The sequence below is a fragment of the Yoonia sp. R2-816 genome (assembly GCF_046762905.1).
Taxonomy (GTDB): Bacteria; Pseudomonadota; Alphaproteobacteria; order Rhodobacterales; family Rhodobacteraceae; genus Yoonia.
Genome location: NZ_JBKQXN010000168.1, coordinates 1 through 56,790 on the forward strand (window position 1 = coordinate 1; position 56,790 = coordinate 56,790).

Below are 56,790 nucleotides of genomic sequence, written 5' to 3' on the forward strand. Positions count from 1 at the left end.
TCAGATCCAACCGGCAGCACACTTTCCCCATAGACACCGCCAACCCCCGCGGCTTCCACCCTGAGAGATTTTTCAACGCGGGCCACCCTTACGGCCAAGCTGAGACCTCGCGCCATGGCCCGCATCAGAAAATCTTCATCATACATGCCTATTTCTGCACCGCAACGAATGACGGCTTTCCAAACGACCTCTCAAAACTTGATACCGTGGGTATGACCGCTTATGTCGAATACCCTATAACAAATTTACATATTAGGCTTTGTCATCCTCCACCGTCTGGGTCAGGATGACAAAGCGGCCATTGTAGAGTAACCCGTCTATCCGTTGAGTGTTGATTTAACTACGGTATTGTGCGCTGTTGCATTAAAGTGTTGCTGTGCATAGCCTCTCACAAGCTGCATATCTGCACTCATAGCCCCAATTAGTTTGGCTTCAACGGTACACCAAGCATAGTATTTGAATGCCCTGACTTCAGTCTCTCCATTTTCCGATATTTCAATGAGAACTACGTCTTCGGGTTTGTCAGGATAGTCGCGTTCTGGAAGTGCATCATCGGTCATCTAATGTCCTTTCTTAACAATTTTGAGGTTTGGTATTATCAGCTACCTTCGAAGTTTGTTGTTTCAATCTCCGTTAGAAAGTGGTGAGGCAACTATCTGCAAAAATATGGAGTCCAGCCTAGGTGCACATGATCCAAACGGATCACGGGCACATAAATTTCTTTGATTAACGTCAAGCGACTGGTGGCAATACGCGAAGTATCAGCCGTATCAGTTCAGTTCGGCTGCCAACTCCCGCCTTAGAGAGGACCGCGGACACCTGGTTTTTTGCCGTTGTGGGGGTTGTGTTGCGCCGCTCCGCAATCTCTGCAATGTTTGCACCATCAGCAATCCATCGACAGACATCCGTTTCTGCTTGAGTCAACCCGTAGAGTTCCGTGAATCGATCCAATCGAAGGTAAGGAATCTGTTCGGGATCAATGATCGTGACAAGCACCCCGTCTAGTCCCTGCTCCAACTCAGCCTTGCTGTCACTTAAAGGACTAATATCTAACAGTAGCGGTGTTAGACCTGACGGTCGGACTAACGAAACCAAGGACTCGTGTCGATTGGCCTGACCCTGCGCTGTGCAGCCGACGTCGAGGATGTGAGTTCGAATTTTGGAAGTTACATCAGGGTCAACAGTTACAATCCTACCATCACGAGCGAGCGCAACGCCGTCATTCTGTTCTAATATTCTCTCCGCCTCAGCATTCTTAACGATGACCTGCCCGTCTGGCAGCGCGATTACAATACCCGCCTGCACCTGATCCAGAGCTGAAAGCGCCGCCTTATATCGGGCTTTCAGAAGTGTGAATATACGGCCGATCTCTAGAGCTTTTGTTAGATGCGGAAGCAGAGCCCGCGATCTTTCACTCGCTGCAAGAGGAATTTCGAGTTCTTGCTGATCAAATCCGATACTCATGGCATCAAACCAAATGGTATCAGCGTTTAGGCGCACTCCAAGTCGGCGAGCGACACCTGTTCGCTTTCGCAGAAACGCGTAATCCTTGCGGGCATCAAGATTCTTGGCCGAAAGTCCGGTTTCCAAGTCTGCGATCGGTTGATGCGGACGCTGAGCTTTGAGAAAATCCCAGTCCTGATTTTGCATTCGTGACAGGCAAGCTCCGTAGTACCAGCCCGCTGGCGTACGAGAAAAATCCAGATAAACACTGGACATCATTGTTAGGTCTGTCGCTCCTGCTTTCTTACCACGGATCACCAGCGCTATAGCCCTGGCTTCAATGGCTCTTGCGGTTGCATCCAAAGCGCGCCGCCAACTTCCTGGGTTGACTGCTGTATCATAAATGAGTTCGAGCGCCTGATAACCTCTCGCATCCATATTATTCGCAAGCTCCAACGCAAGGCAGCTGATAGTGAATAGAACCTACCAGAAACGTGCGGATTTATAAGTCGTGAGTTCAGAAAAGGTTCTTTGCCTAGGGGTTATGGCCCCAGCGAAAACGATCACTATTGCCTCAATGCCTGAAAGCGGTCATTGGCGTCAACGCAACGAAGGTCTGGTTTGTCCGCTAAACTGACCTCCAAGGCAGAAAGGTGCGACGTCTGCGTCAGTAAGCCTTCACCGGACTAATTGATCAATTTCCACCACATGCGCAGCCTACGATGAAAGGCTTACAATCCTCCTGCCGACGTCAGGTCAGAACGCACCGCCCCTTGCCGATCCAGCCCGCCCCTGTAGCATCATCATCAACTGAGGAGGCTTTCATGGAACATGCAGGAAAACACGCGCTCGTCACCGGCGGCGGCACCGGGATCGGCAAGGGCATCGCCATCGCGCTGGCCGAGGCCGGGGCAGAGGTCACCATTACCGGTCGCAGGGCTGATAAGCTGGAAGAGGTCGCAGCCCAAAACCCGCGCCTGCACGCCCTCGTCATGGATGTGGCGGAAGAGGCATCGGTGCGCGATGGCTTTGCTCAGGCCGCCGCAGCCCGAGGCCCCGTGCAGATCTGCATCGCCAATGCGGGCATCGCCGAAGGCAAACCCTTTGGGGACACCACCCTCGCTGATTGGCGCCGCACCATGTCCACCAATCTCGACGGTGTGTTTCTGACGCTGCAAGCGGCGCTGGCCACGTTGGGACCAGAGGACACTGGCCGCATGATCGTTATCAGCTCCATCGCGGGGGTCCGGGGCCTGAAAAACGCCATTCCCTATACCGCCAGCAAACACGCCGTTATCGGGCTGATCCATGGGCTGTCAGAGGAATACATGAAGCGCCCCATCACCTTTAACGCGCTCTGCCCGGGCTATGTGGACACCGATATCGTGCGCAACCAGCTCCCCGGCCTGATGAAACGGTTCGGCGTCGATGAACAAGGCGCGATCGATGCGATTGCCAAGGGCAACCGCAGCCGCAAGCTGCTCGCGGTTGATGAAACCACCTCAGCGCTGATGTGGCTGTGTTCTGACGGGGCGCGGAGTTTCAACGGACAAACAGTCGAAATTTCCGGCGGTCAGGTCTGACCCCACAAAAGGAGATGCACCATGATTGCCACGATCCTCATTCTACTCGTTGCGTTGATCCATGCCTATTTCCTGGTGCTCGAGATGTTCCGGTGGGAGGCCCCGCGCACCCGCAAGGTTTTCGGGACAACACCGGAATTTGCCGCCGAAAGCCGGGTGTTGGCCGCCAATCAGGGGCTCTATAACGGCTTTTTATCGGCAGGGTTGATCTATGGTCTTTGGCTGGGTCAAGCTGGCGCGCCGCTGATCAATTTTGTGCTGGTCTGTGTGGTTATCGCGGGCATCTACGGCGCGATAACGGCGACAACGGCTGCTTTTGTGGCCCAGACCATCCCCGCTGCATTGGCGCTAGGCGCTCTCTGGCTCGGGCTCTGACACGGTATCCTTGCCTTCATCCAGAAACGACGTATCCCCCTTTTCCGGGGGCACGTCATAGCCATGCACCTGCACATTCAGCGCAGCACCCAGCAGGATCAGATAGGCGCTGACATAAAGCCACAAGAGCAGACCGATCACCGCCCCGATTGATCCGTAAACCTCATTATAACTGGCAAAGTTGGTCAGGTAGTAAGACAGCCCGACAGACGCCGCGACCCACAGCACTACGACCACAAACGCCCCGACAGTAAACCAGCGCCCGCGGCTGCCAATGCGGGCGGGGCCAAAGCGATACAGCAAGCTGAGCGCCAGCAACAGCACGCCCAGCGCAATCAGCCAGCGCGCGGCCTCCAACAACCATGCGGTTGACGCCGCCAGCGGCAGGAACGCCAAGACGATCGGCAGGACGATCACCACGACCATCGCGACCAGCCCAAGGGCGACCAGTGCGACCGTCAGCATGAAAGCAACAGCCATCTGCCAGATACCATTGCGCATTCGCTGCCCCGCGATGGCGTTCAGCCCGCCAATCAATGCACCGACGCCCGCCCGACAGGACCAAAGTGCCAGCGTAATCGACACCAGCGTGGCCCATCCCAACGTTTCAGGTCTGGCGGTAATCAGACCGTTTACCTGTGCCGCCAGCAGGCTGAAGGCGTCAGGCGGGATGATCCCCTCCATCAACAACAATTGTTCGGAAATCGCGACTGGATCGGCCACAAGCCCAAAAATCGCAATCAGGGCGGCAATCCCCGGAAAGATGCCAAACATCCCGAAAAACGCCACACCTGCCGCGATCAGGCCGATATGCTTGTCGCTGGCCGTATTCCAGACAGCAACCAGAATGCGCCATATCTTTAGGCTGAATTGTATCACGCCGTCCCCTCAGGTTTTCATGGCTCAAGCGGTTAGATAGAGCAGTGTCGCACCAGATGCCACTTTTCGGGGCATTTGAGGTCACAGTGTCGGCAGGAATCGTCACTGTGCGTGAAAAATAGGTCGCCCAATGGCTGACTTCGCGTTAACCTCGGGCAAAACAGGGCAAAGCCCGAAACTGGCAGGCAAGATTTTGAATACGTTAACTGAACACGTCAACTCGTTGGCGGAGCATCTGTTTGAGCGTCAAGCGCCACGCACGCTGGTCGCTGTGACCGGGGCCCCGGGCTCGGGCAAATCCACATTGGCGACTGAACTGGCGCGCCGCCTGAATGTCAGCAAACGCCAGACGGTCGTGGTGCCCATGGACGGGTTTCATTTGGACAATGCCGTGCTGGAGGCCCGCGATCTGCGCCCCCGCAAAGGCGCGCCCGAAACCTTTGACGCACCCGGTTTCATCCGGCTGGTCCGAGCGTTGAAATCCGGGGAAGAGGTTTTCGCCCCCATCTTCGACCGCACCCGCGACATCGCCATCGGCGGGGCCATCGCCGTGCCGCCAGAGGCCGAATTCGTGATCGTCGAAGGCAACTACCTGATGTTTGATGAAACCCCGTGGTCGGAACTGGCCCCGCTTTGGGACGTCACCGCGCGTCTTGACGTGCCCATGCCGGAACTGCGCGCGCGGTTGATCCACCGCTGGCTCAGCCTGAACCATTCGCGCGCCGTGGCCACCCGCCGGGCCGAAGGCAATGACATCCCCAACGCCCAGCGCGTTGTCGATCACGCCCTGCCCTGCGACTTTACATTTGACGGCCAACCCCATCCTGCGCCAAACCTGCCCGCATAATCTGCGAGGCATTTGATGATCCATACCGTTCAGACCGCCCCGATTACGGGCCAGAAGGCAGGCACATCCGGGCTGCGCCGTCAGACCCGCGATTTCATGGGGCCCCATTTTCTGGAAAACTATGTCCAGTCCATCCTGAACGGGATCGGCGGGGCCAACGGCAAGACTTTTGTGATCGGCGGCGACGGGCGATACTTCAACGCCGAGGCTATTCAGGTAATCCTGCGGATGGCCGCCGCGAATGGGGCCAATGCGGTGATCGTCGGACAAAACGGGCTGCTGTCCACCCCCGCTGCCTCGCACCTGATCCGGCTGAACGGCACCGATGGCGGTTTCATCCTGTCGGCCAGCCATAACCCCGGCGGGATTGATGCTGACTTTGGCCTGAAATTCAACATGTCCAACGGCGGCCCCGCGACCGAGGCGGTGACGGATGCGATCTTTGCGCAGACCCAAAGCCTGCAATCCTATCAGATGTTGGATGCGCAGGATGTGGACCTCGCCACACTTGGTGAGACGCAATTGGGCGATATGAAAGTGACTGTCGTCGATCCTGTCACCGATTATGCGGCTCTGATGCAGACGCTGTTTGATTTCGATGCGATCCGTAGCTTGTTCGCAGGTGGCTTCCGCATGGTGTTCGACGCGATGCACGCCGTGACCGGCCCTTATGCCAAAGCAGTGTTGCAGGATCTGCTGGGCGCGCCAGAGGGCACCGTCATCAACGGCACCCCCCTGCCCGATTTCAACGGCGGTCACCCGGACCCCAACCCGATCTGGGCGCATGAGTTGATGGGCATCATGACCGGCCCCGACGCCCCCGATTTCGGCGCGGCAAGCGACGGCGACGGCGACCGGAACATGATCGTCGGGCGCGGCGCCTACGTGACACCCTCTGACAGCCTCGCCTTGATCGCGGCACACGCGCATCTGGCCCCCGGTTATGCGGACGGTCTGGCCGGTGTGGCGCGCTCCATGCCGACCTCTGCCGCAGTCGATAGGGTGGCGGCTGCCAAGGGCATCGCCTGTTTCGAAACGCCGACCGGCTGGAAATTCTTCGGCAGCCTTCTGGACGCGGGCAAGGTCAGCCTGTGCGGCGAAGAGAGCGCTGGCACCGGATCAGACCATGTGCGCGAAAAGGATGGGCTCTGGGCCGTGCTGATGTGGCTCAACATCATCGCGGCCACCGGGAAGTCGGTGTCGGACCTTATGGCCAATCACTGGCAAACCTATGGCCGCAATTACTATTCACGCCATGATTACGAGGCGGTCGATAGCGATATCGCCAACACACTGGTCGCGGATTTCCGCGCGAAACTGCCAGAATTGACCGGAAAAACCTTTGCCGGGCTGACCGTCGCCCAGGCTGACGAATTCGCATATGACGACCCGGTCGATGGCAGCCATACCGCCGGTCAGGGGATCAGGGTCATGTTCGAAAGCGGCGCACGGGTTGTTTTGCGGCTCTCTGGGACCGGCACCCAAGGGGCTACGATCCGCGTCTATCTGGAGCGGCTGGAAACGGATCCCGACCTGCTGCAGCAAGAGGCCGAGGACGCGCTGGCGGATGTGATCAAAGCCGCTGGCCTGATCACCGAAATCAGCACGCGCACCGGGCGCACAAGCCCCGACGTCAAAACTTGAGCCGCCAGAATTTTGAAAAAATTCTGGTCAATTTTCTTCGATAAGAAAATTGCCGGTGCTCAGATCAGGATCAGCGTGATCACCGGAAACAGCATCAGGATCACGACCCGCACGATATCTGAGCCCACAAAAAACAACACGGATTTGTAGGTCGCCACCATGGGCGTTTCCTTGTCCATATTGTTGATAATGAACAGGTTCATCCCCACCGGCGGGGTGATCAACCCAACCTCGACCACGATCAACACCAGAATGCCGAACCAGATCGCGACCTCTTCGGTGGTCATCCCAAAATCCAGTGTCTGGATCACCGGCCAGAAAATCGGGATTGTCAGCAGGATCATCGACAGGCTGTCCATCAGACAGCCCAGTACCAGATAGAAGATCAGGATCATGACCATTACGGTCCACGGGCTAAACCCCTGCGCCGTGACCCAGCCTGATAATTCTTGTGGCACCTGTGTGAGCGCCAGAAACCCGTTATAGAACCCCGCACCCAGCACGATGAAAAAGATCATGCCGGTGCCTGTGGCCGTTTGCAGAATACTGTCGCGGAATACAGCCCAGTTCAGCGACCGTGAAAACAGCGCGATCAACCCGGTCCCCATCGCGCCAACAGCCGCCCCTTCGGTCGGGGTGAACCAGCCGTTATAAATACCGCCCACGACCAGACCAAACACGATCAACACCGGCCAGACCGCCAGCAGCGCCTTGAACCGCTGGCCATAGGGCAGCCGCGGGTGCGTGCCTGCCTGATCGGGAAAAAGCCGCACATAGATCGCGATGGTCAGCATGTAACCAAGTGCGGCCAGAATACCGGGAATGAAGGCCGCGGCGAACAGCTTGGCGATATTCTGTTCGGTCAGGATCGCATAGATCACAAGGATCACCGATGGCGGGATCAGAATGCCCAGCGTGCCACCGGCAGCCAGTGTCGCCGTCGAAAACCCGCCGGAATAGCCGTATTTCTTCAACTCCGGCAGGGCGACCCGGCTCATCGTGGCGGCGGTGGCCAAAGAAGATCCGCAAATCGCGCCGAACCCTGCACAGGCACCGACAGCCGCCATCGCCATACCGCCCTTGCGATGACCCAGCCAAGCCTCTGCCGCCTTGAACAGCGCCCGCGACATGCCAGAAAGGGTGGCGAACTGGCCCATCAGCAAAAACATCGGAATGATCGACAGGCTGTAGCTGGAAAAGGTCGAATAAACCTCTGACTTCAGCTTGGCCATGAAAACGACCGTCGTATCGGTCGCCAGCCAGATACCACCAATCCCGCAGATCAGCATTGCCAGTCCAATGGGCGCGCGCAAGAAAATCAGACCCAGAAGAACCGGAAACGACAGATAGCCAAGGGCAAGATCGCTCATCCCTTGCGCGCCCAGGTCAGGCGCAGGACCGCGCAATAGATGCTGACGATACTCGCGGTGATCGCGGCGGCAAAACTGGCGGCATAGGCCCACCAGATCGGAAACTGGATCAGGTAAGTTGTTTCACCGTAACGGATTTTGTCCTGCATGCCGACAAACAGCCGCCAGGTGATCAGGATGATGGCAGCGGCCATCACAACGCTCCAGAACGTGGCAAGCGTATTGTTGGCCCGCGTCCCCATCCCATTGGTAAAGATGTCCACCGTAGCATGAGAGCCCGTCAGCTGGGTCAGCGGCAGAAACGCAAAAATGGCAAAGGCGATCCCCGCCTCGACCAGTTCAAAATCACCCGTCACCGGCCCGACACCCACATCCAGGAGCCATCGCCCGACAGCGCCCAGAAAGCCGGTATGCGACAGCGCATTCGCCTCGCGCCCCAACACACTGGCACAGACCACCAATACCAGCAGGCACAGCACGATGCCGCCTAAAAGCGCCATCAGACGGGCCAGCCGTTCGATCAATGAATGCAGCACGCGGGTCTCCGGACACAATACGGCCCCCGGCATCTATCCGGGGGCCGCGATTGGTTTAGTTGCTGGCGCTATGTTTGGCAATCAGCGCGGTAGCGGCCTCGTAAAGGCCGGTACCATCAATACCGGCGGCATCAGCCTCAGCGATCCAATTGTCGATGGTGGGTTGGGCTGCCTCTTTCCACGCGGCGACCTGCTCATCGTTCAGCGTGATGATGTTGTTGCCCGCGCCCACGGCCAATTCACGGCCTGGTGCGTCATATTCCTGCATCGTCCGGCCCGCAAAGGCCGAAAATTCCAGACCGGAATTGGCATCAATCACCGCCTTCAGATCATCGGGCATCCCGTCATAGGCGGCATTGTTCATCGCAAAGATAAAGGCCGTCGTATAAAGCGCCTCACCCGGAAATTCCGTGTGGTTGTTGACCAGCTCCTGCACTTTCAGGGCCGGGACAACCTCCCACGGGATCACGGCGCCGTCGATCACGCCTTTTGACAGCGATTCAGGCACGGCAGGCACGGGCATGCCCACGGATGTGGCACCCAGTCCGGTAAACAGCGTCGTGGTAGTGCGTGTCGGCGCGCGCAGTTTCAGACCGTTCAGGTCGGCCACATCTGTGATCGGGCGGCTGGTATGCATCACACCCGGGCCATGCACCCACAAACCCAGCGGCTTGAAGGCAGCAAATTCGGTGTCCATCATCCGCTCTTCGGCCAGTTCCCAATAGGCCCGGCTGGTCGCCTCGGCATCAGGTGAGATGAAGGGCAGTTCGAACACTTCGACCTGCGGGAAACGGCCGGGGGTGTAACCTGCCACGGTCCAGATGATGTCGGCCACCCCATCAATGGCCTGGTCAATCAGCTGTGGCGGCGTGCCGCCCAGTTGCATCGCTGGAAACCGGTCGATCTTGATGCGGCCATCGCTGTCGGCCTCAACCTTATCGGCCCAGACATCCAGAATATGCGCAGGGACGTTGGCCTGTGCCGGCAGGAATTGATGCAGGCGCAGTGTGACCTCTTGCGCGGCGGCGCTGGTGCCCAGCAAGGCAGCCGTCATCAGGCCGAGCATGGCGCGGCGTGTCGTTTTCATGGTGATCCTCCCTCGATCATGAACTGCCGCGATAGTGGGACGAAGCGCACAGCAGGTGCAAGTCACTTTAGACAATAGTCGTCTCGACAGGGTCCAGATCGCCGATTGTGCCATAAAGTCGGTCACCCGGCACAACAGGCCCGACACCCGCAGGTGTGCCCGTCATGATCAGATCGCCGGGGCCCAGCGTGTAAAGCGTGGACAGATCAGCGATGATTTCGGGAACGGACCAGACCATGTCGGACAGATGCGCCTCTTGCGTGACCAGATCGTTGACCGTCAATTGAACACGCAGACCACCCAACGGGCCCACATCCGATTTCGGCGTGATCGGCGCAATGATGGCCGCATTTTCGAAATCCTTGCCCGTGTCCCATGGCCTGCGCTTTTCCTTGGCCTGCGCCTGCAGGTCACGGCGGGTCATATCCAGCCCGCAGGCATAGCCCAGCACCGCCTCCATGGCATCATCCTGGGACACCTCACGCGCCACAGCCCCGATGGCGACAACCAGTTCCATCTCATGATGCAGGTCGGACGTGCGCGGCGGATAGGGCATCTGCTGTCCTGACAGCAGCACCGCATGGGCCGATTTCGTGAAATAGAACGGGGCCTCGCGATCCACCTCGTGCCCCATTTCGGCGGCATGGGCGGCATAGTTGCGGCCCACACAAAAAATGCGCGCAACGGGAAATCCGTCACGCCCTTTGACAGGGATGACAGGCGTCGGGCGCGGCGGGAAAATGGTGTTGGTCATGCGCGCTCTCTCATTGTTGAGTTGTCGGATGGCGGGCGATGGCATATCTATGGTCAACCCGGGTATACTGCGGGCAAATAACAGGCAAACCCTTTTGGATTGCAAGGATATTCACGTGCCCGACGCGTTACCGCCACTGGACGATCTGGTCGCTTGCCCGCAATGCGACACGCTGCATCAGGCAACCGATCTGCCTGACAATGCACGCGCCTATTGCCAGCGCTGCGGGATTGTTCTGATGACGTCGCAACCGGCTGCCATTGCGCGTATCCTAAGCCTCGCGCTGACCGCCTTCATCATGATGATCGCCGCAATAAGCTTCCCATTTCTGACGCTGGATGCGGGCGGGCTGCACAATGCAACATCGGTGATCGACGCAGTTCTGGCCTTTGACGAAGGGCTGGCGATCCCGCTCGCGATTGCGGTGGCGTTTTTCATCATGGGAATCCCGCTGATCCGGCTCGGCGCGTTGATTTATGCGCTTGGGCCGCTGGTGCGCGAACAGCCCATAAGGGTTGGCGCGCGCAAGGCCTTCGGACTGGCCGAGACATTGCGCCCCTGGAGCATGGCCGAGATTTTCATCGTCGGTGTGACCGTGGCGCTGATCAAGGTGGCCGGCATGGCTGCCGTGACAATCGGCCCGGCCTTCTGGGCATTTGCGGGTGTGGTGGTTATCACCGTTCTCAAAGATCAACTGATTTGCAGGTATTCAATTTGGGAAGCGCTGGAACAGAAGGCGGGCTGATCACCGCCCGCGACGCCGGTCTGGTCGCCTGCCAGCGCTGCGGGCAGGTCCATGCCCAAGATGCGCTTTATTGCAAACGCTGCGATGGGCGGTTGCAAAGCCGGGACACCGAAAGCCTACAACGGGTCTGGGCGTGGCTGTTTGCCGGGATGATTGCGTATATCCCGGCCAATATCTATCCGATGCTGCTGACCTCGACCCTGGTTGAACGCAGCGAAAGCACGATCATCGGCGGGGTTGTCGAGTTGGTCGAGTATGGCTCAATCGGCATAGCTATCATCGTTTTTGTCGCATCGGTCGTCATTCCGATCGGGAAATTCCTGGCGATCGGCTATCTGGCGATCAGCGTCCAACGCGGATCGCAGGACAATCAGCATCAACGCCACAAGGCTTATGAAGTGGTTGAATTCATTGGGCGCTGGTCAATGATTGACGTGTTTGTCGTTGCAATCCTGTCGGCATTGGTGCAACTCAACACGATTGCCACAATCAATCCGGGCATTGCCGCCGTCAGCTTTGCTCTTTCGGTCATTTTCACCATGCTGTCGGCACAAAGCTTTGATTCCCGCATGATCTGGGACGTAAACAGGACCGAAGAATGACTGATGCCCCAGCCCCACGGCCTGCCCCGCTTGACGTGCGGCCTGTCAAACAGCCGATGTGGAAACGGCTGTCGCTGGTCTGGCTGGTCCCGATAGCGGCCTTGTCGATATCGCTTTGGGCCGCTTGGCAGAATTATCAGGATCGCGGCACGCTGATCACCATCAGCTTTGAAAACGCATCCGGGATTACAGCCGGTGAAACGGTGATCAAGTATCGCGACGTGACCGTGGGCGAAGTGGAAGATGTCGAATTCGCCGATGGCCTGACTGACGTGCTGGTTCATGCGCGCATCGACAAAACCGTCGCCCCCTATCTGGATGACGACGCGGTGTTCTGGGTGGTCCGCCCGGATGTGTCGGTGCGCGGGATCACGGGGTTGGAGACTGTGCTGTCCGGCGTCTATATCGAAGGCAATTGGGACACTGATCCCGATGTGGCCCAATACGAATTCGTCGGCAATGAAGAGGCGATCCTGACCCGGGCCGGCCAGCGCGGCACATCCGTGGTATTGCGTACCGGCGATGGCGGGTCGATCACGGCGGGCGCACCTGTCCTGCACAAGGGCTTGCAGGTGGGTTATCTGGAACAGCCTGAACTGTCCTTTGACGGCAATCAGGTCGTCGTCTCGGCCTTTATAGAAAGCCCATATGACAGGCGCATTACCTCCAGCACGCGGTTCTGGGATACATCGGGGTTCAGCGTGTCCTTTGGGGCCGGTGGCGTATCGCTCGATGTCAGTTCTATCGCCTCGCTGATCGAAGGCGGCATCGCCTTTGACACGGTTGTCTCCGGCGGTCAGGCGATCCGCGACGGGCAGACATTTGACATATACCCTGACGAACAATCGGCCCGCGACAGCCTGTTTACAGACCCCAACGCCGCATCACTTCAGGTTGCGGTCCTGTTTGAACAATCGGTGACAGGGCTGACCAAGGGATCAGAAGTACGGTTTCAGGGCATCCAGATCGGTGAAGTTGACCAGTTGAACGCCATCGTTGTCGGCGAAGGCGCGAGCGCGCAGGTTCGGCTTCAGGCAGTGCTCGACATCCAGCCATCGCGTCTGGGGATGAGCCCAGAGTCGACCCCAGAGGATGCGCTGGCGCTCCTGTCCGATTTTGTGGCCCGCGGTTTGCGCGCCCGGATGGTGACAGGCAATATCCTGTCCGGCACGCTGGTCGTCGAATTGGTCCAGATCGAGGATGCACTGCCAGCCATCGTCACCCAGGCCTCTGGCCAGTACCCGGTTATTCCCACGACCGACTCTCAAATCTCTGACGTGGCGGCAACGGCAGAAGGCGTGCTGCAACGCATCAACGACCTGCCGGTTGAGGAGTTGATGCAAGGTGCCATCGACATGATGGACAGTATTGAGCGTGTCGCCAATGACGAAAGCACGCGCGCCGCACCGGCATCGCTGGTTGCGCTGCTCGATGAAGCGCGCGCGCTTGTGGCGTCCGATGATGTGCAGGCCGTGCCCGGAGATCTGCGCAAGGTGATCAATGATATCGACGCCATCGTCACCAGCACCGCAGAGGCTGACATCGTTGCAGACCTAGATGCGGCCATTCAGACCACGGCTGCCGCCGCAGCCAATATCGAACTGGCCACCGAAAACCTGCCAGAGCTGATCACGCAGATCGAGGCACTGACAGCCAAGGCCAACGCGCTGGCCATCGAAGATCTTGTGGAAACAGCGACCGATACGCTGGCCTCCATCGACCGGCTGGTCGGTAGCGAGGATGCAGCCGCGCTGCCCGCATCGCTGAACGGGGCGCTGGACGAAATGCGCGGCTTTCTGGAAGAGGTCCGCGAAGGCGGGGCCATTGAAAACGTCAACGCAGCACTGGCATCGGCAAATGAGGCTGCGCAGGCAATTGAACAATCGGTCAGCGGCCTGCCCGCCTTGTCCGAGCGTGCCAACCAACTGGTGGCCGAAACCCGCGCTGTCGTGAACAGCTATAGCGAACGGTCGCGGTTCAGCGCCGAGACGCTGGCGACATTGCGCGATATCCAGACGGCGGCGGACGCCGTATCGGCGCTTGCCCGCGCGATCCAGCGCAACCCCAATTCATTGCTCACAGGACGGTAGCCCATGTTGAAACGCTTGATGATCGTTGCCGCCCTTGGCCTTGCTGCTTGCGCACCGCCGCCGGAACGGCTGGCGATGGCGCCGCTGACGTCTGATCTGGAACTGCGTCCGCTGGTCGGCAGCGTCATGGTGCGCCCTGTGACCTTGCCGACTTATGCCGCGCTGGAAGAAATCGCATTTGAAACACCGAACGGCCTGATCGCCAGCAATGCCGATATCCTGTGGGCCGATGATCAGCAGCGCGCCGTCACGCTGACAGTCACCCGCAATCTGGCGGATATCCTGAACACCAACGTAGTTCCTGAACCATGGCCTTTTGTCGGCCTGCCAGATGTCGCCGTGGACGTGCAGGTTGAACGGATACTCGCCGGGGCGGACGGGAATTTTCAACTGACCGGGCAGTTCTATGTGGGCGGCGACGGCATTGATTTCCGCAACAGCAGTCAGGCCTTCGCCATTGCCAAACCCATGGCTGATCAAAGCCTTGGCAGCATCGCCACGGCCCAGGCCGCAGCATTGCTGGATTTGTCGGAACAGATCGCCCGGACGCTAGGACGCTAGTTTCACCCAAGCCCCGTCGCGCTTGGACGACCGCACACAAGCATCGACAAACTGCATCCCCGCCATGCCGTCCGCGATCCCGGGATAGGTGACATCGGCAGGCACATCTTGGCCACTGCGGCGCGCCTCAATCGCGTCCGCCGCCTCGCGATAAATCGTGGCGAAACCTTCCAGATACCCTTCAGGATGGCCCGCCGGAATGCGGGTCACGCGTTCGGCCGCATCCAGTGCGCCCTTACCGCCACGTGTCAGCAGGCGCTTTGGCTCACCATATGGCGTGAACCACAGCTGATTGGGGTTTTCCTGCCGCCATTCGATCCCGCCCTTGTCGCCATAGACCCGCAAGCCCAGACCGTTTTCATTGCCGGGGGCGACCTGTGAACACCACAGCATCCCCCGCGCGCCGCCCTTGTAGCGCAGCATCACATGGGCGTTGTCATCCAACTGACGACCCGAGACAAAAGACTGCAGATCAGCACAGAGGCTTTCGACCTCCAGCCCGGTCACAAACCCGGCAAGGTTAAAGGCATGGGTACCAATATCCCCCGTCGACCCACCAGCACCTGACCGGGCCGGGTCCACGCGCCATGCGGCCTGCTTGAAATCCTCCGGCTCGGTCAGCCAATCCTGCGCATATTCCACCTGCACCACGCGGATCGTGCCCAGATCGCCATTGGCCACCATCTGACGGGCCTGCCGCATCATCGGATAGCCGGTGTAATTATGGGTCAGGACGAACAGCGCCTTGCTGTCTTCCACAGCCTTGGCCATCTTGCGCGCATCCGCCATAGTCGATGTCAGCGGCTTGTCGCAAATAACATGAATGTCGCGTTTCAGAAATTCGCGAGCGGCGACGTAATGGACATGGTTCGGGGTCACAATCGCCACCGCCTCGATCCCGTCTTTCAACCGCGCCTCGCGGATCGCCATCGATTTGAAATCATCATAGGTGCGCGCCGGGTCCAGCCCCAGCGCCTGCCCCGAGGCTTGCGCCTTTTCCGAGGTCGATGACAGCGCACCGGCCACCAGTTGAAACCGGCCGTCAATCCGCGATGCGATCCGGTGAACCGCACCGATAAACGCGTCATTGCCACCGCCCACCATGCCAAGTCGAATAGGTCGCGTCATGTTCAGATCCCCAGCATCTTGCGGTTGGTTGCGTCATCGACATCGCCACCAGCGAAGTCATCAAATGCACGTTCGGTCACCCGAATGATGTGATCCTTGACGAATTGCGCGCCCTCCCGCGCGCCGTCCTCAGGGTGCTTCAGGCAGCATTCCCATTCGACCACGGCCCAACCACTGAAATCATTGGCTGCCATCTTGGAAAAGATTGCCGCGAAATCAACCTGCCCGTCGCCCAGCGACCGGAACCGCCCCGCCCGGTTGACCCATGACTGATAACCGCCATAGACACCCTGCCGCCCGGTCGGATTGAATTCGGCATCCTTGACGTGGAACATCTTGATCCTGTCTTTATAGATGTCGATATTGTCCAGATAATCAAGGCATTGCAGGACGTAGTGGGACGGATCGTAAAGCATGTTGCAGCGGGCGTGCCCATTCAGACGTTCCAGAAACATCTCGAACGTCACGCCGTCATGCAGGTCCTCACCGGGGTGAATTTCATAGCAGACGTCCACCCCGAAATCCTCTGCATGATCCAGAATAGGACGCCAACGGGACGCAAGTTCATCAAATGCCGCTTCGACCAGACCGGCCGGGCGCTGCGGCCACGGGTAGATGTAAGGCCATGCCAGGGCGCCTGAGAAGGTCGCCATTTCAGTCAGGCCCATGTTCTGTGATGCGGTCAGTGCCAGCTTGACCTGATCCACCGCCCAGGCCTGTCGGGCTGCGGGGTCCCCTTGAACCTCAGGTGCCGCAAAGCCATCAAAGGCGGTATCATAGGCCGGGTTTACGGCAACCAGTTGCCCTTGCAGATGCGTTGATAACTCGGTGACTGTAATGCCGTTCTCTGCCGCCTGACCTTTGAGTTCATCGCAATAATCCTGCGACGATGCGGCCTTTTGCAAATCAAACAACCGGCCATCCCAACTGGGCACCTGCACCCCTTTGTAACCGCAATCGGCGGCCCATTTCGTGATGGCATCCCACGAGTTGAAAGGTGCCTCATCGCCAGCGAACTGCGCCAGAAACAGCGCCGGCCCTTTGATGGTTTTCATGCTGTGTCCTCCCGTTGTGATGGAATTTCTATAACGATTTAGGGCTTTGCGCCAGCCCGTTTGACGACCCCCGCAAAATCTGCGCATCGTGGCCCATGCTGATCGACAACCTGCAATATGCCAATTGGTCCGAAACCATCTTTCGCCAGATGCGCGCAGGCGGTGTCGATGCCGTTCACGCCACAATCGCCTATCACGAGAATTTCCGCGAAACCGTGCTGAATATTGAAAAGTGGAACCGGGATTTCGAACGGTTCCCTGATCTGATCATGCAGGCCCGCAGTGCGGCGGATGTTGACACAGCCAAGGCCACAGGGCGAACGGCCATCATATTCGGAGCACAAAACCCCAGCCCGATTGAAGATGACATCGGGCTGGTGGAAATCCTGCACACGCTTGGTCTGCGTTTTATGCAGCTCAGCTACAACAACCAGTCACTGCTTGCGACCGGCTGTTATGAGGCCGACGACCCCGGCATCACCCGCATGGGCCGTCAGGTCATCGCGGAAATGAACCGGGTGGGAATGGTCGTGGATATGAGCCACAGCGCGGATCGCTCCACGATAGAAGCCGCCGAGATTTCGACGCGGCCCATCGCAATTACCCACGCCAACCCGCATGTCTGGCACCCGGCCTTGCGCAACAAACGCGATGATGTGATCCGGGCGGTGACCGAAAACGGCGGCATGTTCGGCTTTTCGATTTACCCGCACCATTTACGTGGCGGTCCCGACTGCACGCTGCAAGATTTCTGCGAGATGATCGCCCGAGCAGCCGAAAAATTCGGCACGGCACATCTCGGGCTGGGCACCGATCTGTGTCAGGATCAGCCGGACAGCGTGGTGGAATGGATGCGTGTCGGGCGGTGGACCAAGCAGATCGACTATGGCGAAGGATCCGCGAACAATCCCGGCTTTCCACCCATGCCCGACTGGTTCAAGGACAATCGGGATTTCGGCAATATCGCGGCCGGTCTGCGCGCCACGGGCATGGATGAAGCCGAGGTGGCCGGTATCATGGGCGGCAACTGGTATCGGTTCTATCGTGACAGTTTTGGGCCAGCGTCAGTTTGAGTCTGTGGCAATAGCCTTGCGCAACTCGGCCTCATCATATGGTTTGGTGAGGATCGGAATATCTGCATATTTTTCCGCCATATCAGGGACCTTGCCGTAACCGCTCGCAAAGACAAACGGCACCTCCTTCTCCAGCAGCTTGTCAGCAACGGGAAACGACGTTTCTGCACCCAGGTTGATATCGAGTACCACGAAATCAAAATCGGCCTGTGTCAACGCCTCCAACGCCTCTGCAACGCCAGGAACGATGATCGTCTCTTCTACACCAATCCGTTGTAGCAGGGTTTCCGCATCCAAACCGATGATGATGTTGTCTTCGACAATAAGGACGCGGTCGGGTGGTGCCGATAATGTGGTTTGCTCTGGCGAAGCGGGTGCAACGACATCATCCTCGTCCGTCACAAAGCTGTCGACCGTGTTGGCTGGCAATACAAAGCTGGCCTCGACCCCCGTCAGTGTAAAGCGCAGATCGGCTTCGCCTTTCAACTCGAACGGGATCGACCGTTCGATAATCGTCGTCCCAAACCCGCGCCGTTCCGGCGCACTGACGGCTGGTCCGCCGGTTTCAACCCATGTCAGGGCCAGCCCGTCATCGGACGTCTGCGCAAGATTGATCGCGACCTTGCCGTGCTCTGCTGCCAACGCCCCGTATTTGACCGAGTTGGTCATCATCTCATGCACGACAAGGGCCATGGTTGTATGCGCATTGGGCACCAGCATCACATCCGGACCGGTGATTGTCAGCCGATCCATTCGGTCATTCAGATAGGCCGCCGCCTCCGTCTCGATCAACGCGCGCAGTGACGCGGGTTGCCATTTTTCGCGGGTGATCTGATCGTGCGCCATGGCAAGCGCATGGATGCGCCCACCGATCACTTTCGTGAAAGAACTGACATCGTTATGGCCTGCCCCGCTCTGGCTGACGACGCCCTTGATGAGGTTCAGGATATTGCGCACCCGGTGGTTCAGTTCTGCAATCAGCAGTTCCTGCTTTTCCTGGGCCTTTGCGCGTTCCTGCAGATTAGCATCAGCCATGCGCAACACGACCTCCATCAACGTGACGCGCAGCGCCTCTGCCGATCTGATTTGCGCAGGCGTCCATTCGGCACAATGGTTGCGCACGGTTTCCTGCCAGGCCTCAAAGCTTTTGCGCGGCGTCAGCCGGGGACCAAACTTGCCCTGCACCAGATTCTTGACGGGTTTGCCAGCCCACACGACGGATTTCGCGATTTCACGGCGAAACAGCACGATAAAATCACGCGGCGCACGGGACACCGGCAGAACGAGCATACCAGCCGCCTTGTTGACATAGGCCAGCGCGTCCGAAAAATGATCGCTCAGGCACTGGGTTGCGTAGACCTTGCCTGCAGCCGTTGTGTTCAAGAACGGCATCAGTTCCAGAAACGCCTCCTTGCCCGGCGTTTCGCCGGTGCTTTGATAGGTGCCGTCAATCCAACCGACAGCCCCGTCATGCGGGATCACGTCCTGAATGGTGCTGACGATGGTGGCGAAGTTATTGGCGACAGAGGTATCGCCGGCCAATTGCACCATGATCTGGTCATGCAGCATTTGCGACCGGATCATATCCTGCCGCTCGATATCGGATTGCAACTGATCCAGCGTGTAGGAAAACAGCAGCCCAAAAAGCTCGGCCGCAGATCGCACAGCGTAGGAATGCACTCTTGGCGTCCGGTGATGGCAGGCAATCAGCCCCCACAATTCACCGCGCACCACGATTGAGATCGACATAGACGCGCCGACCCCCATATTGCGCAGATATTCCAAGTGAATGGGCGAAACCGCACGCGTGCTACTCAGGCTCAGATCCAGTGGTGCGCCCTCGGGGTTGAGCGTCGGGGCGATCTCAACCCCTGTGTCACCAACATCGGCAATGACGCGCAAGGGATTGCGAATGAAAAGCTTTCTGACCTGTTGGGGGATGTCCGATGCGGGATAGGCCAAACCCAGATAGGCCTCCATTCCCGGTTCCTTCACCTCGGCGATAACCTTGCCACTGCCATTTGGGGAAAACTGATAGACCATGACCCGGTCCATTCCGGTCAGCATCTTCACCTGCCGGGCAGCCATCTGGCACAGTTGCGCCATCGTCGTGCATTGCGACATCCGGGCAATCATCGGGCGTACATAGCCGCCCAGATCGACCTCCTCGCCATTGGCACTATGCTCGAACTCCAGCACCAGATTACGCCCGGACCGGTGCATCGCAATGTCGCAAACCGGACCATCCCGGGCCGTCTGGATCGCAAACAACCGATCAACCATATCGTCAGATGCCACCAGCCGCAGTCGCGACTGAATGGCGTCAATGGTCTGTTCGGTCAGGACATCCCGGATCGGGCAACCGATCACATTCTTTGCCGGCAGCCCAAGCATGCGGCACAGATTGCCGGATGCATGATTAATCATCCAATCCTCGGTCACGGACATCAACGCGCCAAAGGATTGGATCCTGCCGGGGATATGGACCGGTTCACGGTCACAATTGTTAATGCCAAGCGTCGCCTCATCGACCGCCGGATGATTGTCAGGCGGCATTGGCACGGTCTCCATTCTTTGCGGCCACCAGACTGTCGTAAAACAGTCCAAAGGTGCGGTCTGCATCCGCAGCAAGCAGTTTCAGATCATTCGCCGGATCGGTCAGCGCCTCGATATCGTGGAGGAACCGTAGCCAACCCGCTTTCAGTTCATCGCAGGACAGATAGGCCCCAGCAGCCCGGACCTGCGGATCCCGCGACAAGGACCAGCGCCGTCGCAGTATTCGTTTGCCGAAATGCGAACCACAAACAACGTACGCTACGCCAAGCGGGTGAATGGGGTCACGCAGTCCGATCATTGGCCGGGGTAACCCCGGCACATCCATGACATCCAGATCCTGGTTCAGCGTTGTCAGAACGCGGCGCAAGATGGAACTAACCCAATTATCCGCCGGCAGGGCGGGCAAAAGCGCACGATAGGCCAGCTGATGGGTGCGCAGAAAGGTGATGTATGATGCGCGATGGGCCAGCGACAAGGTACTGACGGCCTGATCAACACGCTGGTGCGCCGCGGCCGTGTGCTGTTTGAGTTTTGTTCGCATCGGTCCTTCCTGTCGCCGTAACGGGCATTTGGTGGTCAGAAACACGTTGCGCGCACCGCGCCACCGTCAGCACTTTGTTCAAGCGCGATCGAGACACGGATTCACAGTCACTCACCCACGCAAGAAGGATCGGGCGAAGTGGTTAACAATTTGTTTACGAATACTCAGAGTACACCAAATACAACCATAGCGCGATCCCGCAAAACAAGGGGAAATGGCATTGCGTCAATGGGCCGAATAGGGAACACTCTGCCAAAGCGGCAAAGTTCGCTTTGTACTCTGGGAGGATTTTTATGAGACCAATATCAATGACACGCCGGGCCATCCTTGCCGCGGCGGCGGCGACGCTTTCGTTTGGATCGATGGCACAGGCTGACGGGCATCAGGTTGTCGACAGCATCCACTTTCTGATCCCCGGTGGCGCAGGTGGCGGCTGGGACGGCACCGCACGCGGCACGGGCGAGGCGCTGACAAATTCCGGACTGGTCGGACAGACCAGCTATGAAAACATGTCTGGCGGGGGTGGCGGTAAGGCCATCGGCTATCTGATCGAAAACGCCGAAAGCAATCACGGCACGCTCATGGTCAACTCGACCCCGATCGTGATCCGGTCGCTGACGGGTGTATTTCCGCAGAATTTCCGGGACTTGACACTGGTCGCCGGCACCATCGGCGACTATGCGACCATCGTTGTGGGCAAGGACAGCCCGATCAACTCGATGGATGACTTCATCGCGGCCTATAAAGCGGATTCCAGTGGCACCGCAATCGGTGGTGGCTCCGTCCCCGGCGGCATGGATCACCTTGTCGCCGCCATGGTGATGAAGGCGGCAGGCGAAGATCCGACAGCGGTGAAATATATTCCCTATGATGCCGGTGGCGATGCTATGGCGGCGCTGCTGTCCGGGGAAATCACGGCGCTCAGCACCGGCTTTTCCGAAGCCATCGACCTAGCAAATGCTGGAGAAGTGAAAATCATCGGCGTCACAGCGCCTGAGAGGGTGGCAACCTTTCCCGATGCCCAGACCATGAAAGAACAGGGCATCGATACCGAGTTTGTCAACTGGCGTGGCTTCTTTGCGGCGCCCGGCCTGCCAGAGGACAAGCTGGCCATGTATCAGGACGCGCTGGCCAAGATGTATGACACCGCCGAATGGGAAGAGGTCCGCGCCCGGAACGGTTGGGTCAACATCCACAATAACGGCGACGACTTCCTGAGCTTCCTTGAAAATCAGGAACAGGTCATGGGTGATCTGATGCGCGAACTGGGCTTCCTCTAAAGCCAAAACACCTGTCTGGCGGGATCGCTCGCCAGACAATCCGAATACCGGGGGGACAAGATGGCACTCGACCGCTGGATCGCATTGATCCTGTTATTGATCTGTATGGCCTATGCCTACACCGCGTTTTTCACTATGGACGCCTCGCTCGCCCCATTCATGCGGAATACACCGATCTGGCCATCAACCTTTCCCAAGGTGCTGTCAGTCATGGCAATGATCGCCTGCGTGATCATTCTACTGGGTTTTGAGGAAAGCCTGAGCGGTCCAAAGGACGGCGACATCGATTATCGACGCCTGACGGACTACAAGCTGGGACAGGCCGTGATCCTTTTGGGTCTGATGGTCGCCTATGCCCTGCTTCTGCGACCCTTCGGATTTTTGGGGTCAACCTTCGGCTTTATCATCGCTGGCTCGATGATCCTTGGCGAACGACGCCTGCATATCCTGATCCCTGTCGCCCTGATCGCAGCGGGCAGCATCTGGTATCTGGTGCAAGAGGTGCTTGGCATCTTCCTGCGCCCCCTGCCCTTCTTCATGGGGGTCTAGGACATGCTCGAAGGCTTGATGATTGGGCTGGAAACGGCTTTTTCTGTTAAAAACATTTTGATGGTTATCGGTGGCTGCCTGATCGGGACGTTCATCGGCATGTTGCCCGGTCTGGGGCCGATGTCGATCATCGCCATTATGATCCCCGTTGCAATTTCCATTGGTGACGCCTCGGCGGCGTTGATCCTGCTGGCCGGTGTCTATTACGGGGCGATCTTTGGGGGATCGACATCGTCGATCCTGATCAATGCGCCCGGCGTGGCGTCGACCGTTGCAACCAGTTTCGATGGCTACCCGCTGGCCCGGCAAGGCAAGGCGGGCAAGGCATTAACTGTCGCTGCGATATCGTCGTTCATCGGTGGCACAGTCGGGGCCATTTTGCTGATGATCTTTGCGCCAGCGCTTGCCTCTGTCGCCTTGCTTTTCCATTCCGCCGAGTATTTCGCCCTGATGGTTGTCGGCCTGTCGGCCATCGCCGCCTTTGCCGGCAGCGGCCAGATTGGCAAGGCAATCCTGATGACGGTCCTTGGCCTGATGCTGGCCACGGTCGGCGAAGGGGCGCTGTTCAACATGCCACGCTTCACGATGGGGCTGATGGACCTGCAATCGGGTCTTGGATTCATCACGCTCGCCATGGCGATGTTCGCCCTGCCCGAGGCGATTTATCTGGTGCTGGACCCAAGCCGGTCCAACACCGAAAGCGGCAACAACGAAATCAAGGACCTGCGGATCACAAAGGCAGAGGCGCGCAGCATCGCACCTGTCATCGGGCGGCAATCTATCCAGGGTTTCCTGATCGGGGTCCTGCCCGGTGCCGGGGCAACGATTGCATCGTTCCTGGGCTACGCCGTCGAACGCAACATCGCCTCGAAGGAAGATCAGGAACAATTCGGCAAGGGCAGCCTGAAAGGCCTTGCCGCCCCCGAAAGCGCCAATAACGCCGCATGCACCGGTTCCTTTGTACCGCTGCTCACACTTGGCATTCCCGGTTCGGGCACCACGGCCATCCTGCTTGGTGCGCTCATCGCTCTCAATGTCTCGCCCGGTCCGCGCCTGATGATTGATGAGCCGCAGATTTTCTGGGCTGTCATCATCTCCATGTATCTGGGTAACCTGGTCCTGTTGGTGCTGAACCTGCCGCTGATCCCTTACATCGCCAAGATCCTTGCCGTGCCGCGCACCTTCCTGATCCCATTCATTCTGTTTTTCACGCTGATGGGGGCCTATATCGGGCAGAACAACGCGACCGAGTTGCTGATCCTGGTCGGCCTGGGGGTCTGTGCGACGATCCTGCGCTTCGCCGATTATCCGCTGGCGCCGCTGCTGATAGGCTTCATCCTTGGACCGATGCTGGAAAACAACTTCTCACGGTCGATGCAGCTTTATGACGGGGTCAGCTTCATCTACGAGCGGCCGATGACCATGGGGCTCTTGATCTTTGCGGCCATCCTGATTCTGCTGCCCAGCTACCGGGCACGACGCGCACGGTTGCGGGCAGAAGGCGTGGCGGATGGCGATTAAGGCTTAATCCAGCCGCACATTCTGTTCCGACACGGCAGCCTGTTCGGCTGAGAAGTCGAGCCAGTTCAGAATCTGATTGGACCCAACCGTGATCACCACGAGGGCGACAAGCGATATCAGGAATGCACGCATGTCAGGCGCTCCCCTCTTTGCGTTCGGCAGCCACAACCTCATCCACCCAGAGGCTGTGATGCTCGCGTGCCCATTGTTCCTCGACCTCGCCTGATCCCATGGCGTCGAACGCGCCTTCCATCCCCACAGAGCCGATATAGATATGTGCAAAGATGATGGCCATCAGCACAAAGCTGACGACAGCGTGCCACAGCTGGGCATATTGCATTTCTTCATGTGGAGCGAGGTCGGTGGGCAGCGCCTCCATCCCCAATAATCCCGGCAGACCAATCGCATTGATCTTTGAAAATGTGGCGGCAAACATGTTCAGTTCGAACGGGAACAGCAGTGCCAGCCCGGACGCCGAGATGGATCCGCCCAGCAAGATGACCGACCAGAAAATCAGTTTCTGCCCGGCGTTGAATTTTTTAGCCGGCGGATGCCCCCCGCCAAAAAGGCCACCACCCTTGAGCAGCCATTTGATATCTGTCCGATCCGGCAGGTTATGAACCACCCACATCACGAAAATGATCACCAGAGCGAGCATGAAAGCCCAGGAAATGTTGTTGTGAACCCATTTGCTGAACTCGGCGATTGTTGAAAACGCGTCATGGCCAAAGGCCGGGATCAGCACCTTGCGCCCAAAGAGTGAAATCAGGCCGGTGATCCCCAGAATGATAAATGATGTGGCCAGCAACCAGTGGCCGAACCGTTCGAACGCCTTGAACCGCGTGATCGTCCGCCCTGTCCTTTCACCATCAATGCGCACCCTGCCCCGAAGCAGGTAAAACAGGGCGAGCGTAATCAGGGTGCCGCCCAGCAGCCATGCGCCATATTGCAGCAATGGCCCTTCGCGGAACTGCCACCACCAGACACCGCGATCCTGGATCAATGTCGTCACCGCAGGCCCCCGCGCCTGTGTCGTGATGTCGGCACTGTCATAGCGATAGGCCCGCCACAGATCAGCATCAGATGCACCGCCGCGCGTGCCAAGCTGTTCGCTCGTCGGCGCCGCCGCGTCAGGATCACCGGTCACCGAACTGCGGAATTCGTCATCAATCGCCAGACCTTCCTGCCTGCGCAGAATATCCTCAAGCGTTTGCGCACCGCCGGTTTCAGCGCGCGGATCAGGGGTTGCCTCTTGCGCTGCGGCAGCGGTCATCAGGCTGCATAGCAGGGCGAATATGGCAATCAGACGTAGCATTGGCGCAGTCCTTGCTGTCGATAAGGTTCAAGGGGGGCCGCCCGCGTCAGGCAGCCCCCGCAACTATGGTACAAAGCGGGCGGTCAGCCGCCCTTTTGATCATAGGCTGTGCCCCAGCCCCATGCACCGGACCCGAACCCGCGCGCCACCACACGTTCGCGGTAGATATTGGAAACCGTATCGCCATCGCCGGCCAGCAGCGCCTTGGTCGCGCACATTTCGGCACAGATCGGCAGTTTGCCTTCGGCAATCCGGTTACGCCCGTATTTGGCGAATTCGGCAGTTGAATGGTTTTCCTCCGGACCACCGGCGCAGAAGGTACATTTGTCCATCTTGCCCCGTGATCCGAAATTGCCGGCCTGCGGGAACTGCGGCGCGCCGAACGGGCACGCATAAAAGCAGTAACCACAGCCGATACACAGATCCTTGGAGTGCAGCACGACACCATCAGCCGTCTGGTAGAAACAATCCACCGGGCAGACGGCCATACAAGGGGCGTCCGAACAATGCATACAGGCAACCGAGATCGATCTTTCACCCGGTTTGCCATCATTGATCGTGACAACCTTGCGGCGGTTGATGCCCCACGGCACTTCGTGCTCGTTCTTACACGCGGTGACGCAGGCGTTGCATTCGATGCAGCGTTCAGCGTCGACGAGGAATTTTGCTCTAGCGGCCATTTTTCATGTCCTCCCTTATGCTGCCCAGATTTTGCAAAGAGTCGCTTTGGTCTCTTGCATCTGGGTTACGCTGTCATAGCCATAGGTCTGTGCGGTGTTGGTGGATTCCCCCAATACATAAGGGTCCGCGCCTTCGGGGTACTTGTCCCGCTGGTCGACACCTTCGAACTGACCACCAAAGTGGAACGGCATGAAGGCCACACCTTCGCCGACCCTTTCGGTCACCATTGCCATCACCTTGACCTTGCCGCCTTCGGGGCCTTCGACCCAGACCTGGGCGCCGTCACGGACGTTCAGGTTGTTGGCGTCACGGGTGTTGATCTCGACGAACATGTCCTGCTGCAATTCGGCCAGCCAGGGGTTCGAACGGGTCTCATCACCGCCCCCTTCATATTCAACCAGACGGCCCGATGTCAGAATGATCGGATACTCCTGGCTGAAATCGTTCTTCTGGATGGAAGCATACATGGTCGGCACTCGCCAGAACGTCTTGTCCTCGTAGGTCGGGTAGTCGGCCACCAGATCGCGGCGGTTGGAATAGAGCGGCTCGCGGTGGACCGGCACAGGGTCGGGGAAGGTCCACACCACAGCGCGGGCCTTGGCGTTGCCGAAGGGGGCGCAGCCATGCTTGATCGCGACCCGCTGGATGCCGCCTGACAGGTCGGTCTTCCAGTTCGTGTTCGGTCCGGCCACCGCATCAATCGCGGCGCGTTCCTCGGCGGTGAGATCACCGTCCCACCCTAGATCCATCAGCATCTGCATGGTGAATTCCGGATACCCATCCTGAATCTCGGCACCGGGGTTCGACACACCTTCTGCAAGCAGATTGTCACCGTCGCGTTCCACGCCAAACCGGGCGCGGAATGTCAGGCCACCTTCGGCCACCGGCAGCGACATGTCGTAAAGGTTCGCTGTACCGGGATGGTTCATTTCCGGGGTGCCCCAGCTTGGCCATGGCAACCCATAATAATCACCATCGGCAGGACCACCAATCGCACGCAGTGACGTTTTGTCGAACGTGTGCTGATAGGCCATATGTGTTTTCAGACGCTCCGGGCTTTGGCCGGTATATCCGATGGTCCACATGCCGCGGTTAAACTCGCGGGTGATATCCTCAATATTTGGCTCACCCCCTTCATCAATCGCGATGTTGCGGAAGATCTGGTCATGGAACCCGAATTTTTCGGCAAATCGCGCCATGATCGTGTGATCCGGCAGCGATTCAAACAGCGGCTCCATGATCTTGTCGCGCCATTGCAGCGACCGGTTTGAGGCCGTCACCGATCCGCGTGTTTCGAACTGCGTAGTGGCCGGTAGCAGATAGACACCATCGGTCCGGTCATGCAGTACCGCAGAGACGGTCGGGAATGGGTCCACCACGACAAGCATGTCGAGCTTCTCCATCGCCGTCTTCATCTCTTTCATGCGGGTCTGAGAGTTCGGGGCATGGCCCCAAAGCACCATCGCCCGCGTGTTATCGGGCTGTTCGAGGTTTTCAGGATCTTCCAATACCCCATCAATCCAGCGGCTGACCGGTATCCCCTTGAGGTTCATGATCGGCGTATCGCCATATGTCGCGTCCGAGAAACGCCCCTTGAGATAGTCGAGGTCCTCTTCCCAGACCCGCGCCCAATGGGCCCATGATCCTTCGGACAGGCCATAATAGCCGGGCAGCGTGTCAGCCAGAACGCCAAGGTCCGTGGCGCCCTGCACATTGTCGTGGCCGCGGAAGATGTTGGTGCCGCCACCAGCGGTGCCCATATTGCCCAGTGCAAGCTGCAAGACGCAGTAAGCACGGGTGTTGTTGTTACCATTGGTGTGCTGTGTGCCACCCATGCACCAAATCACGGTGCCGGGGCGGTTATTGGCCAACGTCCGGGCCACACGCTCCAACTGGGAACCGGGTGTGCCTGTGACACGCTCCACCTCATCTGGTGTCCAGCGGGCCACTTCGTCCTTGATCTGATCCATGCCCCAGACGCGGGTGCGGATAAATTCCTGATCTTCCCATCCGTTTTCAAAGATATGCCACAGGATACCCCAAACCAGCGCTACATCGGTACCGGGACGGAACCGCACATACTCATCAGCATGGGCGGCGGTCCTGGTAAAGCGTGGGTCGCACACGATCAGCGGCGCGTTGTTCTGTTCCTTGGCCTTCAGCATGTGCAGCAGGGACACCGGGTGTGCCTCAGCCGGATTACCACCGATCAAGAAGATCGCCTTGGAGTTATGGATGTCGTTGTAGCTGTTGGTCATGGCGCCGTAGCCCCAAGTGTTTGCGACCCCTGCCACGGTGGTGGAGTGGCAAATCCGGGCTTGGTGATCCACGTTATTGGTGCCCCAATAGGCAGCAAACTTGCGGAACAGATAGGCCTGTTCGTTGTTATGCTTGGCAGAACCCAGCCAGTAGACGCTGTCAGGACCGCTTTCTTCGCGGATTTTCAGCATGCCATCGCCGATCTCGTCGATCGCCTGCTCCCACGAGATGCGGACCCATTCGCCACCCTCTTTCTTCATCGGGTATTTCAGACGGCGCTCGCCATGCGCGTGCTCACGCACCGCGGCCCCTTTGGCGCAATGGGCACCAAGGTTGAACGGACTGTCCCAGCCCGGTTCCTGCCCGGTCCAGACACCATTATCGACCTCGGCGACGACCGTACAACCCACCGAACAATGCGTGCAGACCGATTTGATCGTCTGAACGGCACCCGCTGCGGCGGACTGGGCGGTTGCTTGGGTCACCGTGCCGCCGGTTGCGGCAATGGCTGTCAGACCACCAATGGCCAGACCTGACCCGCGCAGAAATCCGCGGCGGTCGACGCCTGTTCCGGATGTATTTGTGGTAATTTTTGCTCTGCCAGAGCGGCGCGTATAGCCGTTCGTCTTCTTCCTGAGCATCTTCTTCCTCCCTTTGCCGTAACGACCACGGGTCGCTGGCATTGCTGGCTATGGCTGGCTCCGCCCGGTATGCATCTGACGACGTCCGGGTGGATGGGCTATTCTAGAAACGGGCGCTTTGCAGATAGGCGCGCGTATGTGCGGTATCCTGCATCGTATCGGATGACAGATCGACAGGATCAGCGGCGGCTTGCGTAGCGCCCCCCGCGGCAATGGCGGCCGCAGCAGGTGCTGCAGTTCCGGCCAGTTTCAGAAATCCCCGGCGGCTTGTGCCTTCGTCTTTTTCACTCATTGGGATGTCTCCCCTTCCTTTTGTGACGCGCATCCGCGCCAGTTTGGCAGACCCGTCAGCCTGCGGTCATGCGATAAGCCTCGCGTTCAATATCCATAAATGCAGCACCTACTGCCCCGACAGACGCATAAAGGACCGATGTTTTCGCCGCCTGCAGGTCATTGAAAAAGTGACCTGCCCAGGTGCCGATATGTGTGTTGAAGAAATCGCGTTGCCGCTGCAACGTCGCCGGTTCGCCAAAGCGCCCGACGATCATGCCAGCCATCATTTCCATCAGCGATGCGATGTTATCCTCGGGTTCAAACACGTTACTCGCGCGGGTCATCCCCATCGCGGCCATATCCCCGCGCAGCTTTGCCAGCGGCTTTTCGTTCAGAAACCCGGTCATGTAATAGCTGGCATAGGGCAACAACTCACCCCGGCCAAGCCCGATGAACAGGGCGTTGAATTCAGATACAACCGCCTTGGGTTTGGTCACTTTTGCAACCCGCGCCAGACCCGTTATGGCCTGACCAAGCGGTGTGTCGTCCCCGCTCAGCCCGGCCGTCTGATCCAGCAGCATCTGGTCGGGTGGGGCCGACAGGATCAGCCCGAGATAATTGTAAAGATCGGCCCGCAGGCGATCCTCTTCAGCGACTTCGACGGTGGAGGTCGCGACATTCATGCCTGCTCACCCTCGAACTGGAATGCCATGCGGCGGGGCCTGTAGGGTTCTGCCTCACCCTCGCCCGCCTCGTCAGATGACGGTTCATCAATGACCGGTTCGCTTTCGACCGTTGCGACCACAATCTTTTCTTCGTCTTCTGGTGCGGCTTCATCCGCCTCGACAACGCCATTCTCCTGACGCTCCATTTCAAGGACATGCGCCATCAGCCCCTTGCCCACCTGATAGGTCGTCTTGATCGGGTCGTTCCCGAAGCTGCCGGTCAGATAATCCTCATCATAGTCATTCAACCCGTCCACGCAGGCGAGGACCGGGTTGCTTCGCCACAATTGCCGCAAGGCTTTCTTGCGCAAATGCTCCGGCACGGCCTTGGACATGAACGCCGCGAAATCATCGCCCATCTTCAGGTTCTCTGGATCCGGCAAATCAAGCTCGGCCAGAATTTCGGCATCCGTCTTGTCAGCCTGCGCTTCCCTGTGGGCCATATCCTCTCGCAAGGCACGCTCGGCCTCAGCCTCGGCAGCCACTGCGGCGCGGCGACGCGACCAAAGGGAAACGGCCTGGGTCAATTCAGCACCTCCTTGCGGCGCGGTGCGCGATAAACGTCAGAAGTCTGCGAAATGCGCGGGTCACCAATGCCATCGTCGACACGATCCACCCGCGCATTCTTGCGCTTGCGTTTGACGAAAGGCTCTTCCACGTGATGCTGCGCAATAAAGCTGCCGACCCAGGCGATCATACCTTCGGACATCGGTATCCGCTCCACCAGCTCTTCGGATGAATCGCAATAATCCTGTGCGTCATAGGGCGAACATGTCACCAGGGCGACCCGCCAAGGCATCTCGCCCCCGTTCTCTGCTGGCCGCAAAACGACGTAGACCGATGGCGTGCGGGCCTGCAGTTCATGAACGTAAGCCTCGGTATCCGAAACATACAAATCCAGCGAAACGGTGGCAGCGTGATATTCGGTAACATCGCCGTCCTGGCGCAACAGCTTCCAATCGGCAGGGCCAGCGCCCGGCAATATGCCCGTCGCCTGCCATGTCCATTTTACCCAACGCGACACGCCGGGCGATTTTCGGACGACAACACCAACCGGAATGGTCTGTGCATCAGGAAAGACGAACGACAATGCTGATCCCTTGAGAAGTTCCCTGCCGTCATGCTGCATGAAGAGCCCGCGTTTCTAAAGCGATTTTTTCATCATGTTGATCACAAATGATGAGCCCCTCGGTAACGCGTTGTTTTCACTGTCAAAAAGAGCATACGACTTTAGTAATAGTAGACCTGCCCTGCGCGCATGCATCAAAAGCGGTTTACGCCAGCCTGATTTCCTGACTAGCTAACCGCTGATCCAGCGGGGGACCCGATGACAAAAACACTACTCATTTGCGACTGCCTTGGATCGCAAACCATTGATCCCGAAGCCATAAACACAACCGGGGTCACCTGCTCGCGGCTGCATACATCTTTATGTCAGGACCAGATCGGCCTCGCCGCAGAGGCGATAGGCAAGGGCGAGGTCATGATCGCCTGCCAGCAACAGGCGCGGGTCTTCGCAGATTTGGCGGAAGATATGGACGCACCGATACCCGATTTCGTGGACATCCGCGACCGCGCCGGCTGGACCGATGACAACGCTGCGACCGGCCCCAAAATGGCCGCGCTGGTGGCCGAAGCCGCCCTACCCGATGCGACCCCCAAAACAATCGATGTCATATCCGAAGGCACCTGCCTTATTCTGGGATCATCCGAGACCGCTTTCGCAGCGGCAGAGAAACTCGCAGACATGCTCTCTGTCACGGTTCTGCTTGAAACTGGTGATGACATGGCCGTCACTGACCGCTTCGACATAGTGGTAGGCCAGTTGAAACAGGCGCGCGGCAGCCTTGGCCGGTTCGATCTGTCGATCGACGCCTTTCAGCAACCCATACCGGGCGGTCGTGGTCCCCAAACGCTGACTGATCCGCGGGACGGGGCGGCATCGAACTGCGATGTCATCCTCGATCTGACGGGCGCGACCCCGTTGTTCCCTGCGCCAGAAAAGCGCGATGGCTATCTGCGGGCCGATCCGAAAAGCCAACCCGCGGTTGCTGACGCAATCCTGCAGGCCAGCCTGATGGTCGGCACGTTCGAAAAACCTCTCTACGTCCGGCTCGAACCCAGCCTGTGCGCCCATTCACGCGCCGAAAAACCTGCCTGTTCCAACTGCCTTGACCTGTGCCCAACCAGCGCCATCAGTTCGGCAGGCGAACATGTGAGCATCGACCCGATGATCTGCGCGGGCTGCGGATCCTGCGCCGCCGCCTGCCCTTCGGGTGCGATCAGTTATGATGCGCCACCGGTCGATCACATCTTTCGGCAGATCAACACCCTCGCCAGCGCCTATCGCAAGGCCGGCGGCACCGACCCGCATCTGCTGGTTCATGACGATCACGGGGCCGAAATGATCGGCCTTGCCGGCCGGCATGGGCGCGGCCTGCCCGCCCATGTCATCCCGCTTCAGGTGGATGCGCTCAACGCCTTTGGTCATGCCGAAATGCTCGCCGGGCTTGCCAGCGGTTTTGGCCGGGTTGATATCCTGCTGGGTCCCAAAACCGAACGCGACGGGCTGACGGCTCAAACCGCCCTCGCAAATGCGATCCATGACAAGGTGGCTCTGCTCGACATCGCTGATCCTGACGCTTTGTCGGACCATCTGTTTGACGCACCGCGCGAAACCATCACTGCCGACCCTATCCTGCCCATGGGCACAAGGCGGCAAATCACCCGTCTGGCCGCCAAGACACTGCAACCCGACACCGAAGTGATCACGCTGCCAGACAACGCGCCATATGGTGCCGTGCTGGTGGACACTGACGCCTGCACACTATGCCTTGCCTGTGTCTCACTCTGCCCGTCGGGCGCGCTGATGGACAACGAAGACCTCCCGCAACTGCGGTTTCAGGAAGACGCCTGCCTGCAATGCGGGCTATGCACGAATATCTGCCCCGAAAAGGCAATCACCCTGCAACCACAGTTGAACCTGACCGACAGCGCCCTGTCGCAGACCGTGCTGAACGAAGAAGAACCGTTTGCCTGCATCGAATGCGGCAGCCTGTTCGGGGTCAAATCCACGGTTGAAAAGATCATGGAAAAACTAGCCGGCAACCACAGTATGTTCGGCAACGATACCGCAACAAAGATGATCCAGATGTGCGAAAACTGTCGGATCAACGCGCAGTTTCATGCCGAAAACAATCCCTTTGCCGCAGGCGAACGGCCACGCCCCCGGACAACGGATGACTATCTGTCAAAACGCAAGGACCATTAGGCGGCAAGGTCCAAAACAAGATACAAACAGGGAGACGACAATGAGCGACGATTTCAACATGTCGATGCGCAAATTCCTCAAGCAGGTCGGCGTGACATCGCAGCAGGCCATTGAAGAGGCGATGCGCAACGCGGGTGACACCAGTGGTCGCAAGTTCGAGGCCAAGGTTGTGCTGACCGTCGATGGTCTGGATCTGGAACATACCGTGACCGGCACGATCGAGGGACAATCCTAAGTGGCCATTTCACGCGACGACGTCCTTGGCGTCCTGAAGTCACTGATTGACCCGATCAGTGGCAGTTCTCTTTCTGAAGCGGGGTTGGTGAAGGCCCTGACCGTCGAAGACGGTGCTGTGCGCTTTGTCATGGATGTCAGCGGCAGCCATGCAGACGCCTACGCCAAACTGAAAGACGAGGCCGAGGCGCAGATCAAATCGCTTGGCGCCGATCAGGTCTCGATCGTCATGACGGCCCATAGCTCGCCCAAGGCACCGCCGGATCTGAAATCCGGCAGACCTGCCCAATCCGGCCCTGAAAAGATCCCCGGCGTGGATCGGATCATCGCCGTCGCGTCCGGCAAGGGCGGCGTCGGCAAATCAACCGTTGCGGCAAACATCGCCTGCGCGCTTGCTGCAGAGGGTCGGCGTGTCGGGCTACTGGATGCGGATGTTTACGGCCCATCCCAACCGCGGATGCTGGGCGTCTCGGGGCGCCCGGCCTCGCCCGACGGCAAGACCATTCTGCCGATGCGTAATTTCGGCGTCACCATGATGTCCATCGGTCTGATGACCAATGATGATCAAGCGGTTGTCTGGCGTGGCCCGATGCTGATGGGCGCCTTGCAGCAGATGCTGACGCAGGTGCAATGGGGCGCGCTGGATGTGCTGATCGTGGACCTGCCGCCAGGAACCGGCGATGTGCAGATGACGCTCGCGCAAAAGGCGCATGTGGACGGGGCGATCATCGTCTCGACCCCGCAGGACGTCGCCCTGATCGACGCCCGCAAGGGCATTGATATGTTCAACCAGCTGGGCACCCCGATCCTTGGCATGATCGAAAACATGTCGACGCATATCTGTTCGGCCTGCGGACACGAAGAACATGTGTTCGGCCATGGCGGCGTCGCGGCAGAGGCGGCCAAACTTGGTGTGCCGCTGCTCGCCGAAATCCCGCTGCATCTGGATATCCGGCTGGCTGCCGATGGCGGGGCGCCTATTGTGGTTTCAAAACCCGACAGCGCTCAGGCCACAGGTTTCCGGGAGGTCGCGAAAGCACTGGTATCCGCTGGCAAAGCATGACCGCACCCGTCTTTCCACCCTTGTTTTCCGGACAGGACTCAGCCGGGCAGGATCCGTTCGCACAAGCCTGCGCCGCGGCGACCGCTGGCTGCGATGCCGGTCTGGTTGTCTATGATCTGGGGTCCGATGAATTGCGCGCGGCTATGGTTCTGGCGCCCGAAGTCCCGTTGGCCGCAGCCGCCATCATGTTGCCCGTCTGCGGCGTTGGATTCCAGAACGCGCTGGGGGCCATCGGCCCGCCAGAGGTGAGCGTGCATTTAGGCTGGGACGGTGCGATCTATGTGAACGGGGGCCGTTGCGGCGGCTTGCAAATGGCCGCATCCCACGCTGCCCCGACAGCAGAACCCGACTGGCTGGTCATCGGCCTGACCCTGCAACTCTGGCCCAAATCCGAAGACATGGGCCTGACCCCGGACGAAACCGCGCTTTACGCCGAAGGCTGTTCAGAGGTTGACGCCGTGACACTGCTGGAAGCATGGGTGCGTCACACACTGGTCGGCATCAACACATGGTCCGATGATGGCACCCAAACCCTGCTGCGTGAATGGAACGGGCTGGCGCATGGCAAAGGCAAGGCGATCACGGTAGGAAACCAGACCGGCACCTTCCTCGGCGTTGACGAAAACCTTGGCCTGCTCTTGAAAACCGACAATGAAACCGTTCTGATCCCGCTCACCGACCTGTTAGAGAGGCCCGCATGAAACTCGCCCGCGCCATTCATTTCGACGACAGCGACACACGCGTGTTTCACAACCCGGCCCGCACGGGGGAATGGTGCATTTCTGGCGGGTTCGAGTTTTCCAACTGGACCGAAGGTGACCTGACCGGCAAGGCCCGTCAGGCGTTTTCCAACGGCTGGATGGGCTGCGAAACCTTTGGGCGGGTCAGCTTTGTCGCCGTTACTCAGATTGAACCGGTCGAACGGGACGGACTGGCCGATGGGCTGGCCCAGCATTTCGTGGACATCTATGGCGCGCCATCGGTTGAGGCCGCGCGCGGCGTCGCACTCGAAGAATTGTCGCAGATGATGGAGCTTTGCGAAGACCACGCACCCAATACCCTGCTGACCGTCGCACGGGAATTGACCGAAGCCGGGGTCAGGGAAAGCTACCGCGTGATCGAAGCGCAGGACGCAGGCCTTGAGCAATTCGCGATCCACGGTTCATTGGACGAACCGCACCAGCACTAGGGTTGGGCATTGAACACAAACAGCGTCTCGCCATTGATCTCATAGCCATTGATAAACTCTGCGGCGGTTTCGCCTGTTAGCCAGTCTTCCAGTTGCAGGGCCAGATCATTGCGCACGCTGGGGTGCTTTTCAGGGTTCACCGGCAGATAGGCATACTGATTGAAAAGCGCCGGATCGCCCGCATATAGCAGCGCCAGATCGCCCTTGTTGCCGAAATTCAACCAGCTTGCCCTGTCGGCCAGAATGTAAGCATTGATCCCCGACGCCGTGTTCAGGGCAGCACCCATACCCGCCCCCACGGACAGATAGGACGGACCGAAGCCATCAACCGGCAACCCGGCCGCAGCCCAAAGCTGCAACTCCGCCTTATGGGTGCCGCTGTCATCGCCCCGGCTGACAAAAGGGCCACCCTGCTCGGCAATCCGTCGCATCGCGTCAACCGCGCTATCCGCGTCGGCAATCTCGGACGGATCGGCGGCAGGACCTATCAGGACGAAATCATTATACATGATCTCGCGACGGTGAGTGCCGTATCCATCCGAAACAAATGCCTCTTCCGCCGTTTTGGAATGCACCAGAATCGCATCCACATCACCCGCCTCACCCAAACGCAGCGCCTGACCTGTGCCGACCACCAGCAACTGCACCTCAATGCCGGTGTCCTCCTTGATGGCAGGCAACAGAACGTCCGCAAGGCCCGAGTTTTCGAATGATGTAGTAACCGCCAACCTGATCTCTTCCGCCGCCAACGGCATCGCCAGAAACCCGGTCAGGATAAGGGAAATGAGTTGCCTCATGTCACGATGTCTCCATTCAGAAAGGCTTGAAGTTCCGGTGTTCCGGGCGTGGCAAGAACTTCCGACGCAGCGCCTTTTTCATGAACCTTGCCAGCGATCATAAAGATCACATCCTGCGCCAGACGGCGCGCCTGCCCCATATCATGGGTCGACATGATGATGCGCGTGCCCGCCGCAGCGGTTTCCTGCAGCAGCGCCTCGATCTCGCGCGTGGCGTGACCATCCAGATTGGCGCAGGGTTCATCCAGAAACAGCACGTCCGGGTCGCGGATCAGCGCCCTGGCAATCGCCAGTTTTTGACGTTCACCACCAGACAACCGGCTCGCCCGCGTATTGCGAATATCGCTCAGACCAATCCGATCCAGCCACGCGGTCGCAGCAACCTCAATTTCAGCCTTCGACACACCGATCAGTTGCAGCGGATAGCGCAGGTTATCGGCAACGCTGCGGCGCAGCACGATGGGCGACTGAAACACATAGGCCTGACGGCCCTGATCATTCTGCGCCCAGTCCGCTGCCCCCGCGCTCAATCGTTCGATCCCGTGCATGACGCGCAGCAATGTGGTCTTGCCGGACCCGTTTGGACCAATAATGATCGTCGGACCACCCTGATCAACGGTCAGGCTGACGGGGCCAAGCACCGTCTTGCCCTGCCGCCTGACAACGCAATCGGTCATGGTCAGCGGAAACAGATTACTCACCAGCGCCCCTCCCGTTCCGTGCGTGACAACCAGTGGATCGCGATATTGACGGCCAGCGCCAATCCGATCAGCACAAAACCCAATCCCAGCGCCAAGGCGAAATCACCCTTCCCCGTCTCCAGCGCAATCGCTGTGGTCAGAACGCGGGTGGCATTATCAATATTGCCGCCCACGATCATGATCGCCCCCACCTCGCCAATCGCCCGGCCAAACCCTGCCAGCGATGCGGTCAGCAGATTACGCCGCCCATCCCAGATCAGCGTTCTGATGCGCTGCCATTTGGTTGTGTGCAGTGAGATCAGCAGGTCATGGTATTCGGCCCACAGCTCGCGCATGGCCTGATGCGCGATGGATGCAATCAGCGGCGTGATGATGATCACCTGCGCGATGATCATGGCCGTCGGCGTGAACAAGAGGCCCAGGACCCCGAAAGGACCGGAACGGGACAGCAGGATATACAGCATCAAACCCACAACCACAGGCGGCAAGCCCATCAGCGCATTCATGATTGATATAGCCAAACGGCGATAGCGAAACCGCTGCACCGCCAGAAACGTGCCAAACGGTATGGCAATGAGCGAGGCGACAACCACAGCCGACAGGCTGACCTGCAGTGACCGCAGACTGATCGCCCACAGCTCGGCGTCAAAGGTGACGACCAGCCAGAACGCCGCCTGCAACCCCTCCCAAATATCAATCATCCGGCACCGACGCCCTTGCCTGCTCTGCGCCACGCGGGCCGCTTTCCACGCGCTATCATCGGGCTTATCCGGCCCAAGGACAAGGTGCGAATATCGGCAACATCAGACCCACCGATTTCCATACGGTCGGAGTGCAGGCCGGGCATTCCGGAAAATTGATACACTATTGTGTCATTAAAAATCACATGCTACGCAAAACCACTGAATTTGTTTTGACGGGCCGCGCATGGATCACACCGCCCTTTGCCACAGCGATCACCGGATTGCCCTTACCAAGGGCGTCGGGGCACATCGCTGTCATTCAGGCAAAGCGGGGCGCAGCGCCGAATTTCTTTGCCCAAAGCAATCCAATCTGTTGACATCATTGACATTCCGGAGGGACGATCAAACCAGTTAAACTGCCTTAAGACATAAGAAAGACAGGCACCGGAGGAGGGTCGCCTGCGACAACATAGGGAGGGTCTGCAATGTCGGTCCTGTTCGGCCTGCTTTGGCCGTTAGAGCGCATCAACAATGTCGTGCTTGCCATTGGCAAGTTTATCGCCATTGCAGCATTGGCCATCATGGTCTGCCTGATCCTCGGTCAGGTCTTTTTCCGCTACATCCTGAACGACGCTCCGAACTGGACTGAGGAAGCCGCGCGCTTCGGCATGCTCTGGATGACCGGTCTGATGGCGCCCCTTGCCTACCGGATGGGCGGCTTCGTCGGGATCGACATGCTGGGGCGTGCCTTACCACGGGTCGCTGCCGGCGCTCTTGGCCTGATCCTGATGTGCATCACCATGTGGGTGCTTTTCGTGGCGTGGGATCGCGGGCTGAACAACCATCTTGATACGATTTCCGGCCGCGGCTGTTCCTCCACCCTGCGCTGGCCCTTTGGGATCGAGATCGGCAAATGCGGCGACAAGTTCCAGAACCGCTTTCAATATGCATCGCTCTGGGTTGGGGTGAATCTCCTGATCCTCGTCAATCTGGAACTCATCATCCGGCAAATCATCATGCTGGCGGGCCAAGGCAACAAGCTGACCTCGCTGACCCCTGAAGAAGAAATCGCGGGGTCTTCCTGATGCTGCTCTGGTTCCTGCCGCTTTTCCTGCTTCTGATCATGATCGGCCTGCCGGTCGTCTTTGCCCTGCTCGCCTCGCCTATCGCGCTCATCATGATCGAAGGTGACACGCGCAATGTCGTCGCAGGGCTTTATCGCAACCTTTATACCGGGATGGACAGTTTCCCCCTGATGGCCCTGCCCTTCTTCATGCTGGCCGGCGAAATCATGAACCGGGGCGGCATCACGCTCCGCCTCGTGGAATTCAGCCAGGCCTTCATGGGACATCTGCGGGGCGGGCTGGCCCATGTGAATATCTTGTCATCGATCTTGTTTGCAGGCCTCTCAGGGTCGGCGGTGGCCGACACATCGGCCCTCGGTTCCACACTGATCCCGGCGATGGAAAAGAATGGCTACAGCCGCAAATTCGCCGCCGCGGTCACCGCCGCAAGCTCTGTCATCGGGCCAATCATCCCGCCATCCGGGATCATGATCATCTACGCCTATGTCATGGGCGAAAGCGTCGCGGCCCTATTCCTGGCAGGGATCGTGCCCGGCGTCATGGTTGGGATCGGGCTGATGTTGGTGGTCCGCCTGATGGCCGACCGGTACGACCTGCCCAAGGCAGAACGGATCGTGCGCAAGGACCAGACGATCACGCCATTGGAAAGCTGGGTCAGCTTCTTCCTGATCCGGATCAATATCGCCGCCCTGCTTTACGCGGTCTCAGGCATCGTCACCCGCTTCATCCCGCAAGAGGTGAACGGCTGGCTGATCTTCCTCATCGCCCTACCCATCGCTCATGTGATTACGCAAACGATCAAGGCGCGGGTCAGCCATGACTTCCGCATCGTCTGCAAAAAGGCCGTCGCGCCCTTGCAGACCCCCATCATCATTCTGGGCGGTATCCTTGTCGGGGTCTTTACCCCGACCGAGGCCTCGGCCGTTGCCGTGGCCTACGCGCTTGTGGTCAGCTTTTTCGTGCTGCGCTCAATGAAAACTGGTGACCTGCTTGAGGTGCTGGCAAAATCCGCCCTGTCGACCTCAGCCGTGCTGCTGCTGGTCGGGGCTGCGGTATCATTTAAGACGGTTGTCAGCCTGTCCTACGCCCCGCAAATCTTGTCTGACTACATCCTGTCACTCTCGGAAAATCCGCTGATCCTACTCTTTCTGATCAACCTGCTTTTGTTCGTGGTGGGCATGTTCCTTGATGCCGGACCTGCCATCATCATTTTGGGGCCAATCCTGGGACCGATCTTTGTCGATCTGGGGGTTCACCCGGTCCATTTCGCGATCATCATGAGCGTCAACCTGACCGTCGGGCTGGCCACCCCGCCGATGGGGCTGGTGCTCTTCGTGGCCAGTACGGTGTCCAAGGAAAAGGTCGAAACGATTGCCAAGGCGATCATGCCATTCCTCGCCGTGGAAATCCTCGTGATCTTCCTCATCACCTATGTCCCCGCCATTTCGATGACGGTGCCATACCTGACCGGTTTCCTGGGCTGCGGCCCGGAGGTCGGTTTCTCCGCTTGTATCAGCCCCGCGCCGGTACCAAACTAACAGCATAAATCAGGGAGAGTATAATGCTGAAAACACTAACCAAAGTGGCCGCCACGGCCGCACTTCTGGCGACGCCATTCGCCGCATGGGCGGACGGGCATCAGGAATTCACCATCCGCGCCACGGCCAACTCCAACGAAAACGATGAGGACTATGACGGTCTTGTCGTGTTCAAGAACTACGTTGAAGCCGCGTCAAACGGACGGATCGGTGTGGAGCTCTTCATCGGCACCCAGCTTTGCGCGACGGGTGCGGAATGCCTCGAAGGGGTCTCCGAAGGCTCCATCGATGTCTACATCTCCACCTCCGGCGGTGCGGCTGGCATCTTCCCTTACGTGCAGGTGCTTGACCTGCCCTACCTGATGGCCAATGACCGGGTCGCCGAACATGTGCTGACCTCCGATTTCGTGCGCACCATGCGGGACATGGCGCTGGAAGACAGCGACAACACGATCCGCCTGATGACGATCGGTAACACCGGCGGCTGGCGCAACTTTGCCAACACGCAGCGGCGCATCGCGGCACCATCCGACATGGAAGGTCTGAAAATCCGTACCGTGGTTGCCGACCTTCCGCAGGAACTGGTCCGGGCCTTGGGCGGCTCGCCGACCCCGATCCCATGGCCCGAGCTTTTCACAAGCTTCCAGACCGGCGTTGTTGACGGTTCCAAGAACGGGATCACCGACATCATGGGCATGAAATTCCCTGATGCGGGCCTGCAATACCTGACGCTGGACGGGCACGCCTATATGGGTGCGCTCTGGTGGATGTCGAACGAAAACTTCATGGCCATGCCAGAGGACCTGCGCCGCGTCGTGGTTGACGGCTTTGCCGAACTCCAGCAGGCCACATTCGCGTCACCCAAGCGCAAATCCATCGAAGCCTACCAGGCCTTCGTGGAAGGTGGCGGTGACCTCTACGTGCCAACACCCGAGGAAAAAGCCGCATTCGCCGAAGCCGCAGCACCCGTACAGGACTGGTTCCGCGAAAACGTGGACCGGGGCGACGAAATCCTCGACGCGCTGATCGCAGCGGTCGGTGACGCAGAGGCCGAGATCAACGGGGCTTATGCAAGCGATCTGAACTAAGTCGCGCGAATAGGTAGAAGGGGCTGCCATTCAGACGGCCCCTTTTCTGTCTCCGATGCATAGGAAACCATTGGGGAATGGCAGTTTTGAACCCCTACTGACCGATGCCACAGTCTGCGCGAACACCTGCTTGTCTACAAATTGCCAGATGGTTCCCCAAGAGCTCTCTGCACGATCGGCGAACGGCTTGGACTATGACTGCCTCAAGCACTGGGTTAGCCCCATGCTGTCAGAGGACATTGAGACATCATCAAAGTTAAAAATATGCCTCTGGGCGCCGTCGAAGTAAGATACGATTAAGACGTCTCCATTGACTTCGTACTCCCCAGGTATGTTCATTTTCCCAGCCAAGTCTGGCGAATTATCAACCATCTCTTGCGTTACGAAATCCAAGATAACCAAACCATTGTCTTTGAACGCCAGCTTTGCGTCAAACTGGCCGTTTTGGGTTAGACACAAGTAATTACCCTGTATTTCCTGACTCCAAGCAAGGCTAGGCGCAGCGACGCATATTGCCAAACAAACACTAGCGAATACCTTTTGCATCTTATTCTCCTTGAATTTCGAGCGCTATAGCCCCGTTACGTTGTCTATAGCCAACGCGTGATACAACTGGAAGTCGTCATTGAACACGACACCATGAATGGCTCGCGTGTCCAAACGGGCCGTCATTCACCGAAACGGATACATCCACACCCGGTAGTCATCCACCAGCACCTCCGCCCGCGCGCGTTCTTCCGCCGTCAGCCGAGGCGTAATCTCCTCTAGCGAATCCAGCGCATCCGGGTCCCCGCCTATTGCCGACAAGGCGTACCACAGATAGGCTCTGACCAGATCAGGCGCGGGCAATCCCCGGCCCACTTCGTAATACCAACCCAATCCCGATTGCGCCCCCGGATGCCCTTTCATCGACGCCCGCAGATACCAGTCAAACGCCCGCTCATCGTCGCGTTCGACGCCAAGGCCCATAGCGTACATGACCCCGATCAGTTCTTCGGCATCGGCATTGCCCGACCGGGCATAAATCTCGAACAGCGCGCGGGCCTCTTCAAACTGCCCCGCTTCCATCAGATCGCGCGCCGTTTCCATATCGGCCTGCGCCGGGACCGCCAGACAGGCCCAAAACCCGATTGCCAGACAAAGGGCCCGACGCAAGTCCGACGTTTTGCCGACGTTTTGCATACCGCTGTTTTCCTCCTGATTGCTGGCACCGGCTTCGCCACCGCCCAGACGATTTCGGCGGATGATTACATCCCCGTTGATCCCGCACAAGCCCGCATCGGGCAGCTGCTCTTCTACGATAAGATACTGTCGGGCAACAGAAATATCTCCTGCGGCACCTGCCATCATCACGACCATGCGGGCACCGATGGTCTGTCACTCGGCATCGGCGAAGGGGGCGTTGGCGTCGGCCCCGACCGCACCCCAGGCGAAGGCACCGATGCGATCCGCAAACGCATCCCGCGCAACGCGCCAAGCCTTTGGAATCTTGGGCATAATTCGGTAAGTGTGATGTTTCACGATGGTCGCCTGACCGCATCAGATATCTACGGCAACGGCTTCGATTCCCCGGCCGAGGAATGGCTACCCCAAGGCCTCGACAACCTCTTGGCCGCGCAGGCATTGTTCCCGATGACATCCCAGTTCGAGATGGCAGGGAACCCCGGCGAAAACGATGTAATCGGAGCCGTGCGCAACCGGATCGACCGGGGCTGGCCAATCATCGCCAAACGGGTGCGGACCATCCCGGATTACGCGGGCATGTTCATCCAAGCCTTTGATCATATTGAAGAACCCGGCGACATCACCATCGTAGAGATCGGCAATGCCCTGGGCGCATTCATCGCCAGCGAATGGCAAAGCCACGACAGCGCCTACGACAAATGGCTCACCGGCACGCCGCTGCCCGATGCTGCCGAACGTGGCCGTCAGCTCTTCTTTAACAATCGCTGCGCATCCTGCCACGCGGGTCCGCTGTTCACTGATCAGGAATTCCATGCGCTCGGCCTGCCCGCATTTGGCCCCGGACGCACCCGACCCTTTGATCCGATCCCGCGCGATGTCGGGCGGATGGGCGAAACAAACCTGTTGGAGGACGCCTACAAATTCCGCACGCCATCCCTGCGCAACGTGGCCTTGACAGCGCCCTACGGGCATAACGGTGCCTTTCCAACGCTAGAGGCGATGATCCGACACCATATGGACCCTGCCCTGTCACGGTCCCGCTGGACGCTGGCGGATGCGGCGTTGCCCGACGCGCCCTGGCTTGCGCATGTGGATGGCGCAATCATGCAGGACGCAGCCGAGATGCAGCGTCAGGCAGGGGCGCAGGATTTGCATGGCCTCAACCTGATGGACGATGAAATCGATGATCTGGTCGCGTTCCTGAACGCACTGACCGGCGAAACCGCTCTGACCCGCCCGCTTGGACGGCCTGAAACGGTGCCAAGCGGCCTGCCGGTCGACTAGGCCTCTGGAAAGAAACAGGCGACGCTGTGCGCCGTATTTTCCGGCTCTGGTCGTTCGGTGCGGCATCGATCCTGCGCCTTCCAGCAGCGCGGCGCAAACGGGCAGCCATCGGGTATAGCCAGCGGCGACGGCAACTCCCCTGTCAGCTTGATCCGCTCCTTGTTGGCATCCGGATTGGCGCGGGGCGTCGCGGACAAAAGTGCCTTCGTATAGGGATGGCGTGGCGCGGCGAAGAGTGCTTCTTTCGGCCCTTTTTCAACCACGCGCCCCAGATACATGACGATCACATCATCAGCCACATGACGCACGACCGAAAGGTCATGGCTGATGAACAGATAGGCCAGTTTCAGCCGGTCCTGCAATTCGGTCAGCAGGTTCAGGATCGCGCTTTGGATCGATAGATCAAGCGCCGAAACAGGTTCGTCCAGCACCAGCACTTTCGGGTCCAGCATCAGCGCCCGGGCCACCGCGATGCGTTGGCGCTGGCCACCGGAAAACATGTGCGGATAGCGGTCATAATGCTCTGGCCGCAGCCCGACCAATTGCAGCATTTCTCGCGCTTTGGCTTCGCGTTCGGCCCGCGGCATGTCGGGTCGGTTGATGACCAATGGCTCCTGCAGAATGGCCCCTATCCGCTGGCGCGGGTTCAGCGATCCGTAAGGGTCCTGAAACACGATCTGCACCGATTGCCGCAGACTGGCCCATTCTTCACGCCGCACCGGTTTGCCATCCAGCATCAGCGATCCGGCAGTCGGTTCCTCGATCATCGCGACCATGCGGGCCAGCGTTGATTTGCCACAGCCGCTTTCACCGACAACCGCCAGCGTCTTGCCACGCGCCAACGTGAAATCAAGCCCTGCTACCGCCTCAAGCGTCCGCTTGGGCCGCAGCAATCCACCGCTGACGGCGTAATGTCTTTGCAGCCCGCTCGCCTCGACCACACTTGTCATGACGCGATCCTTTCGTCGGCGTTCAGCGGATAGTGGCATCGGGCCTGCCCCATATCCTCGTCCCGCGGCTTGGGCGGCATGGTGCGGCATGTCTCGTCAGCAAAACGGCAACGCGGCGAAAACAAACAGCCCGCAGGCCGGTCAAACTGTCCCGGCACGACACCGGGGATCGTCGGCAATAGCCGTTCAGTCGCGCGCTCTGGCAATGCGTCCAGCAAGGCGGCCGTGTAGGGGTGATGCGGATTGCGGAACAGCGGGCCAACGGGCTGTTCCTCGATCTTCTGACCGGCATATTGCACACTGACACGTTCCGCGGTTTCCGCCACGACACCCATATCGTGCGTGATCAGAACCAGACCCATCCCGGTTTCTTCCCGCAAGGATGCGAGCAGATCCAAAATCTGCGCCTGAATGGTCACATCCAGTGCGGTAGTGGGTTCATCCGCAATCAACAGCTTCGGCTTGCAGGCAATCGCCATCGCAATCATGATCCGCTGGTTCATGCCCCCGGACAACTGATGCGGAAAGGCGGTAAGGCGCTTTTCCGGATCGGGAATGCCCACCTGCTCCATCAATTCGACGGCGCGTTTTTGCCGTTCAGCACGGCCCAACCCCATATGGATGCGCAACGCTTCCTTGATCTGCCAACCGACCGTGAAACAGGGGTTCAATGACGACATCGGCTCTTGAAAGATCATCGCCAGATCGTTGCCAATGATGTGTCGGCGGTCACGTTTGTCCATGAGCAACAAATCGCGGCCGTCAAAGGTAATCTCGTCCGCTGTCACCGTCGCGGTCCACGGCAAAAGACCCATCAACGCCAGCATGGAAACGGACTTTCCCGACCCGCTTTCACCGACAATGGCCAGGATTTCACCCGTATCCACATCTTGATCTACCGCATCAACAGCCCGGAACTGGCCGGATGCGGTGGCAAAATCGACACATAGGTTTCTGATCCGCAAAAGTGGCATGGCTCAGCTCCGCTTCAGTTTCGGGTCAAGCGCATCGCGCAGCCCGTCACCCATCAGGTTGATCGCCAGAACCGTCACCAGAATGGCAAGACCGGGGAACGTGACAACCCACCAAGCCCGCAGGATGAATTCGCGCGCCTCCGCCAGCATTGTGCCCCATTCAGGTGTCGGTGGCTGCGCTCCCATGCCCAGAAAGCCAAGTGCGGCCGCATCCAGAATGGCCGTGGAAAACGACAGTGCCGCTTGCACGATGATGGGTGCCAGACAATTCGGCAGCACGGTGACGAACATCAGCCGGAAAAACCCCGCACCCGCCACCCGCGCGGATGTCACGTAATCCTTTTGCTTTTCGGCCAGAACCGAAGCGCGGGTCAAGCGAACGTAATGCGGCTGCAAAACGATGGCGATGGCAATCATCGCGTTGGTCAGTGACGGCCCAAGGATCGCCACCAGAACAAGCGCCAGCAACAGCGACGGGAAGGCCAGAATGACATCCATGATCCGCATGATGATCGTGTCCAGCCATTTCGGCGCAAAACCCGCAATCAGACCAACAATGATCCCGCCAGAGGCTGCGATGCTGACAACGACGATCCCCACGAAGAAGGAAAACCGCGCCCCGACAATCAGCCGCGAGAGCATATCGCGCCCCAGCGGGTCGGTGCCCAGCGGATAGGTCCAACTACCGCCCTCCTGCCAGAATGGCGGCTGCAAGGTGGCATCGCGAAACTGTGCTGTAGGATCGTGCGGTGCAATCCAGGGGCCAAACAAGGCGAGAAAAGCAAAACCCGCAAAAATCCACAGCCCAATCACAGCACCCCGGTTTTCCCGGAAGTAGAACCAGAATTCCCGCAGGCGTCCGGGGCGTTCGGCGGTATCAGCTGACAGGGTCACAGTCATCAGCGTTTCCTGATCTTGGGGTTGATGACACCGTAGAGCATATCGACGGTCAGGTTCACGATCATCACCATCACGGCAATCAGCAGCAGCCCACCCTGCACAACGGGATAATCGCGGCGAAAGATGCTATCGACCATCCACTTGCCGATGCCTGGCCAGCTGAAGATCGTCTCGGTCAGGATAGCGCCTGCCAGCAGCGTGCCAACCGACAGACCAATCACGGTGATCACGGGGATCAGGGCGTTGCGCAGCGCATGCACGCCATTGATCCGACCGGGCGACAGCCCCTTGGCGCGGGCGGTGCGAATATAATCCTCGCCCAGCACCTCCAGCATGGCAGACCGCGTTTGGCGTGCAATGACCGCCAGTGGGATGGTTCCCAGAACAATTGTCGGCAGGATCAGGTGGCGCACGGCCGACGTAAAGGCCCCGCTTTGCCCTGACGTAATACTATCGATCAGCATGAACCCCGTGGCATTCGGGAAGTAATAGATCAGGTCGATCCGGCCCGACACCGGCGTCCATTGCAGATTACCGGAAAAGACGATGATCAACAGCAGCGCCCACCAGAAAATCGGCATCGAATACCCGATCAGCGCCGTGGACATCAGCGCCCGGTCAAAGAATTTACCACGGTTCACCGCAGCAATGACCCCCGCAGGCAAGCCCAGCACCACGGCAAAGATCATCGCACAGATCGACAATTCCAACGTGGCAGGGAACAGCGCGAAAAACTCGTCCCAGACCGGTTTCTTGGTGACAAATGAATTGCCCAGATCCCCTTGCAGAACCCCGGTCAGATATTCCCAGAACTGCACATACATCGGGCGGTCGAACCCGAACTGGGCAGACAATTCGGCATAGCGTTCGTCGGTCAATCCACGCTCACCCGCCATGACGATGATTGGGTCACCGGGTAATACACGGATAAAGGCAAAGGATATCAACGTCACTCCGATAAAGGTCGGGACGAATGTCAAAAGACGGCTCAGGACGTAGTTCAGCATTTTAACACCGTTAGGTCCTTGGGAAACTGCGTCAGCGAGGTGCAGCCATCATCGGTGATCAGCACATCATCCTCAATCCGCACCCCGAAGTTGTCGATCTCATAAAGGCCCGGTTCATTTGTATAGACCGTCCCGGCGGGTAAAACCATATGGTTGCCGCGCATGATATAGGGGGCCTCATGCACCTCGCGGCCCAGCCCATGCCCAGTCTTAGTGCGGATGCGGTCGGCAAAAGATGACGCCTCAAGCACGCCGATCACCGCATCGTCGATCTGATGGGCTGTCACGCCTGCCCTTGTCACCTCAAACCCCTTCAGGTTCGCGCGCAGAACCGTGTCATAGACATCCTGCGCCTCATCAGTGGCGTGATCCAAAAACACGGTCCGGGTGATATCGGCGCAAAACCCATGCTTGCGCGCGCCGAAATCCAAAAGCAGGGCATCCCCCGCCTTCACATCATAATCCGCACGCGCCTTCGCATGCGGGCGGGCAGAACCATCACCTGCGGCGACTATGGGGTGAAACGACTTATCTTCCGCCCCTTCAGCAAAAAGCGCCTGGATCAGGGTCTGTTCAATCTCTTTTTCGGTTTGGCCAATACGGACACTCTCCAGCGTCCTGGCCAACGCACGTTCCGAAATGGCAATCGCATCCTGCAGCGCCGCAACATCGCCGGGCGTCTTGATCATTCGCAACCCGGAAATCTCGCGCTCCGCATCGATAATCTGTAGGTCCGGCTGCGCCTTCAGCATCGCGTGATGGGCAAACACACGCATCACCTGCCCTTCGACGGCAACAGACCGGATCGACAGATGCTTCATTAGTGCGGCAAAGGTCGCGTCATATCCGTCCTGATCACGCCAGTCGAAAACGGCGCCATCGAACCCGACGAGATCCCAGCTTCGCAGTTCAAGATTGGGGACAAGCGCGGCAGGCGCACCAGCGGCGGGAACAACCAGCATAAACGGCCGCTCATGGCTCATGAATACATGTTCAACCGCACGGGTGAAATTCGGACCAGGGACTAGTGCTACCGCATCAACACCAAGATCGGCAGCAATGGCAGCATAGGCGGCCAGACGGTCGGAAAGAGACTGTAACAAGGGATAGGGCCTTCAATGGGATGGGGGCGGCAACCGGGCCGCCCCCAACATGTCTGGATCGCTTACTGCGACAGACCAACCTGGTTAAAGATATGACCACCCAGCGGGTGCACAACGTAACCTTCAACCTCGGGGCGCATGGTCATGTAGACGACCGAATGGGCGATGGTAGCCCAAGGTGCCTGCTCCTTAAAGATCACCTGCGCCTGCTCATAAAGCGGCTGACGCTCTTCCTGCGTTGGCAGCACCTTTGCCTGCTGGATCAGGTCTTCGAACGGTTGGTGACACCACTGCGCGCGGTTCGAATTCTCACGACCGTCACAGCCCAGCAGCACGGCAAGGAAGTTGTCGGGATCGCCGTTATCACCGGTCCAGCCCAGCAGAACGGCACCGTCACGGTCCAGTTCGCGCGAACGGGACAGGTATTCACCCCATTCATAAGATACGATCTCGACTTCGACCCCCACATTGCTGAAATCCTCCTGGATCAGCTCAGCCATACGACGGGCATTGGGGTTGTAGGGGCGCTGCACAGGCATGGCCCAGATTTTCATCGACAGGTCAGTGATCCCTTCGGCCTCCAGCATGGCCTTGGCACCTTCGGGATCATACGGATCATCGACAATCGCATCGTTGTAGGACCACATGGTCGGCGGGATCGGGTTTTTAGCAATCTGACCGGAGCCCTGGAAGACCACGTCAATGATCGCCTGCTTGTCGATCGCCATATTCAGCGCGCGCCGTACATTAACATTGTCAAACGGCGCCTGGGTTGAGTTGTAGGCCAGATAACCCACGTTCAGGCCTTCCTGTTCCATCACCACGATGTCCGACGCATCCTTCATCGCCTGCACATCGGCAGGGTTCGGATAGGCCATGACATGGCATTCACCCGCCTGCACCTTTTGATAGCGGACCGACGCATCGGGCGTGATCGCGAAAATCAGCGCTTCGACCTTGGCCGGATCACCCCAGTAATCATCATTGCGTAGATACCGGATCACGGCGTCCTTCTGATAGGCTTGGAACTTGAATGGACCGGTGCCAATCGGGGCCTGGTTCATCATTTCCGGTGTGCCCGCATCCAGCATGGCCTGCCCGTATTCAGCCGACACGATTGATGCGAAATCCATTGCCATGTTGGCAATGAACGGCGCCTCGGGACGGGTCAGGTTGAACTGGACCGTGTAGTCGTCGACCTTTTCGATACTATCGACCAGATCGGGCATCGACATGCCGTCAAAATATTCCCATGTCCCGCCCGACACACCGTTATAGGGATGGTCGTCGTTCTTCTGGCGATTGAAGGAAAAGATCACATCGTCAGCGTTAAAGTCGCGCGTCGGGGTGAACATATCGTTGGAATGGAATTGAACCCCCTGCCGAAGGCTGAAGGTGACGGTCATGCCGTCCTCTGACACCTCCCAGCTTTCAGCCAGGGCCGGGATCACCTCGGTCGTGCCCACCTTGAACTCGGCCAGACGGTTGTAGATCGGATGGCTCGAGGCATCAAAAGTGGTACCTGCAGTATAAAGCGCCGGGTCAAAACCTTCTGGCGATCCTTCGGAGCAATAGACCAGCGATTGCGCGGATGCCACGGACGCGCCAAGTGCGGCCATCAGCAGCCCTGTGGCCAGTTTCTGTTTAAGGGACATTTGTTTCCTCCAACTGTCGCTTATCGCGGATGGCACAGCAATCGTGGCCCTGCGCCGCTTAGACGGCGTGACACCCCGATGTAATGGAACCCCCACGGTTTTTGGTTGACGCGCGAACGGTGCGCCGCGCGAATAATCGCATACGATCACGATTACCCCGCGATGCCAAGCACATTGTCGCTAGGTCAATTTAACGGGCAAAACGGTCCCAGAGCGCGAAAAACCACATCAAAGGCCATAAAAAACATACAATCACGCCAGATAGTTAAGGTGGTTGCTTTCCGAACCGACCTGCTACTATCCTGATTGGATAAATCTGGGAGGATACCATGACTTACAAGCAGCTAATGCTCGCTTCGGCGATTCCGCTGACCATTGCCGGCCCGCTGGCCGCGCAGACCGAGATTGAATTCTGGCATGCCTTTACCGGGCGGCTGGGCGAACTAGTGGCTGAACAGGTCGACACGTTCAATGCTTCGCAATCCGACTACACCGTCACCGCAACCCACAAGGGCAATTATTCAGAAACCCTGAACGCTGGCATCGCCGCGTTCCGCGCGGGCGAACAGCCCGATATCCTGATGGTGTTCGAGGTCGGAACCGCCACCATGATGGCCGCATCCGGCGCGATCAAACCTGTTTACGAAGTAATGGCAGACTCTGGTGCCACCTTCGATCAGGACGCCTATATTGGGTCAGTCAAAGGGTATTACACCTCCAGCGATGGCAACATGCTGTCCCTGCCCTTCAATTCATCAACCCCGGTATTATGGGTGAACCGTGACGCACTGTCAGAGGCCGGAATCGATCCCGATGTTGACCTGTCCACATGGGAACAGGTCGGCGACGTTCTGACTCAGTTGAAAGAAGCCGGCAGCAGCTGCCCGATGACAACCGCGTGGCAAAGCTGGATCCACCTTGAAAACTTTTCGGCCTATCACGACACGCCATTTGCAACCCAGGCCAACGGATTTAGCGGGGTGGACACCGAACTGGCCCTGAATGGCCCCGCACAGGTCGCACATATCTCGGCCATGGGCGAATGGGCGCAGGATGGCAAATTCATCTATGCCGGTCGCCGCAACGAAGGTGGTGCCAATTTCCGGGGCGGTGAATGCGCGCTCTTCACCGAAAGCTCGGCGGGATATGCTGGAATCAAGGCTGAAGCCGAATTCGATTTCGAGGTCCGGCCGCTGCCCTATTGGTCAGCCGTCGCGGATGAGCCGCAGAACACGATCATCGGCGGGGCATCACTTTGGGTCATGGAAGGTCAAACAGACGAGGAATACAAAGGCGTGGCCGCCTTCCTGAACTTCCTGTCTTCGCCTGAAATTCAGGCCAAATGGCACCAGGACACCGGCTATCTGCCGATCACATCCGCCGCCGCTGATCTGACCCGCGAACAGGGTTTCTATGATGAAAACCCCGGCACCGATGTGGCCGTGATCCAGATGACGGCCAAGGCACCGACAGATAACTCCAAGGGTCTGCGCCTTGGGTCCTTCGACCAGATCCGCGGGATCATCGACGAAGAACTCGAAGCTGTCTGGGCCGGTGACAAATCCGCGCAAGAGGCGCTGGACAGTGCCGCCGAACGGGGCAACGGCCTGCTGCGCCGGTTCGAACAAGCCAACCGCTGATCAAAGGCTGCGCCCCGGTTCACGCCGGGGCGCTTTCCCATGGAAAAGCGCGTCACATTCAAAGGCATCTGGTTGCCGCTTCTGCTGGTCCTGCCGCAGATCGTCATCACAGCTGTCTTCTTCTTCTACCCTGCTGGGCAAGCCATCTGGCAGTCGCTTTTCATTCCCGACCCTTTCGGCCTCTCGATGCAATATGTGGGTCTGGGCAATTTCGAATTCCTGTTCAGCGACCCGTTCTATCGGGCATCATTCCTGACAACCGCAATCTTCTCGATCCTGGTCACGGTTGTGTCCATGGGCATCGCGCTCTACCTCGCCGTCCTTGCTGACCGGCTGATCAAGGGATCTGGCGTCTATCGCACCCTTTTGATCTGGCCCTACGCTGTCGCCCCCGCCGTGGCGGGTGTGCTCTGGCTCTTCATGTTCAATACGCGGGTTGGCGTGGTCACATGGTATCTGGGCCTGCTCGGCTATGACTGGAACCATGTCCTGAACGGCGAAGAAGCGATGGGCCTTGTTGTCGTCGCTTCCGCCTGGGGGCGGATCAGCTACAACTTCCTGTTCTTCCTTGCGGGCCTTCAGGCGATCCCGAAATCTGTGATCGAGGCCGCAGCCATCGACGGCGCGCATTTCTGGACCCGGTTCCGCACCATCGTGTTCCCGCTTCTGTCGCCCACAACCTTCTTTCTGCTGGTCGTGAACATCGTCTATGCCTTCTTCGAAACCTTCGGCGTGATCCACACCATCACATCAGGCGGACCACAACAAAGCACAACGATCCTTGTCTACAAGGTCTATTCCGACGGGTTCGTCGGGCAGGATCTCGGGTCGTCAGCCGCGCAATCAGTCGTTCTGCTGGTCATTGTCGGCCTGCTCACCATCGTTCAGTTCAAATTCATCGAACGGCGGGTGCATTACTGATGGCAGAGCGTACGGGCATGGTTGAAAGACGCGGCGCCGGGCTTTGGCTAACCCATCTGGGGCTGATCATCGGGCTGCTCTTTATCTTCTTCCCAATCTGGCTCGCCTTCGTCGCCTCGACCGTCGACCAGCAGGAAATCGTGCGACCACCCATGCCACTGTGGCCCGGCGGCAAGCTTTGGGAAAACTACAGCGAGGCCCTGCTTTCAGGCGTCAACGCGCCGGTGGCTTGGATGATGCTGAATTCACTGGTCATGGCGATGGGCATCGCCATCGGCAAGATCATCATCTCGCTGCTGTCGGCCTTTGCCATTGTCTACTTCCGGTTTCCGGGGCGCAAAACATTCTTCTGGCTGATATTTCTGACGCTGATGCTACCGGTCGAGGTCCGGATCGTCCCCACCTACGAGGTCGTGGCAGGCTTCGGTATGCTCAACAGCTATTCCGGCCTGATCTTCCCACTGATCGCCTCGGCCACGGCGACCTTCCTGTTCCGGCAGTTCTTCATGACCGTCCCCGACGAACTGGCCGAGGCCGCGCGCGTCGACGGGGCCAAACCGATGCGGTTCTTCTGGGATATCCTGCTGCCGATGAGCCGGACGAATATCGCGGCCCTGTTCGTGATCCTCTTTATCTATGGCTGGAACCAGTATCTCTGGCCGCTTCTGATCACCACCGACCCGTCCATGAACACCATCGTCATGGGCATCAAACAGATGTTCCCCTCAGGTGACGATATCGCCGACTGGCCGGTGATCATGGCAACCTCAATCCTTGCGATGATCCCGCCGGTGATCGTCGTCATCTCCATGCAGCGGCTGTTCATCCGCGGCCTTGTCGACAGCGAGAAATAACCATGGCCACCGTCAGCCTCGAAAATATCAAGAAATCCTTTGGCAAGACCGACGTGATCCACGGCGTCGATATCGACATTCAAGAGGGCGAATTCATCGTCATCGTCGGCCCGTCCGGTTGCGGCAAATCCACCCTGCTGCGCATGGTTGCCGGGCTGGAAACGATCACTGCAGGCGAGGTGCATATCGGCGACCGCAAGGTCAACGATATGGAACCGATGGAACGTGACATCGCGATGGTCTTCCAGAACTACGCGCTTTACCCCCATATGACCGTGGCGCAGAATATGGGCTACGGGCTAAAAATCGCGGGCCGCCCCAAGGATGAAATCGCAGACCGGGTCGATACGGCCGCCAAGCTGCTGCAGCTTGAACCCTATCTTGATCGGCGTCCGCGCGAGTTATCTGGCGGCCAACGGCAGCGGGTCGCAATGGGCCGCGCCATCGTGCGCAAACCGGCGGTGTTTCTGTTTGATGAACCGCTCTCCAACCTGGACGCAAAGCTGCGGGTGCAGATGCGGCTGGAAATCAAACAGCTGCAGCGGCGCCTCGGCGTCACGTCCCTCTACGTCACCCACGATCAGGTCGAGGCCATGACACTGGCCGACCGCATGATCGTCATGAATGCAGGACGCGCTGATCAGATCGGTGCCCCTTTGGACATATATGCCAACCCGGCAACCGAATTTGTCGCGGGCTTCATCGGATCACCACCCACCAATTTCTTCAGCGCCGATCTGGTGCAAACGCATCAGACCGATGCCAAGACACTTGGGGTCCGCCCCGAACATATGGAGATCGTCACAGAGAATGCCCGATTGAGCGGTGAAGTTCTCTATTGCGAGGCTTTGGGCGCTGAAACGCTAGTGCATGTGCGATTGCCAAACGAACAGGTCCTGACCGTGCGCCAGTCAGCCGAAAAACCACAACCGTCAGAGGGCACGCCAATCGGCCTAAACTGGTCGGTCAATGACCAGATGGGGTTCGATGAAAACGGAAAACGCCGTTGATCTAGGATCGAGAACGTAGATGGCGAAAACGAAATCCGAAAGCCGTGATATTATCAATCACTTTAGTCGTTGCTTTGTTGGAGGCAGGATGTGCAATGGTGTCTGAAGTCAGCGACTATGGGTCCATTAGGCTGATTTACTGGAAGAGTGATTTTGGCTCGTCGTCACCACTGAGGCGTGGATGATGAGAAAGACAAGGAAGAGCCTTGGCGAGAAGATCTTCAAGACATTAAGCGTGCCACGCGCAAGCAGTACTTCAGCGAAGGGAAGATTATCACCGCCTTACTGAACGCCAGCGCAGACCCGTGGATCAAGTCCGAGTTTGATGTGTCAGCAGCACAGATGGCAGCCAAGGGAGGGCCACAAATCGCACGCTTGTTCAGATAACCTTCGACCAGAGCCCGGTTTTTCACAGGACGGCGGAAATCGCCGCAACTCCCACGAGCACCGCTACAAAGGTGCCGCCATGTCGCGACAATATGCTAGAAGCTCGGGCCGCCGCCAAACACGCATAATCGGCTGGTCATCCATACGCGACAACAGGCGACCAAGCATATCCCTGTCCTTGGCCAAGCAAGCAAAATAGGCGAAGTTCTGGATGTTCCACTGATCAGGATAACGGGCAAGCACATCCATCATGCCGGTCCGCATCTGGTCCCACTCAACATACGAGCTTTGGAACAGGCGATCATCATATTGTGTCTGGGCGACGTACCAATATATGCGCGCATAAAGGCTCTCGCCTTCCACATCACGAGTTCTTGCAGTCATCTCTTGGGCGAAGTCTTCAATCATCAGCGCATCGCCATGCCATTTGGGCGCGAGATACTCGATTGCCGCAAAATACAGCTGATAATACCCTGGGTGGCTTTCCAGCGCCTCTTCCATGTGGTCAGCAAAAGCATCCGGGGCAGCACCTTGATGGGTCAGGACATAGGCGCGTTCAATGTACCAGTGCGCGTCAATCGCGGCATAATTCTTTGCATCGACAAGAACCGCTTCCGCCTCTTGCAGTTTTGCGTAAAACGGCGCCCATGCATCGGAGTCAACACTGGCGGCATACCCGCCGCCGCGAATATGCCAGGCAACATTGCGCAGGGCGATGGCACGCGCGATCGCGGATGTCGGCGAGTTAGGATAAGCGGTCTGCCAGTCGTCGATCCGTTGCATCAGACCTGGCTCAGTCAGGCCCAAACGCAGCGAACGTTCCATCTTTTTGGAGACGCCAGAATAGAACAGAGTCAGCTTTTGTAGGCCGCTGGGCGAGGTTTCATTGCCATCGCGGAATGTCGCCGCCATTTGTTCGAGAGCGGCATAGTCGCGGTCATTAAACATCTGGCTAACACGTTGGTCTATCTCATAGCGGACGCGCAGCTCGTCAGCATGTGCCAGCCCGGCAGCACCCCACCATAGAAGCACCACCCAAACCACATTGCGAAAGATCATGACGCTCATCCTCATGTTGCAAAGCTCATCAATACCCAAATCGTGCCCGACGACAATGGGGTGTTTGAACCGGGCGCGCCAAAGCGTTTCACCTTGAAC

At 58.5% G+C, this 56,790-nt stretch carries 58 protein-coding genes; 27 read left to right on the top strand and 31 right to left on the bottom strand.

Going from position 1 to position 56,790, the window contains the following annotated elements:
- Positions 1-317: 317 nt before the first annotated feature.
- Complete coding sequence (locus ACFWW2_RS06350) at positions 318-560, bottom strand: hypothetical protein (RefSeq protein ID WP_393927006.1); 243 nt, start codon at positions 558-560, stop codon at positions 318-320.
- Positions 561-732: 172 nt separating this feature from the next.
- Positions 733-1,881, bottom strand: a complete 1,149-nt coding sequence (locus ACFWW2_RS06355) for a helix-turn-helix transcriptional regulator (protein WP_393927007.1) — start codon at positions 1,879-1,881, stop codon at positions 733-735.
- Between the two features lie 386 nt (positions 1,882-2,267).
- On the opposite strand from ACFWW2_RS06355, the gene ACFWW2_RS06360 reads away from it, so the two are divergent.
- Both ACFWW2_RS06360 and ACFWW2_RS06365 read left to right on the top strand, forming a co-directional pair.
- Entirely contained in the window at positions 2,268-3,026 is a 759-nt protein-coding gene (locus tag ACFWW2_RS06360; protein ID WP_393927008.1) for an SDR family NAD(P)-dependent oxidoreductase, read from the top strand.
- A gap of 21 nt (positions 3,027-3,047) precedes the next feature.
- Complete coding sequence (locus ACFWW2_RS06365) at positions 3,048-3,401, top strand: DUF1304 domain-containing protein (RefSeq protein ID WP_393927009.1); 354 nt, start codon at positions 3,048-3,050, stop codon at positions 3,399-3,401.
- On the opposite strand, the gene ACFWW2_RS06370 is transcribed toward ACFWW2_RS06365, so the two are convergent.
- Complete coding sequence (locus tag ACFWW2_RS06370; protein ID WP_393927011.1) at positions 3,375-4,280, bottom strand: YihY/virulence factor BrkB family protein; 906 nt, start codon at positions 4,278-4,280, stop codon at positions 3,375-3,377. The two genes, ACFWW2_RS06365 and ACFWW2_RS06370, sit on opposite strands and share 27 nt — an antisense overlap.
- Positions 4,281-4,473: 193 nt before the next feature.
- Between ACFWW2_RS06370 and ACFWW2_RS06375 the strand changes: the two genes are divergently transcribed.
- Both ACFWW2_RS06375 and ACFWW2_RS06380 read left to right on the top strand, forming a co-directional pair.
- Positions 4,474-5,127 carry a sugar transporter gene (locus ACFWW2_RS06375; protein WP_393927073.1) on the top strand — a complete coding sequence of 218 codons (654 nt, stop codon included), beginning with the start codon at positions 4,474-4,476 and terminating at the stop codon, positions 5,125-5,127.
- A gap of 12 nt (positions 5,128-5,139) precedes the next feature.
- The gene (locus ACFWW2_RS06380) at positions 5,140-6,771 is read left to right on the top strand and encodes an alpha-D-glucose phosphate-specific phosphoglucomutase (RefSeq protein ID WP_393927012.1); all 1,632 of its coding nucleotides are present in this window, start codon (positions 5,140-5,142) and stop codon (positions 6,769-6,771) included.
- Between the two features lie 59 nt (positions 6,772-6,830).
- On the opposite strand, the gene ACFWW2_RS06385 is transcribed toward ACFWW2_RS06380, so the two are convergent.
- The 4 genes from ACFWW2_RS06385 to ACFWW2_RS06400 all read right to left on the bottom strand — a co-directional run bounded on the left by ACFWW2_RS06385 (position 6,831) and on the right by ACFWW2_RS06400 (position 10,518).
- On the bottom strand, positions 6,831-8,141 hold the full coding sequence (locus ACFWW2_RS06385) for a TRAP transporter large permease (RefSeq protein WP_393927013.1): 1,311 nt from the start codon (positions 8,139-8,141) through the stop codon (positions 6,831-6,833).
- Positions 8,138-8,677 carry a TRAP transporter small permease gene (locus tag ACFWW2_RS06390; protein ID WP_393927014.1) on the bottom strand — a complete coding sequence of 180 codons (540 nt, stop codon included), beginning with the start codon at positions 8,675-8,677 and terminating at the stop codon, positions 8,138-8,140. The genes ACFWW2_RS06385 and ACFWW2_RS06390 overlap by 4 nt, the downstream gene beginning before the upstream one ends.
- A 55-nt stretch (positions 8,678-8,732) precedes the next feature.
- Complete coding sequence (locus tag ACFWW2_RS06395) at positions 8,733-9,764, bottom strand: TRAP transporter substrate-binding protein (RefSeq protein WP_393927015.1); 1,032 nt, start codon at positions 9,762-9,764, stop codon at positions 8,733-8,735.
- A 67-nt stretch (positions 9,765-9,831) separates the two neighbouring features.
- Positions 9,832-10,518, bottom strand: a complete 687-nt coding sequence (locus ACFWW2_RS06400; protein ID WP_393927016.1) for a fumarylacetoacetate hydrolase family protein — start codon at positions 10,516-10,518, stop codon at positions 9,832-9,834.
- A 115-nt stretch (positions 10,519-10,633) separates the two neighbouring features.
- Between ACFWW2_RS06400 and ACFWW2_RS06405 the strand changes: the two genes are divergently transcribed.
- Genes ACFWW2_RS06405 through ACFWW2_RS06420 form a run of 4 tightly spaced genes read left to right on the top strand, consistent with a single transcriptional unit; the run spans position 10,634 to position 14,516 of the window.
- Positions 10,634-11,263, top strand: coding sequence for a paraquat-inducible protein A (locus tag ACFWW2_RS06405; protein WP_393927017.1), 630 nt, complete (start codon positions 10,634-10,636; stop codon positions 11,261-11,263).
- Positions 11,233-11,865, top strand: coding sequence for a paraquat-inducible protein A (locus ACFWW2_RS06410; protein ID WP_393927018.1), 633 nt, complete (start codon positions 11,233-11,235; stop codon positions 11,863-11,865). Before ACFWW2_RS06405 ends, ACFWW2_RS06410 begins: the two co-directional genes overlap by 31 nt.
- Positions 11,862-13,955, top strand: a complete 2,094-nt coding sequence (locus ACFWW2_RS06415) for an intermembrane transport protein PqiB (protein WP_393927019.1) — start codon at positions 11,862-11,864, stop codon at positions 13,953-13,955. Before ACFWW2_RS06410 ends, ACFWW2_RS06415 begins: the two co-directional genes overlap by 4 nt.
- 3 nt (positions 13,956-13,958) lie before the next feature.
- A complete protein-coding gene (locus ACFWW2_RS06420; protein ID WP_393927020.1) occupies positions 13,959-14,516 on the top strand; it encodes a membrane integrity-associated transporter subunit PqiC in 558 nt (185 codons plus the stop codon).
- Here the strand turns inward: ACFWW2_RS06420 and ACFWW2_RS06425 are convergent.
- Positions 14,505-15,644, bottom strand: a complete 1,140-nt coding sequence (locus tag ACFWW2_RS06425) for a Gfo/Idh/MocA family protein (protein WP_393927021.1) — start codon at positions 15,642-15,644, stop codon at positions 14,505-14,507. The two genes, ACFWW2_RS06420 and ACFWW2_RS06425, sit on opposite strands and share 12 nt — an antisense overlap.
- A 2-nt stretch (positions 15,645-15,646) precedes the next feature.
- Positions 15,647-16,699 carry a sugar phosphate isomerase/epimerase family protein gene (locus tag ACFWW2_RS06430; protein ID WP_393927022.1) on the bottom strand — a complete coding sequence of 351 codons (1,053 nt, stop codon included), beginning with the start codon at positions 16,697-16,699 and terminating at the stop codon, positions 15,647-15,649.
- Between the two features lie 95 nt (positions 16,700-16,794).
- Between ACFWW2_RS06430 and ACFWW2_RS06435 the strand changes: the two genes are divergently transcribed.
- Positions 16,795-17,772: a membrane dipeptidase gene (locus tag ACFWW2_RS06435; RefSeq protein WP_393927023.1), complete on the top strand. Its 978-nt coding sequence runs from the start codon at positions 16,795-16,797 to the stop codon at positions 17,770-17,772.
- Here the strand turns inward: ACFWW2_RS06435 and ACFWW2_RS06440 are convergent.
- Both ACFWW2_RS06440 and ACFWW2_RS06445 read right to left on the bottom strand, forming a co-directional pair.
- Positions 17,764-20,343, bottom strand: a complete 2,580-nt coding sequence (locus ACFWW2_RS06440) for an HWE histidine kinase domain-containing protein (protein WP_393927024.1) — start codon at positions 20,341-20,343, stop codon at positions 17,764-17,766. The genes ACFWW2_RS06435 and ACFWW2_RS06440 overlap by 9 nt on opposite strands.
- Positions 20,318-20,869, bottom strand: coding sequence for a biliverdin-producing heme oxygenase (locus ACFWW2_RS06445; RefSeq protein ID WP_393927025.1), 552 nt, complete (start codon positions 20,867-20,869; stop codon positions 20,318-20,320). Before ACFWW2_RS06445 ends, ACFWW2_RS06440 begins: the two co-directional genes overlap by 26 nt.
- A gap of 293 nt (positions 20,870-21,162) precedes the next feature.
- On the opposite strand from ACFWW2_RS06445, the gene ACFWW2_RS06450 reads away from it, so the two are divergent.
- The 3 genes from ACFWW2_RS06450 to ACFWW2_RS06460 are packed head-to-tail and all read left to right on the top strand — an operon-like array spanning position 21,163 to position 24,219.
- Entirely contained in the window at positions 21,163-22,149 is a 987-nt protein-coding gene (locus tag ACFWW2_RS06450) for a tripartite tricarboxylate transporter substrate binding protein (protein WP_393927026.1), read from the top strand.
- 60 nt (positions 22,150-22,209) lie between these two features.
- Positions 22,210-22,698: a tripartite tricarboxylate transporter TctB family protein gene (locus ACFWW2_RS06455; protein ID WP_393927027.1), complete on the top strand. Its 489-nt coding sequence runs from the start codon at positions 22,210-22,212 to the stop codon at positions 22,696-22,698.
- A 3-nt stretch (positions 22,699-22,701) separates the two neighbouring features.
- Complete coding sequence (locus tag ACFWW2_RS06460) at positions 22,702-24,219, top strand: tripartite tricarboxylate transporter permease (protein WP_393927028.1); 1,518 nt, start codon at positions 22,702-22,704, stop codon at positions 24,217-24,219.
- Between the two features lie 3 nt (positions 24,220-24,222).
- Here the strand turns inward: ACFWW2_RS06460 and ACFWW2_RS06465 are convergent, their stop codons facing one another.
- From ACFWW2_RS06465 to ACFWW2_RS06500, 8 genes are all read right to left on the bottom strand, one after another.
- On the bottom strand, positions 24,223-24,351 hold the full coding sequence (locus ACFWW2_RS06465; protein ID WP_393927029.1) for a hypothetical protein: 129 nt from the start codon (positions 24,349-24,351) through the stop codon (positions 24,223-24,225).
- Between the two features lies 1 nt (position 24,352).
- Positions 24,353-25,534, bottom strand: a complete 1,182-nt coding sequence (locus ACFWW2_RS06470) for a formate dehydrogenase subunit gamma (protein ID WP_393927030.1) — start codon at positions 25,532-25,534, stop codon at positions 24,353-24,355.
- An 83-nt stretch (positions 25,535-25,617) separates the two neighbouring features.
- Positions 25,618-26,214: a formate dehydrogenase FDH3 subunit beta gene (gene fdh3B / locus ACFWW2_RS06475; RefSeq protein ID WP_393927031.1), complete on the bottom strand. Its 597-nt coding sequence runs from the start codon at positions 26,212-26,214 to the stop codon at positions 25,618-25,620.
- Positions 26,215-26,229: 15 nt separating this feature from the next.
- Positions 26,230-29,115 carry a formate dehydrogenase subunit alpha gene (locus tag ACFWW2_RS06480; RefSeq protein ID WP_393927032.1) on the bottom strand — a complete coding sequence of 962 codons (2,886 nt, stop codon included), beginning with the start codon at positions 29,113-29,115 and terminating at the stop codon, positions 26,230-26,232.
- Positions 29,116-29,218: 103 nt separating this feature from the next.
- Positions 29,219-29,407 (bottom strand): twin-arginine translocation signal domain-containing protein, encoded by a 189-nt coding sequence (locus ACFWW2_RS06485; RefSeq protein WP_393927033.1) that lies wholly within the window; start codon positions 29,405-29,407, stop codon positions 29,219-29,221.
- Between the two features lie 55 nt (positions 29,408-29,462).
- Positions 29,463-30,071: a molecular chaperone gene (locus ACFWW2_RS06490; protein WP_393927034.1), complete on the bottom strand. Its 609-nt coding sequence runs from the start codon at positions 30,069-30,071 to the stop codon at positions 29,463-29,465.
- On the bottom strand, positions 30,068-30,640 hold the full coding sequence (locus ACFWW2_RS06495; RefSeq protein ID WP_393927035.1) for a DUF3306 domain-containing protein: 573 nt from the start codon (positions 30,638-30,640) through the stop codon (positions 30,068-30,070). Before ACFWW2_RS06495 ends, ACFWW2_RS06490 begins: the two co-directional genes overlap by 4 nt.
- Positions 30,637-31,242: a DUF3305 domain-containing protein gene (locus ACFWW2_RS06500; protein WP_393927036.1), complete on the bottom strand. Its 606-nt coding sequence runs from the start codon at positions 31,240-31,242 to the stop codon at positions 30,637-30,639. The genes ACFWW2_RS06495 and ACFWW2_RS06500 overlap by 4 nt, the downstream gene beginning before the upstream one ends.
- Positions 31,243-31,440: 198 nt before the next feature.
- Here ACFWW2_RS06500 and ACFWW2_RS06505 point away from each other — a divergent pair, with 198 nt between their 5' ends.
- The 5 genes from ACFWW2_RS06505 to ACFWW2_RS06525 are packed head-to-tail and all read left to right on the top strand — an operon-like array spanning position 31,441 to position 35,870.
- Positions 31,441-33,384 carry a 4Fe-4S binding protein gene (locus ACFWW2_RS06505; protein ID WP_393927037.1) on the top strand — a complete coding sequence of 648 codons (1,944 nt, stop codon included), beginning with the start codon at positions 31,441-31,443 and terminating at the stop codon, positions 33,382-33,384.
- Positions 33,385-33,424: 40 nt separating this feature from the next.
- A complete protein-coding gene (locus tag ACFWW2_RS06510; RefSeq protein ID WP_393927038.1) occupies positions 33,425-33,619 on the top strand; it encodes a DUF6494 family protein in 195 nt (64 codons plus the stop codon).
- Positions 33,620-34,681 (top strand): Mrp/NBP35 family ATP-binding protein, encoded by a 1,062-nt coding sequence (locus tag ACFWW2_RS06515; protein WP_393927039.1) that lies wholly within the window; start codon positions 33,620-33,622, stop codon positions 34,679-34,681. It begins immediately after the preceding gene.
- Positions 34,678-35,382: a biotin/lipoate--protein ligase family protein gene (locus tag ACFWW2_RS06520; RefSeq protein WP_393927040.1), complete on the top strand. Its 705-nt coding sequence runs from the start codon at positions 34,678-34,680 to the stop codon at positions 35,380-35,382. The genes ACFWW2_RS06515 and ACFWW2_RS06520 overlap by 4 nt, the downstream gene beginning before the upstream one ends.
- Entirely contained in the window at positions 35,379-35,870 is a 492-nt protein-coding gene (locus tag ACFWW2_RS06525) for a DUF6505 family protein (RefSeq protein ID WP_393927041.1), read from the top strand. Before ACFWW2_RS06520 ends, ACFWW2_RS06525 begins: the two co-directional genes overlap by 4 nt.
- On the opposite strand, the gene ACFWW2_RS06530 is transcribed toward ACFWW2_RS06525, so the two are convergent.
- From ACFWW2_RS06530 to ACFWW2_RS06540, 3 genes are read right to left on the bottom strand one after another with little or no spacing between them, the layout of a single operon-like run.
- Entirely contained in the window at positions 35,867-36,667 is an 801-nt protein-coding gene (locus tag ACFWW2_RS06530) for a substrate-binding domain-containing protein (protein ID WP_393927042.1), read from the bottom strand. The genes ACFWW2_RS06525 and ACFWW2_RS06530 overlap by 4 nt on opposite strands.
- On the bottom strand, positions 36,664-37,371 hold the full coding sequence (locus ACFWW2_RS06535; RefSeq protein WP_393927074.1) for an ATP-binding cassette domain-containing protein: 708 nt from the start codon (positions 37,369-37,371) through the stop codon (positions 36,664-36,666). Before ACFWW2_RS06535 ends, ACFWW2_RS06530 begins: the two co-directional genes overlap by 4 nt.
- Positions 37,365-38,069, bottom strand: coding sequence for an ABC transporter permease (locus tag ACFWW2_RS06540; RefSeq protein ID WP_393927043.1), 705 nt, complete (start codon positions 38,067-38,069; stop codon positions 37,365-37,367). Before ACFWW2_RS06540 ends, ACFWW2_RS06535 begins: the two co-directional genes overlap by 7 nt.
- A 185-nt stretch (positions 38,070-38,254) precedes the next feature.
- Between ACFWW2_RS06540 and ACFWW2_RS06545 the strand changes: the two genes are divergently transcribed.
- From ACFWW2_RS06545 to dctP, 4 genes are all read left to right on the top strand, one after another.
- On the top strand, positions 38,255-38,428 hold the full coding sequence (locus ACFWW2_RS06545; RefSeq protein WP_393927045.1) for a hypothetical protein: 174 nt from the start codon (positions 38,255-38,257) through the stop codon (positions 38,426-38,428).
- Positions 38,429-38,536: 108 nt separating this feature from the next.
- Positions 38,537-39,136: a TRAP transporter small permease gene (locus tag ACFWW2_RS06550; RefSeq protein WP_393927046.1), complete on the top strand. Its 600-nt coding sequence runs from the start codon at positions 38,537-38,539 to the stop codon at positions 39,134-39,136.
- Positions 39,136-40,674 (top strand): TRAP transporter large permease, encoded by a 1,539-nt coding sequence (locus ACFWW2_RS06555; protein ID WP_393927047.1) that lies wholly within the window; start codon positions 39,136-39,138, stop codon positions 40,672-40,674. Before ACFWW2_RS06550 ends, ACFWW2_RS06555 begins: the two co-directional genes overlap by 1 nt.
- Before the next feature lie 23 nt (positions 40,675-40,697).
- Positions 40,698-41,762 carry a TRAP transporter substrate-binding protein DctP gene (dctP, locus tag ACFWW2_RS06560; RefSeq protein WP_393927048.1) on the top strand — a complete coding sequence of 355 codons (1,065 nt, stop codon included), beginning with the start codon at positions 40,698-40,700 and terminating at the stop codon, positions 41,760-41,762.
- A gap of 192 nt (positions 41,763-41,954) precedes the next feature.
- Here dctP and ACFWW2_RS06565 read toward each other — a convergent pair whose 3' ends face one another.
- Positions 41,955-42,308, bottom strand: a complete 354-nt coding sequence (locus ACFWW2_RS06565; RefSeq protein ID WP_393927049.1) for a hypothetical protein — start codon at positions 42,306-42,308, stop codon at positions 41,955-41,957.
- 126 nt (positions 42,309-42,434) lie between these two features.
- Positions 42,435-42,851 (bottom strand): tetratricopeptide repeat protein, encoded by a 417-nt coding sequence (locus ACFWW2_RS06570; RefSeq protein ID WP_393927075.1) that lies wholly within the window; start codon positions 42,849-42,851, stop codon positions 42,435-42,437.
- An 87-nt stretch (positions 42,852-42,938) separates the two neighbouring features.
- Between ACFWW2_RS06570 and ACFWW2_RS06575 the strand changes: the two genes are divergently transcribed.
- Positions 42,939-44,231: a cytochrome-c peroxidase gene (locus ACFWW2_RS06575; RefSeq protein WP_393927050.1), complete on the top strand. Its 1,293-nt coding sequence runs from the start codon at positions 42,939-42,941 to the stop codon at positions 44,229-44,231.
- On the opposite strand, the gene ACFWW2_RS06580 is transcribed toward ACFWW2_RS06575, so the two are convergent.
- The 6 genes from ACFWW2_RS06580 to ACFWW2_RS06605 all read right to left on the bottom strand — a co-directional run bounded on the left by ACFWW2_RS06580 (position 44,228) and on the right by ACFWW2_RS06605 (position 50,820).
- Positions 44,228-45,181: an ABC transporter ATP-binding protein gene (locus ACFWW2_RS06580; protein WP_393927051.1), complete on the bottom strand. Its 954-nt coding sequence runs from the start codon at positions 45,179-45,181 to the stop codon at positions 44,228-44,230. The two genes, ACFWW2_RS06575 and ACFWW2_RS06580, sit on opposite strands and share 4 nt — an antisense overlap.
- Positions 45,178-46,155: an ABC transporter ATP-binding protein gene (locus ACFWW2_RS06585; protein ID WP_393927052.1), complete on the bottom strand. Its 978-nt coding sequence runs from the start codon at positions 46,153-46,155 to the stop codon at positions 45,178-45,180. Before ACFWW2_RS06585 ends, ACFWW2_RS06580 begins: the two co-directional genes overlap by 4 nt.
- Before the next feature lie 3 nt (positions 46,156-46,158).
- Positions 46,159-47,055 carry an ABC transporter permease subunit gene (locus ACFWW2_RS06590; protein ID WP_393927053.1) on the bottom strand — a complete coding sequence of 299 codons (897 nt, stop codon included), beginning with the start codon at positions 47,053-47,055 and terminating at the stop codon, positions 46,159-46,161.
- Complete coding sequence (locus ACFWW2_RS06595) at positions 47,055-48,062, bottom strand: ABC transporter permease subunit (RefSeq protein ID WP_393927054.1); 1,008 nt, start codon at positions 48,060-48,062, stop codon at positions 47,055-47,057. Before ACFWW2_RS06595 ends, ACFWW2_RS06590 begins: the two co-directional genes overlap by 1 nt.
- A complete protein-coding gene (locus ACFWW2_RS06600) occupies positions 48,056-49,165 on the bottom strand; it encodes a M24 family metallopeptidase (protein WP_393927055.1) in 1,110 nt (369 codons plus the stop codon). The genes ACFWW2_RS06595 and ACFWW2_RS06600 overlap by 7 nt, the downstream gene beginning before the upstream one ends.
- Before the next feature lie 62 nt (positions 49,166-49,227).
- Positions 49,228-50,820, bottom strand: coding sequence for an ABC transporter substrate-binding protein (locus tag ACFWW2_RS06605; protein WP_393927056.1), 1,593 nt, complete (start codon positions 50,818-50,820; stop codon positions 49,228-49,230).
- 329 nt (positions 50,821-51,149) lie between these two features.
- On the opposite strand from ACFWW2_RS06605, the gene ugpB reads away from it, so the two are divergent.
- From ugpB to ACFWW2_RS06630, 5 genes are all read left to right on the top strand, one after another.
- Positions 51,150-52,460 (top strand): sn-glycerol-3-phosphate ABC transporter substrate-binding protein UgpB, encoded by a 1,311-nt coding sequence (gene ugpB / locus ACFWW2_RS06610; RefSeq protein ID WP_393927057.1) that lies wholly within the window; start codon positions 51,150-51,152, stop codon positions 52,458-52,460.
- Positions 52,461-52,499: 39 nt separating this feature from the next.
- Positions 52,500-53,381 carry a sn-glycerol-3-phosphate ABC transporter permease UgpA gene (gene ugpA, locus ACFWW2_RS06615; RefSeq protein ID WP_393927058.1) on the top strand — a complete coding sequence of 294 codons (882 nt, stop codon included), beginning with the start codon at positions 52,500-52,502 and terminating at the stop codon, positions 53,379-53,381.
- 17 nt (positions 53,382-53,398) lie between these two features.
- Positions 53,399-54,235 carry a sn-glycerol-3-phosphate ABC transporter permease UgpE gene (gene ugpE / locus ACFWW2_RS06620; protein WP_393927076.1) on the top strand — a complete coding sequence of 279 codons (837 nt, stop codon included), beginning with the start codon at positions 53,399-53,401 and terminating at the stop codon, positions 54,233-54,235.
- Positions 54,236-54,237: 2 nt separating this feature from the next.
- Positions 54,238-55,245, top strand: a complete 1,008-nt coding sequence (ugpC, locus tag ACFWW2_RS06625) for a sn-glycerol-3-phosphate ABC transporter ATP-binding protein UgpC (protein WP_393927059.1) — start codon at positions 54,238-54,240, stop codon at positions 55,243-55,245.
- Between the two features lie 177 nt (positions 55,246-55,422).
- Positions 55,423-55,632: a hypothetical protein gene (locus tag ACFWW2_RS06630; RefSeq protein ID WP_393927060.1), complete on the top strand. Its 210-nt coding sequence runs from the start codon at positions 55,423-55,425 to the stop codon at positions 55,630-55,632.
- A 63-nt stretch (positions 55,633-55,695) separates the two neighbouring features.
- On the opposite strand, the gene ACFWW2_RS06635 is transcribed toward ACFWW2_RS06630, so the two are convergent.
- Positions 55,696-56,691 carry a hypothetical protein gene (locus tag ACFWW2_RS06635; RefSeq protein ID WP_393927061.1) on the bottom strand — a complete coding sequence of 332 codons (996 nt, stop codon included), beginning with the start codon at positions 56,689-56,691 and terminating at the stop codon, positions 55,696-55,698.
- Positions 56,692-56,790 lie beyond the last annotated feature (99 nt).

Coding starts and splice junctions, on each gene's coding strand:
- ACFWW2_RS06510 (WP_393927038.1), top strand. CDS start 33,425: ATGAGCGACGATTTCAACATGTCGATGCGCAAATTCCTCAAGCAGGTC.
- ACFWW2_RS06420 (WP_393927020.1), top strand. CDS start 13,959: ATGTTGAAACGCTTGATGATCGTTGCCGCCCTTGGCCTTGCTGCTTGC.
- ACFWW2_RS06360 (WP_393927008.1), top strand. CDS start 2,268: ATGGAACATGCAGGAAAACACGCGCTCGTCACCGGCGGCGGCACCGGG.
- ACFWW2_RS06605 (WP_393927056.1), bottom strand. CDS start 50,820: ATGTCCCTTAAACAGAAACTGGCCACAGGGCTGCTGATGGCCGCACTT.
- ACFWW2_RS06545 (WP_393927045.1), top strand. CDS start 38,255: ATGCTACGCAAAACCACTGAATTTGTTTTGACGGGCCGCGCATGGATC.
- ACFWW2_RS06565 (WP_393927049.1), bottom strand. CDS start 42,308: ATGCAAAAGGTATTCGCTAGTGTTTGTTTGGCAATATGCGTCGCTGCG.
- ACFWW2_RS06595 (WP_393927054.1), bottom strand. CDS start 48,062: ATGCTGAACTACGTCCTGAGCCGTCTTTTGACATTCGTCCCGACCTTT.
- ACFWW2_RS06555 (WP_393927047.1), top strand. CDS start 39,136: ATGCTGCTCTGGTTCCTGCCGCTTTTCCTGCTTCTGATCATGATCGGC.
- ACFWW2_RS06350 (WP_393927006.1), bottom strand. CDS start 560: ATGACCGATGATGCACTTCCAGAACGCGACTATCCTGACAAACCCGAA.
- ACFWW2_RS06355 (WP_393927007.1), bottom strand. CDS start 1,881: ATGGATGCGAGAGGTTATCAGGCGCTCGAACTCATTTATGATACAGCA.
- ACFWW2_RS06435 (WP_393927023.1), top strand. CDS start 16,795: ATGCTGATCGACAACCTGCAATATGCCAATTGGTCCGAAACCATCTTT.
- ACFWW2_RS06365 (WP_393927009.1), top strand. CDS start 3,048: ATGATTGCCACGATCCTCATTCTACTCGTTGCGTTGATCCATGCCTAT.
- ACFWW2_RS06385 (WP_393927013.1), bottom strand. CDS start 8,141: ATGAGCGATCTTGCCCTTGGCTATCTGTCGTTTCCGGTTCTTCTGGGT.
- ACFWW2_RS06520 (WP_393927040.1), top strand. CDS start 34,678: ATGACCGCACCCGTCTTTCCACCCTTGTTTTCCGGACAGGACTCAGCC.
- ugpC (WP_393927059.1), top strand. CDS start 54,238: ATGGCCACCGTCAGCCTCGAAAATATCAAGAAATCCTTTGGCAAGACC.
- ACFWW2_RS06395 (WP_393927015.1), bottom strand. CDS start 9,764: ATGAAAACGACACGCCGCGCCATGCTCGGCCTGATGACGGCTGCCTTG.
- ACFWW2_RS06415 (WP_393927019.1), top strand. CDS start 11,862: ATGACTGATGCCCCAGCCCCACGGCCTGCCCCGCTTGACGTGCGGCCT.
- ACFWW2_RS06470 (WP_393927030.1), bottom strand. CDS start 25,534: ATGCTACGTCTGATTGCCATATTCGCCCTGCTATGCAGCCTGATGACC.
- ACFWW2_RS06460 (WP_393927028.1), top strand. CDS start 22,702: ATGCTCGAAGGCTTGATGATTGGGCTGGAAACGGCTTTTTCTGTTAAA.
- ACFWW2_RS06635 (WP_393927061.1), bottom strand. CDS start 56,691: ATGATCTTTCGCAATGTGGTTTGGGTGGTGCTTCTATGGTGGGGTGCT.
- ACFWW2_RS06580 (WP_393927051.1), bottom strand. CDS start 45,181: ATGACAAGTGTGGTCGAGGCGAGCGGGCTGCAAAGACATTACGCCGTC.
- ACFWW2_RS06425 (WP_393927021.1), bottom strand. CDS start 15,644: ATGACGCGACCTATTCGACTTGGCATGGTGGGCGGTGGCAATGACGCG.
- ACFWW2_RS06585 (WP_393927052.1), bottom strand. CDS start 46,155: ATGCCACTTTTGCGGATCAGAAACCTATGTGTCGATTTTGCCACCGCA.
- ACFWW2_RS06485 (WP_393927033.1), bottom strand. CDS start 29,407: ATGAGTGAAAAAGACGAAGGCACAAGCCGCCGGGGATTTCTGAAACTG.
- ACFWW2_RS06450 (WP_393927026.1), top strand. CDS start 21,163: ATGAGACCAATATCAATGACACGCCGGGCCATCCTTGCCGCGGCGGCG.
- ACFWW2_RS06480 (WP_393927032.1), bottom strand. CDS start 29,115: ATGCTCAGGAAGAAGACGAACGGCTATACGCGCCGCTCTGGCAGAGCA.
- ACFWW2_RS06540 (WP_393927043.1), bottom strand. CDS start 38,069: ATGATTGATATTTGGGAGGGGTTGCAGGCGGCGTTCTGGCTGGTCGTC.
- ACFWW2_RS06590 (WP_393927053.1), bottom strand. CDS start 47,055: ATGACTGTGACCCTGTCAGCTGATACCGCCGAACGCCCCGGACGCCTG.
- ACFWW2_RS06445 (WP_393927025.1), bottom strand. CDS start 20,869: ATGCGAACAAAACTCAAACAGCACACGGCCGCGGCGCACCAGCGTGTT.
- dctP (WP_393927048.1), top strand. CDS start 40,698: ATGCTGAAAACACTAACCAAAGTGGCCGCCACGGCCGCACTTCTGGCG.
- ACFWW2_RS06505 (WP_393927037.1), top strand. CDS start 31,441: ATGACAAAAACACTACTCATTTGCGACTGCCTTGGATCGCAAACCATT.
- ACFWW2_RS06400 (WP_393927016.1), bottom strand. CDS start 10,518: ATGACCAACACCATTTTCCCGCCGCGCCCGACGCCTGTCATCCCTGTC.
- ACFWW2_RS06490 (WP_393927034.1), bottom strand. CDS start 30,071: ATGAATGTCGCGACCTCCACCGTCGAAGTCGCTGAAGAGGATCGCCTG.
- ugpA (WP_393927058.1), top strand. CDS start 52,500: ATGGAAAAGCGCGTCACATTCAAAGGCATCTGGTTGCCGCTTCTGCTG.
- ACFWW2_RS06465 (WP_393927029.1), bottom strand. CDS start 24,351: ATGCGTGCATTCCTGATATCGCTTGTCGCCCTCGTGGTGATCACGGTT.
- ACFWW2_RS06440 (WP_393927024.1), bottom strand. CDS start 20,343: ATGGAGACCGTGCCAATGCCGCCTGACAATCATCCGGCGGTCGATGAG.
- ACFWW2_RS06430 (WP_393927022.1), bottom strand. CDS start 16,699: ATGAAAACCATCAAAGGGCCGGCGCTGTTTCTGGCGCAGTTCGCTGGC.
- ACFWW2_RS06500 (WP_393927036.1), bottom strand. CDS start 31,242: ATGCAGCATGACGGCAGGGAACTTCTCAAGGGATCAGCATTGTCGTTC.
- fdh3B (WP_393927031.1), bottom strand. CDS start 26,214: ATGGCCGCTAGAGCAAAATTCCTCGTCGACGCTGAACGCTGCATCGAA.
- ugpB (WP_393927057.1), top strand. CDS start 51,150: ATGACTTACAAGCAGCTAATGCTCGCTTCGGCGATTCCGCTGACCATT.
- ACFWW2_RS06570 (WP_393927075.1), bottom strand. CDS start 42,851: ATGGAAACGGCGCGCGATCTGATGGAAGCGGGGCAGTTTGAAGAGGCC.
- ACFWW2_RS06525 (WP_393927041.1), top strand. CDS start 35,379: ATGAAACTCGCCCGCGCCATTCATTTCGACGACAGCGACACACGCGTG.
- ugpE (WP_393927076.1), top strand. CDS start 53,399: ATGGTTGAAAGACGCGGCGCCGGGCTTTGGCTAACCCATCTGGGGCTG.
- ACFWW2_RS06455 (WP_393927027.1), top strand. CDS start 22,210: ATGGCACTCGACCGCTGGATCGCATTGATCCTGTTATTGATCTGTATG.
- ACFWW2_RS06530 (WP_393927042.1), bottom strand. CDS start 36,667: ATGAGGCAACTCATTTCCCTTATCCTGACCGGGTTTCTGGCGATGCCG.
- ACFWW2_RS06550 (WP_393927046.1), top strand. CDS start 38,537: ATGTCGGTCCTGTTCGGCCTGCTTTGGCCGTTAGAGCGCATCAACAAT.